Genomic DNA, 56049 nt, shown 5'->3' on the forward strand with positions numbered 1-56049 from the left:
CGTACGTGCCGGTGACCGATCAAAACATGCGGGTCACTTCCCCTCGAAGCGGGCCCGTCCGTCAGTGCTTCGCGGCAGGGGTGTTGGCCGCGGTGACGTTCACCGCGGCCCATGCCTTGCCCACGGCCTTGTACTCGGCGCCGGCCGACCCGTACAGGTCCGCGGCGGCCTTGAGTGTGGCCTTGCGCGCGTCATGGAAGTCGGTCGTGGAGACCATGTAGCGGGTCAGCGCCCGGTAGAAGACGGCGGTCGCCTTGGTCCGGCCGATACCGGTCACGCGGGAACCGTCGTACGTCGGCGAGTCGTACGTCACGCCGCCGATCGTCTTGCGTCCGCTGCCCTCGGCGAGCAGGTAGTACGCGTGCGAGGACACCCCGGAACCGGCGTGCACCTCGGTGTCGTAGGCGGCGGGCGACCAGTAGTCGACGGCCTCCTCCAACAGGTCGAGGGACGGGTGGTCCAGGCGGCGCAGGAACTTCTGCGCGAGGCCCAGCTTCTCGCCCACCAGATAGTTCGGCGGGTTCTTCGGGTTGTTCGCCGCGAACTCGACGTTCGAGCCGAAGATGTCGGCGAGCGACTCGTTGAGGGAGCCCGGCTCGCCGTACTGGTTGCCCTCGTCGTCCACGCGGGTGGGTTCGAGCGCGGCGGTCGCGTCGACGACTCCGTGGGTCAGCTCGTGTCCGGTGACGTCGAGGACGACCAGCGGCTTCTTGAAGTACTGGCCGTCGCCGTCGCCGTAGAGCATGCAGCCGCACGTCGAGTCCCAGAACGCGTTGCCGACCTTGTTGCCGAAGTGGACCATCCCGCGGGCACCGGCGCCGTTGTTCTTGATGCCCTTGCGGCCGAAGGTCTTCTTGTAGAAGTCCAGGGTCCTGGTGATGCCGTACTGCGCGTCGACCGCGGCGCTGGACCGGGAGGCGGTGGTGCCGGTGCCCCACTTGTTGTCGCCGTCGGTGAACTTCTTGCCCCGCGCGAAGGACTCCAGCTCCTGCCCCTTGGCGTCCCGGGTCTCGGTGTTCCACCGGGTCGGGTCCTTGAGGACGTAGCTGGTCCGGGCGGTCCGGGTCGTGGTCAGCGCCACCTTGCCGGCGAAGAGCGAGGCGCCGCTCCCGGTCGCCGTGGCCGGGTAGTGACCCGCTCGCGCGGCGTTCGTCAGCCCCGGGAGTCCGGCGGCGAGACCGGTCTGCGGGGTGGCGCTGCCGCCCCGTTCGCGCAGGGTGTCCGCCAGGGACGGCGAGATGAACTCGTCGTTGTCCGGGATGCTGCTGCGGATCCTGCCGCTGTGGGCGTCCACCACGACCGTGCGGGAGCCGCCGGCCTCCGTGCTGCCGCTGTCCGTCACGGTCACCTGATAGGCGAGGGCGGAGGCACCCTCGCGGGCGTCCACGACGAGCCGGGCGTCGCCCGCGTCGCCCCGGGCCGCGTCGGCCGCCTTCCGCTCCGCCTGCCGGGGCGTCAGCTTCGCCTCCACGGTGGCGGGCTCGACCGGGTGACCGGCGGCCCGGGTCACGCCCAGGTACTGAGCCCGCTCGCCCAGGTGCACGACCAGGTCGCCACCGAGGACCGGCAGGCCCTGGTGGGCACGGACGAAGCGCACGTGCTGCTTGCCGTCGGGGTCCGTCATCACGTCCTTGGCCCGCAGGGTGTCGCCTCGGGCCACCCCGGTTTCCCCGGCGTGGGCGAAGGCGGCCGCCCTGGCCGCCGCCACCGGCGAGGAGGACGTGGCCGCCGCGCGGGCGGGAGCGTCGGGCACGGCCGCGAGGGCGGGGCCCGGAAGCGTGGCGGCCGTCGTCACGGCGACGGCTATCGCCACGCGGCGTATGTGGGGTCTACGCACTGAGTTCCTTCGGTACGGGGCGGCCGGCAACGCCAACCGCCCGGCGACACGGCGCTGTTCGGCGCCGCGGGGGCTGGTCGGGCCCCGAGTCACCATCGGCCCGCGAGTGACCGGTGGTGACTCGACCGGACAGATGTGAGCGGCCCTGAGCCGGTTGCCTGCCGGGACCGGCGAGGAGGCGGATGTGACCCATGTCGCACGGGACGCACGACACGGCAGAGGGCCGGACCGGACGCGGAGGGACCGGACCCCGCGTGCTCGGCTGCCGCGCCACCGGACTCCTGTCGCCTCGCACCGGGTTCCGAGGCGCGGAACGGGCCGAGGGCGCGCCGGACCCGATCCGGCTACGGGAGCGTCGGCTTGAGAGACCGTGCGGTCGGCGTCTCGGGGAGCGGGAAGACGCAATGGACCAGCCCTGCCGGCCACCCGGTCCCGTGCCGTTCGGGAGGTGCCGAGCTGCCGGGCCGCGCCGTCGGAATCCTTTGGCTCCCCAGGTGCGGAGGCGGCCGGGTTCCGGGCTCGGCGCTGCCTGGCGGCGGGTCGTGCGGTCGGCGCGGGCCGGGCTCCCGAAGGGCTCCGGAACGAGGCGAGTGCGGTCGGCCCGCCCTGACACCTCCGGGAGACTTCCATCGTGAGGCCGAGGGCGCCCGCGCCGATCCGCGGCACCGGCGCACCCCGGGGTCCGGGCGCGCCCGGGTCGTCAGACCGTCCGGTCGGCCAACGCCGAGAGCAGAGTGCGCAGTTCGGCGAGGGGGCCGGGGGCGAGCCGCAGGGTCGTCAGTCGGGTCCGCGCTTCGGCGAGCCTGCGTCGGGCCTCGCGTTCGGCCCGGCTGCGTCCACCGGCCCGTTCGACGAGGGTCGCCGCGCGGCGGGCGCCGTCACCGTCCAGGCCGCCCGGGGCGGTGAGGAGTTCGGCGAGTTCGCCGCCCCCGGGTGTCGCGTCGAGGGCGGACAGAACCGGCAGGGTCTTCTTCCCCTGACGCAGATCGCCGTGGACCGGTTTGCCGGTGCGTTCGGGGTCGCCCCAGATGCCCAGCACGTCGTCGGCGATCTGGAAGGCGACGCCCAAATGCCGCCCCGTCCGGTCGAGTTCGGCGACGGTGGAGTCCGGAGCGCCCGCCATCCGCGCACCGAGGGCGAGCGCGCAGCCGAGCAGCGCGCCCGTCTTGCGCTCGGCCATCGTCGCGTACTCCCCCGCGCGGACCGCGTCCGGGCCGGTCCAGGGTCGCTCCGCGAACAGCAGGTCGTCGGCCTGGCCGCTGACCAGGTCGCCGAGGGCGGTGGTCAACTGCCGTACGGCGGGGCCCGCGTGGGGGGTGACGGCGAGGGTCTCCACGCCCAGGGCGAACAGCGCGTCGCCCGCGAGCACGGCGGGCCCGGTGCCGTACGCCTTCCACAGGGCGGGGCGGCCGCGGCGCAGCGCGTCGTCGTCCATGATGTCGTCGTGGAGCAGTGAGAAGGTGTGGACGAGTTCCACCGCCACGGCTCCCGGCACACCTGCCTCCCCGGGCCCCGAGACCGCTTCCGCGCCGAGGACCGCCAGCGCCTGCCGAACGCCCTTGCCCCGGCTGGGGCCGGCACCGGAGCCGTCGGCCTCGCGGTGGCCCAGCGCGTAGCGGGCCATCTCCGCGACCCAGGGATGCAGTCCGTCGACCGCCTCGGTCAGGGCGGGGGCGGTGAGGCCGCGGCAGCGACGCAGGATGTGCGCGGCGTCGGGCGGCGGCGTACCGGTGCGGGTCGCGGTTTCGGTTGCGGTCGCGGCCGGTGTCGCGGCCTTCGTCGACCGACGCAGGGCGGTCGGGGTCATCGTGCCGCCTCCGCTCCGGCGCGCTCCGGCGTCAACCCGAGTTCCGTGCGGGCCCGTTCGACCATCTGCCGGGCGTGCCGCAGGCCGATGCCGTCCAGGACGTCGGCCAACTCGGACAGTTCGGCCGCGGTTTCGTCGGGGTCCCGGCCCAGTCGCGCCAGGGACTTGGCCAGCCCGAGCCGGGACAGCGCGCGTCCGCGCGGCTCGCTCATCTCCTCGAACTCCGCGAGCGCCTGGGCGTAGACGTCGCGGGCCTCGGCGTAACGCCCCGCGCGGTAGAGGACGTTGCCGCGCATCTTGTGGTTGTAGGCGAGCGCGCCGGAGAGCTTCATGGCACGGCAGGACGCTTCCGCCTCGGTCAGCAGCTCCAGGGCCCGCCCCGTGTCGCCGTCGCGCACGGAGACGATGTCCGCGAGGCCGCGCAGCGCCCAGGCGTGCCCTCGCCGGTCCTCGGCGCCGGCGGCTATGCCGGCCGCCTCCTCGAAGAGGGCGTACGCGGTGTCGTACGCGCCGGTGTTGCGGTGGATCTGGGCGATGCCCTCCAGGGCCCACACGGTGTGGCGGGCCTCGCCGCGCTTGCGGGCCTCGGCCAGGAGCTGTTCGTGGAGGGTGGTCACCGCCTCGTAGTCGCCCTGGATGCGGCCGGTCTCGGCCATGCCCGCCAGGGAGTAGCCGCGCACCACGATGTCGCCCGACCGGCACCCGAGTTCGGCGGCGAGCCGCAGCAGCCGCCACGCCAGCGGGAACGCGCCGCGCTGTCGGGCCAGCGTTCCGCCGCTCCACAGTGCCCACGCCATCGCGGCACCGTCGCCCACGTCACGCGCCGTGCGGTAACTCGCCTTCCACGCTCGGTCCGCGTCCGCCACCTGCCCGAGCCTGCGGTGCGCCTCGGCGACCGCGAGCCCCGACCGCGCGGCCTCGGTCCGCTCCCCCGCGCGCTCGGCGGCGCGCAGTTGCTCGGTCCCCGCCGCGAGGACGTCGGTCAGCGAGGAGTTCACGGACAGGGTGGTCAGAGCGCCCTGGTACTCCGGGGCGAAGGCCTTGCCGTACATGAATGCCTTTCCGTCTGCCACCGTCCGACCGCAGGCGGTGCGACCCGGTGGTGGTGCTGTAGCGGACTGTCGTGCGGCGCTGACGTAGGAAGATCCCGGCCCCTCGACGTATGCACGGCATGTATACGCAAGGTGTATAGTTCGTCCGGTTTCCATCCGTGAATTCCCGCTCGATGATGGTCGCGGTGTCGGCCGCTCGTTGCCGATCAAGACGGCGAACGGCTTCGCGAGGTTGCCTCCCGACCCGAATCACGTTGCGAGGAGCCATAACGGGCCGCAGGATGACGGCGGTCCACCTCCTCGCGACGGAAAGCAGGCACGGATGTCCGCAGGCCCGATGCACGCCGACGAGGCGCCGATCGACGGGCCGCTCGTCCGGCGACTGCTGGCCGGGCAGTTCCCCCAGTGGGCCCGACTGCCCCTCAAGCGCGTCGAGTCGGCCGGAACCGTCAACGCCCTCTACCGGCTCGGCGACGGCCTGGCCGTGCGGCTCCCCCGGGTGCCGGGCGGTGCCGAGGACGTGGCCAAGGAGGCCACCTGGCTGCCGCGGCTCGCTCCGCTCCTCCCCGTCCCCGTACCGGAGATCCTCGGTCTCGGTACTCCGGCCGAGGGATTCCCGTGGCCGTGGAGCGTGCTGCGGTGGATCGACGGCGAACTGCCCTTTCCCGACGCCCTGTTCGACGCGCGGAGCCTTGCGTGCGACCTCGGCGCCTTCGTCGCCGCTTTCCGCCGGGCCGGTCTTCCGGACGGTCCGCCCGCCTACCGCGGCGGCCCCCTGAAGACCGTGGACGCCGAGACGCGCTCGGCGATCGAGGAGCTGCGGGGCGCGATCGACACCGGGGAGGCGACGGCGGCCTGGGAGGACGCGCTCGCGGCACCGGCGTGGACGGGGCCACCCGTCTGGCTGCACTCGGACCTGATGCCGATGAACCTCCTGACCCGCGCGGGCCGCCTCGCCGCCGTCATCGACTTCGGCACGCTCGGCACCGGCGATCCCGCCTGCGACCTCATCCCGGCCTGGAACCTCCTTCCCCCGGAAGCGCGGACCGTCTTCCGGGACACGGCGGGCGCCGACGACGCCATGTGGGCGCGGGGCCGCGGCTGGGCCCTGTCCATGGCCCTGATCCAACTGCCGTACTACCGCACGACGAACCCGGTGATGGCGGACAACGCCGAGCACGTGATCCGCGCGGTACTGACGGAGCGCCGGTCCGGGTAGCGGACACCGTCCGGCTCCCCCTCAGTCCACGAGCGCCTGGGTTCCGAGGACACCGAGAAGCGCGACGCGCTCGGCGTCCTCCGTGCCGGGCTCGGCCGTGTACACCATGATCCGCAGGTCGTTGCCCGCGACGGCGAGCACGTCGCAGTCCAGCGTCACGGCGCCCACCTGAGGATGGTCGACGGTCTTGCGGGCGGCCTCGTGGTGGGCGACGGCGCCGGAGTCCCACAGCTGCGCGAACCGGTCGCTCGCCGCCCGCAGGTCGGCGATCAGCCGGCGCAGCCGCTGGTCGGCCGGATAACGGCTCGCCGTCACGCGCAGGTCGGCCGCGAGCGTCGCCTCGAAGGTCCGCAGCTCCTCCGGCGTGTGGCGGACGCGGCTGCCGGGGCCGACGAAGTTGCGCCAGACGCCGTTGCGTTCGTTCCCGCGCCACCCCGAGGGGTCACCCAGCAGGGCGGCATACAGCGGGTTGGCCAGCAGCAGGTTCCACGCCGCGTCGTACACCGCGACGGGCGTGCCCGTCAGCCGGTCCAGCAGCCGGTGGACGCCCGGTGTGATGTGGGTGGGCACCATGCCCCGGCCCGGCGGCACGAGCCCCGCCACCTGGAAGAGGTGCTCGCGCTCGGCCGCGGACACCCGCAGCGCCCGCCCGAGGGCTTCGACGACCTGTTCCGAGGGGTTGGCGGCCCGGCCCTGTTCCAGCCGGGTGATGTAGTCGACCGAGATCCCCGCGAGGAGGGCGAGCTCCTCGCGACGCAGGCCCGCCGCGCGCCGGTGGCCGCCGCCCGGCAGCCCCGCCGCCTCCGGGGAGACCCGGTCGCGCCAGAGCCGTACCGTCCGCCCGAACTCCGTGCTCGCCATGCCGTCAACTGTGCACCCCGGCGCGCGCGGGTGCCTGGTACTGGCAGTCCCAGGAAGACGGGACGCCTGGCTGTCCGCACCGCGCCGACCGATTCTGGATCCATGACCACAACACTGATCACCGGAGCGAACAAGGGTCTCGGCTTCGAGACCGCCCGCCGGCTCGTCGCGGCGGGACACACCGTCTACGTGGGCAGCCGCGACCCCGAGCGGGGGCGCCGTGCCGCCGAGGAACTGGGGGCGCGCCCGCTCGTCATCGACATCACCGACGACGCGTCCGTCGCGGCCGCGGCGAAGACCGTCGAGGCCGAGGGCGGCCTGGACGTCCTGATCAACAACGCCGGTATCGAGGGTCGCGGCGAGGGCAACAGCGTGATCGGCGCCGCGGACACGACCGCGGACACCCTGCGCGAGCTGTTCGAGACGAACGTCTTCGGTCTCGTCCGCGTCACGCACGCCCTCCTGCCCCTTCTCCAGCGGTCCGCCGCCCCGGTCGTGGTGAACGTCAGCAGCGGCCTGGCCTCGCTGACCGCGATGAGCGACGCCGCCTCACCGGGCCACTTCTACCCGGGCATCGCGTACCCGGCGTCCAAGACGACCGTCAACATGATCACCGTGCAGTACGCGAAGGCGTTCCCGGGCATCCGGATCAACGCGGTGGAACCCGGCTTCACGGCCACCGACCTGAACGGCAACACCGGGGTCCAGACCGTGGAGCAGGGCGCCGAGATCATCGTCCGCATGGCGCGGGTGGGCCGGGACGGACCGACCGGCGGCTACTTCGACGCGCAGGGCCCGATCCCCTGGTGACCCCGCACGTCCGGCGGACCGCCGCGGACACCCGGACCACCGGGGTCCGCGGTGGCCGAGGCGGCCGCGGATCGCGCGTGATCCACGCGCCGTCGCGGCCGGCACAGCAGGGCCATCACCTCAATGGAACACGCATTCGAATACGGGGGTACGCTGGCCGTATGGCCACGCACCTCCAGGGCTCGCTCTTCGACCAGACGGACGAGCTCCACCTGGGTCCGCTGAACGGAACGCGCCGCACCACGCTGGGTGCCGGCGCCTGGATCGACCTGCTGCCCGGCTGGCTCGGCGGCGCGGACGAACTGTTCGCCCGGCTCTCCGCCGAGGTGCCGTGGCGCGCCGAACGCCGCCAGATGTACGAGCAGGTGGTCGACGTACCCCGGCTGCTCTCGTACTACCGGGCGGGCGACGCGCTGCCGCATCCGGTCCTCGACGAGGCCAGGGACGCGCTGTCGGCCCACTACGCCGGGGAACTCGGCGAGTCCTTCACCACGGCCGGGCTCTGCTACTACCGGGACGGCCGCGACAGCGTGGCCTGGCACGGGGACCGGATCGGCCGGGGCGCCCGCGAGGACACGATGGTCGCCATCCTCTCGGTGGGCGCGCCGCGCGACCTGCTGCTGAGGCCCCGGGGCGGCGGCGAGACCGTGCGGCGACCGCTGGGCCACGGCGACCTGATCGTGATGGGCGGCTCCTGCCAGCGCACCTGGGAACACGCGATCCCCAAGTCGGCGCGTGCGGCGGGCCCCCGGATCAGCATCCAGTTCCGGCCCACCGGGGTGAACTGACCGGCCCCGCCCCGCACGCGGGCCGCCTGCTCAGGGCGCGAGCTGGGCCTGCACCGCCGGCGCGTACCGGTCGACGATGTCGTCGACGGCGGTGGCGCGCAGATGGGTGCCGCGCGCGATGCCGTACATCACGCCGAGGCCGAGCAGGGTGCTCACGGCCAGTTCGGCGCGCAGGCCCGCGTCCGGTCCGCTCAGCCGCTCGGCGAGACGCTCGCTGACCTGGGTACGGAAGTTGGCGCGCAGTATGTCCCCCTGCTCCCCTTGGAGCGGGGCGAAGACGATCCGCAGGACGGGGTCGGCGCCCCGCTGCGTCTGGCCTTCGAGGAGGTGCCGGACCATGTGCCGGCCCAGTTCCTCCAGGGGGGCGTCGAGCAGGGCGTCGGCGTCGGACTCGAAGGACATGACCCGGGCGAACAGCGCGTCCTTGTTGCCGAAGTACTTCAGGATCAGCGGCGCGCTCACGCCGGCCCGGTCGGCGACCGCCTTGAGCGTGATGTCCGCGTGGGCGTGCCGGGCGAGGAGATGGCGGGCCGCCCGCAGGATGGCCGCCCTGCTGGCCTCGGCGTCGCGGCGGGGCGCCGCGGGGACGGTGTCCGCGCCCCCGGCCGGCGCCACGGCGGCCGGCTGGTCGCCGGACCCCGGGACGGTCGCGGGCGCGGTGAGACCGGTGGGGGGCGTGGTCACGGTGCTCAGGCTCCTTCGAGGGCCTCGTCGCGGGACGCGCCGGTACGGCTGCCGGTGCGCGGGGTCGCGCGCGAGGCGGGGTCGGTGGGTATCGACAGGGCGGCCGCGCAGGCCACCAGTGCGACCGTACCCGCCATGGCGAAGGCCAGCAGATAGCCGTGCAGCGTCGGTATCGGGGCGCCGGCGACGAGGCTCGTGTGGTGCACCAGCACGGCGGCCACCGCGGCGCTGCACACCGCCTGCCCGATCGTGCGCATCAGGACGTTGACGCCGTTGGCGGACGCGGTCTGGCCCGCGGGAACCGCGCGCAGGATGAGGGTCGGCAGGGCGGAGTACGCGAACGTGGTGCCGATCGCGCAGACCGTGGCACCGATGATGATCATCCACAGGTCGCGGCTGTCCAGGATCCGTATCGCGTAGCCCGAGGCGATGATCGCCGTGCCGAGGGCCAGGGTGACGCGCGGGCCGCGCGCCGCCGAGATGCGTGCCGAGACGGGCGAGAGGAAGAGCATGGTCACTCCGCCGGGCAGCAGGCACAGGCCGGTCGCCACGATGGACAGTCCGAGTCCGTAGCCGGTGGCCTCGGGTGCCTGCACGAGCTGGGCCGTGACCAGGGAGTTGCCGTAGAAGGCGAAGCCGGTCAGCAGGGCGGCGATGTGCGGCAGGGCGACGCGCGGACGGGCGGCCAGCCTCAGGTCGACGAGGGGGCTGACGGCCCGCAGCTGCTGCCGCACCCACACGGTGAGGATCACGGCGCACGCGGCGAACAGGGCGAGGATGCTCGGACTGGTCCAGCCCCAGGTGCCGCCCTGCGACACGGCGAGGAGCAGACTCACCAGCCCGGCGGCCAGGCCCAGCGCGCCCAGGGTGTCGAAGCGGCCGGGCTCGCGCACCGGGGACTCGCGCACCGCCCACCAGGCGAGCGTGAGCCCGACGACGCCGAGGGCGGTCGTGGCCCAGAACATCACGTGCCAGTTCGCGTACTGGACGATGAGGGCGGCGAGCGGGAGGCCGAGTGCGGCGCCGATGCCCACCGTGGAGCTCATCAGGGCGACGGCGGAGCCGGTGCGCTCGGGCGGCAACTCGTCCCGCAGGATGCTGATCGACAGCGGCACCACGGCCGCCGCCGCGCCCTGGAGCGCCCGCGCCACGATCAGGATGCCGATGTCCGAGGTGAGCGCGCACATCAGCGAGCCGACGGTCATCAGCCCGAGGGCCATCAGCAGGACGCGCCGCTTGCCGTACATGTCACCGGCCCGGCCGAGCACCGGGGTCAGTACCGCTCCGGAGAGGAGGGTCGCGGTGACCATCCAGGAGACCGCGCCCGCCGAGGCGCCGGTGAGCCGGGGAAGGTCGGGCAGCAACGGGACGACCACCGTCTGCATGACGGCCATGAGGATCCCGCCGAACGCGAGGACGGGAATCGCGAGCCGCTCGCGCAGAGCCGCCATGAACACTCCAGGAGTAGGCACGAAGAATGGGGTGAATGACAATTCACCTTACCGGTGAATTGTCATTCACCCCAAGCCGTGCCTGCCCCTCCCCGAGCGGCAGGAGGCCGTTCCCCGGGGGGTGCCCCTCCCGCCCGGTCCGCCGCTAGCGGTGCGAACGGGCCTGCACGCTCCGGGCCACCTTGGGTCCGAGCCAGCGCTTGAAGCGGCGCAGCGCCTCCAGCCGTCCGGCCGCGCGGTCGATCCGGTAGTACAGCTGCGGCGGTACGTACGGCAGCAGCGGTGAGTGCCGCTGGCCGAGCAGCGCGAACATCTGGGCCGGCGGCAGACGGATGTAGCGCGGCAGGTTCTCGTACCACTGGGCGCTGTGCCGGGCGGCGCTCTGCACCGGCAGCAGTTCCGCCCTGCGCTCACGCCCGTAGGCGTCGAGGGCGGTCTCCAGGTCGGCGTGCTCCCGCAGCGCGCGGGCCAGCGAGATGGCGTCCTCCAGGGCGAGGGTGGTGCCCGCGCCGATGGAGTAGTGGGTGGTGTGGGCGGCGTCGCCGAGCAGGACGAGGTTGCCGCGGTGCCAGGTGCGGTTCGTCAGGGTCCGGAAGGTGAGCCACTGGGCGGCGCCGTCCGGCTGCGCCCTGCCGATCAGCCCGTGCCCGTCGAGCAGGTCGGCGAAGAGCTTCTCCAGCAGGGCGAGGCCGTCGGCCTCGCTCGCCGCGTCGAGTCCGAGGCCGGTCCAGGTCTCCGGGGAGCATTCGACGACGAGCGTGCTGCGGTCGTCGCCGAACCGGTAGGCGTAGCACCACACCCAGCCGTGGTCCGTCTCCACGAAGGAGAAGGTGAAGGAGTCGAAGACCCGGGTGGTCCCGAGCCAGACGTAGTAGTTGCGCCCGACGGAGGCCTCCGTACCGAAGTGGTCGGCGTGGCGCTCGCGCAGGGCGCTGTTGACGCCGTCCCCGGCGACGACCAGGTCGGCGTCCGGCAGCTCGTCGGGCGCGATCTCCCGTTCGTATTCGACACGCACGCCGAGCGACCGGGCCCGCTCGGCCAGCAGGTCGAGCATCCGGCGACGGCCGATGCCGAAGCCCTCGTCGCCGGGGTGCACGGTCGTCCGGTCGCCGACGTGGGCGACTCCGTCGTTCCAGCACACCGAGTTCTCGTGGACGGCGTGGGCGGACTCCGGGTCGCCCTCGCGCAGTTTGTCGAGCAGGCCCGCCCAGTAGGTCACGCCCCAGCCGTACGTGGATCCGGCCGGGTTCCGCTCATGGACGGTGATGTCATGGGACGGATCCTGGAGCTTCATCAGAATCGAGAAGTACAGGCTTGCGGGTCCGCCACCGACGCACGCGATCTTCACGCGCACTCCCCTATGTTGCACAAAGCGGTCAATTGATCACGAAGAGTAGCAGGGCTCGGCACCCCGGGGGTTCGCGCCAGTTCACGGGCGTGATCGCCGCCACGCGGCGCGGACCGCCACAGCAAGATCACCGACAACGGGCCTCCCCGCCGCAGGATTTGCTTCGGCGGTGGGTCGCGGCCGCCTCGGACAGCAAGATCATCTTTGTTCAATCTTGCACGACATGTACATGAATGTCCGGATCGCGACCAACCGACATTCGGCGATTTCTCCCGCTGTTTGACGATCCGATAGGCATACCGGGTCAGCAACTCAGCCGATTCCAGGAGGAGTCCGCATGCCGGAACTCACCCGCCGCCGTGCCCTCGGGGCAGCCGCCGCACTCGCCACGGCCGCCGGGGCCCAGGCACTCACCACCTCGTCGGCGTCGGCGGCACCCGCGGGGCCGACAGCCGACGAGCACCACCACGGCGGCCCGGAGGCCTTCGACGAGGTCTTCCGGGGGCGCCGTATAGAGGGCCGCCCGGTCACCGGGGGCGGCCACCACCACGGCGGCGGATACGCCGTGTTCGTCGACGGCGTGGAACTGCACGTGATGAGCAACGCCGACGGCAGCTGGATCAGCGTCGTCAGCCACTACGACCCCGTGCCGACCCCGCGTGCCGCCGCCCGCGCCGCCGTCGTCGAGCTGCAGGGGGCACCGCTCGTGCCCTTCGCCGCCAACTGAACCACCCAGCAAGCAGATCGTGGAGTTCCGCACATGACCGTACGCAAGAACCAGGCAAGCCTCACCACGGACGAGAAGCGGCGTTTCGTCGACGCGCTGGTCCAGCTCAAGCGCAGTGGCCGGTACGACTCCTTCGTCACGACGCACAACGCCTTCATCCTCGGCGACACCGACAACGGCGAGCGCACGGGCCACCGTTCACCGTCGTTCCTGCCCTGGCACCGCAGATTCCTCCTGGAGTTCGAGCGGGCCCTGCAGTCCGTGGACGCCTCGGTGGCGCTGCCGTACTGGGACTGGACCGCCGACCGCACCACGCGTTCCTCGCTGTGGGCGCCCGACTTCCTCGGCGGCACCGGGCGCAGCCTCGACGGCCGGGTGATGGACGGCCCGTTCGCCGCCGCGGCGGGCAACTGGCCGGTCACCGTGCGCGTGGACACCCGGACCTATCTGCGCAGGTCGCTGGGTACCGGGGTGCGTGAGTTGCCCACCCGGGCCGAGGTCGAGTCGGTGCTGTCGATGGCGACGTACGACATGGCGCCCTGGAACAGCGCCTCGGACGGCTTCCGCAATCACCTGGAGGGGTGGCGGGGCGTCAACCTGCACAACCGGGTGCACGTCTGGGTGGGCGGGCAGATGGGCACCGGCGTCTCCCCGAACGACCCGGTGTTCTGGCTCCACCACGCCTACATAGACAAGCTGTGGGCGCAGTGGCAGCGCCTGCACCCGGGCTCCGGGTACGTGCCGGTCGCGGGTACGGCGAACGTCGTCGACCTGAACGAGACGATGAAGCCGTGGAACGACGTGCGGCCCTCGGACCTGCTGGACCACACGGCGTTCTACACGTTCGACACGGACTGACCCCGGTCCGAGCGGCGCGGTCCCGGTCGGCCCCGGCGCGGGCCGCCGGTGCGTGCGGCCCTCGGGCGGCACGGACATCACCGGGCCGTCAGGCGGTGCTGGACGCCTCGGCGCGGCACTCGGGGTGGCCCCAGCCCTGGCCGTTCTTCGCGATGGTCTCGCCCGCCGCGTACGAACGCCCGCAGACGCAGCGGCCGGGGAACTTCGCCTTGAGGGTGCGGGCCGACGTGCCCTGCCGGGGTGTCTTGGCGGCGGTGCGGCGGCGGGCCGGCGCGGAGGACGCGGGGGTGTCGGGCGACGCCGGCGGCTGCGGGGACCCGAGGTCGCTTCCCGCGGGCTGCTGCACGACGGCGGCCTGGCTGGCGGCACGGTCGGCGAAGTCGTTCAGCCGGTCGCCGTCGACCTGGTGGGCGGGGACGTAGCGGAACTCCACGCTGCGGCCGGTGAGCAGTTCGTCGATGCGGGCGACGAGTTCCTGGTTGGCGACGGGCTTGCCCGCCGCCGTCTTCCAGCCCTTGCGCTTCCAGCCGGGCAGCCAGGTCGTGACGGCCTTCATCGCGTACTGGGAGTCCATCCGGATCTCCAGCGGGACGTCGGGCGCGACCGCGGTCAACAGGCGTTCCAGCGCTGTCAGTTCGGCGACGTTGTTGGTGGCCGTGCCGAGCGGGCCCGCCTCCCAGCGGGTCGGGGTCTCGTCCCCGTCGGCGACGACCCAGGCCCATGCGGCGGGTCCCGGGTTTCCCTTCGAGGCCCCGTCACAGGCGGCCACAACACGTTCAGGCATGACCCCGATCATGCCACGCCCGAACGGTGCTCCCGCGCACGGGGAGCGGGCTCACGGCCGCACCGGGTGGCCCGCTCCGGCCAGCAGGCGCAGGCCGAGCGGGGTGGCCGTGTGCAGCACGTACTTCCCGTCGCGGTGGCTGGCCACGAGCCCCCCGTCGCGCAGGACACCGATCTGGTAGCTGACGCTGGGCATCGCGATCCCCACGGCCTGGGCGACGTCGGAGGTGGTGCGGGAGCCGCCGAAGGCGACCTCGGTCAGGACGGCGGTCCGGGTGCGGCCCAGCAGGCGTTCCATGCCGCCCTCCGTGTTCCGCGCGACAGTCAGCGGGACCTTCTCCACCGGGTAGACCAGCACGGGATCGAGGCCGGGGTCCGCCAGCGCGGTCGGGCGGCGCCAGCAGAAGAACGAGGGGACGAGCAGCAGTCCGCGTCCCTCCAGGAACAGGTCGCGCTCGGTGGGATAGTCCACTTCGAGGACCGGGGACCGCCAGTGGGCCATCGGGCGCAGCCCCTCCAGCAGCGCCTGCGTACCGCCGTCCAGGACGGTCCGGGAGCGCCGGTCGACATCGTTGCCGACGGCTGTGCGGACGTGCGGCCAGTACGGCTCGACGAGGGTCCGGAAGTAGGCGGAGAGCGCCCCGGTGAGGGACGTGAGCGTGTCGCCGCCGGGGCGGCCGAGCGAGGTCGTCCAGGACGGCAGCGGACGGGAGCCGGCCAGCCGGGTCAGGTCGCGGGTCAGCCGGTGGCGCGGGGTCCTGCGCAGCGCGTCGAGGCCGGCCGACAGTCCCCCGCCGGTGACCGGCGGGGTGAGGAAGTCCGGGATGTATCCGGCCGCCGGGATCAGCGACCGTAAGGGACGTAGCGCGCGGCCCGCGAGCGCGTCCGTGGCGAGGCGGTCGCGGGCCGCGCGCCGCCAGTGCCCGAAGTCCAGCGGTCCCTCCCCGGTCTCCAGCCGGCAGACGCTGCAGACCAGTTCCCACAGGGGATCAGGGTGCCGGGCGACGCGTACGTTCTGCAGGTCCTGCGAGGTGAAGTGGATGCGCAGCATGCGGTCTCTTTTCGCTCGCCGTCCTGGTGGGGGGTCCGGCCACCCGCGGGTGGCACGGTCACAAGGAGGGACGATGACCGCATGCGTGTGGTTGCCCGCGCGCGCGAAGGCGTCAGGACACGTCCGTCATCCCGGGCATCTCACCCTGGGTCGTGGACATGTCGATCACGGAGAACGACGCGCCCTGCGGGTCGCTGATCGCCGCGAACCGGCCGAACGGGCTGTCCATGGGACCGAACCGCAGGACACCGCCGCGCGCGGTCGCCCGGGCCACCGCCTCGTCGCAGTCGTCGACGCCGAAGTACACGTTGACGTACGGCGGTACCTCGGGCGGGAAGTCGTCCGTCATGGTCATCCGGCCGAGGACGGGGTTGCCTTCGAGGCTGAAGACGCGGAAGTCGACGTTGTCGTCCTCCACCTGCTGGGCGGCGAAGGGGAAGACGGCGGGGAAGAACGGGTCGGACTTGCCGGGGTCGCGGGTGAAGACCTCGGCCCAGGCGTACGCGCCCGGCTCGCCGATCTTCTCGAAGCCCTCGTGGACGCCCGCCTGCCAGACGCCGAAGACCGCGCCGCTGGGGTCGCGGGCCAGTGTCATGGTGCCGAAGTCGCCGACCTGCATCGGCTCCATGAGCACCTCGCCGCCGTTGGCCTTGATCTTCTCGGCGGTCGCGGCCGCGTCCGGGGAGGCGAGGTACAGGCACCAGGCGGACTGGCCCTCCTGCCCGGGCATCGGCGGCACGACGGCGGCCACCGCCTTGCCGTCGGAGAAGGCCTGCGTGTAGTTGCCGTACTCCGAGGACGACTCGCCGAACGTCCAGCCGAGCACGTCACCGTAGAAACTCTTGGCCCCCTCGACATCGCTGAACATCGCGTCCGCCCAGCAGGGCGTTCCTTCAGGCTGTACGGCCATGACCAGTACCTTCTCCGGTTCGATGAACGCTTCCGCAGTTCACGCTAGCCAGGCTTCGCCCGGGTCGCGCGCCGAGCGGCGGGCGCTGCACGAGACTGGACGGGAGGGGTGGTCGAGGTCGTCGACGGGACGGGGTGCACGATGATGCGGGCGTGGGAAGTGACCCGGCCGGGGCCGGTCGAGGGCGAGCCGCTGCGGCTGGTCGAGAAGCCGGTGCCGGTGCCCGGGCCGGGCGAACTCCTGGTGCGGGTCAGCGCCTGCGGGGTGTGCCGCACCGATCTGCACGTCACCGAGGGCGACCTGCCCGTGCACCGTTCCGGGGTGACACCTGGCCACGAGGTCGTCGGTGTGGTGGCGGGGACGGGCCCCGGGGCCCGCGGCTTCGCGCCCGGCGACCGGGTGGGCGTCGCCTGGCTGCGGCGCACGGACGGCACGTGCGCCTACTGCGTCCGCGGCGCCGAGAACCTCTGCCCGGCGTCCGAGTACACCGGCTGGGACGCCGACGGCGGATACGCGGAGTACACGACGGTGCCGGCCGACTTCGCCCACCGGCTGCCCGAGGGCGTCGACGACGTGGCCCCGGCCCCGCTGCTGTGCGCGGGCATCATCGGGTACCGGGCGCTGCGCAGGGCCGCACTGCCGCCGGGTGGCCGGCTCGGGCTGTACGGCTTCGGTGGCAGCGCCCACCTCTGCGCGCAGCTCGCGCTCGCCGAGGGCGCCACCGTGCACGTCCTGACGCGGGATCCCGCGGCGCGACGGCTGGCGCTCGCGCTGGGGGCGGCGTCGGCGCGCGGCGCGTACGACGAACCGCCCGAGCGCCTCGACAGCGCGATCCTCTTCGCACCGGTCGGTGACCTGGTGCCGGTCGCGCTGCGCGCGCTGGACCGGGGCGGTGTCCTGTCGGTGGCGGGCATCCACCTGAGCGACGTGCCGCCGTTGCGCTACGAGAGCGACCTCTTCTACGAGAAGGAGCTGCGCAGCGTCACCTCCAACACGCGTGAGGACGGCCGCGCGTTCCTTTCGCTCGCCGCCCGGCACGGCGTGCGGGCCACGACGCACGTCTATCCGCTGTCGCGTGCCCCGGAGGCGCTGCGGGACCTCAAGGCGGGCCGTTTCGACGGCGCGGCGGTGCTGGTGAACGATGCTCCGCCGCGGCCCTGAGCCTGCGGGGCGTCACCGCCGGCGGCGCGCGAACCCGGGTGCCGGCGGATCGTGTCCGCCCCTCGGCGCTCCCCCGCACGGGGGGCGCTCGGGAATCCGGCTCGCCCCGCGCGTCCTCAGTCGGCGAGGTCGACGCGCACCGTGGTGAGACCGGTGCCGAACAACCGGACGGCGGCGCTGTTGAACCGGGGCAGGCTCCTCAGCCGGGCTCGGGCGTCGTCGTCGTGCAGCACGTGGGCGGTGCCGGCGTACCAGCGTCCCCCGACGCGGATCCGGACGCGCGGATCGGCCTGGAGGTTGCGGACGTACTGCGACCGGTCGCCGTACTCGGAGACGAACCAGAACTGCCGGTCGACGAGTCGGCCCCCGACCGGTGTCCGGCGGGGCAGGCCAGAGGTCCGGCCGGTGGTCTCGACGAGCGTCTGCAGCGGCAGCCGCCTGAGTCCGGGATTGGCGATCCGTCGCTGGAACGCCGTGACCGTCCGGTACTTCAGCTCGTGGAAACGCGACATGTGTGGTCCTCCCCTGGGCCGTCGCTCACCATTCTGCGGGCCACCGGCACCACGGCACCCGTCCCGGTGACATGGTGCCGGATGTTCTCCGCCCGGCGTCCCGCACCGGCCCCGGTGTCGCACGTGTACTCCGGGACCCGTCTGGGGAGAGAGCGCTTGCTCCCTACTCGGCCACTGGAGGGGACACCGCCGATGGCGTCGTCCGAGAGACCGCTCGATCACCGCTACCGGGGCGAGCACCCGGTCCGCACCCTCGCCTACCTGTTCCGCGCCGACCGCGCCCGACTCGCGGTGGCGTTCCTCGTCTTCACCGTCAAGCACAGCCCGCTGTGGCTGCTGCCGCTGATCACCGCGACCGTCATCGACACGGTCGTCCAGCATGGGCCGGTCACCCGGATCTGGGTGAGCGCCGGGGGCATCCTCCTCATCCTGCTGGTCAACATCCCGATGCACCTGCTGTACGTCCGGCTGCTCTACGGCAGCGTGCGCCGCATGGGCACGGACCTGCGCTCGGCGCTGTGCACCCGGATGCAGCAGCTGTCCATCGGCTACCACTCGCGGGTCAGCGCGGGAGTCCTCCAGGCCAAGGTGATCCGCGACGTGGAGACCGTGGAACAGATGGTGCAGCAGACCGCCGAGACCGGACTCGGCGCGCTCACCGTGCTCACGGGCGGTCTCGTCGTCATCGCCGTGCGCACACCCGAGTTCGTGCCCGTCTTCCTGTGCGTGGTGCCGGTCGCCGCCCTGCTGGTGGCCCGGCTGCGGACAAGGCTGCGCAGCCAGAACGAGCACTTCCGGCACGAGGTCGAGCATCTGTCCTCGCGAGTGACGGAGATGACCCGGCTGATACCCGTCACCCGGGCCCACGGTCTGGAGGGGAAGGCGCTGCGCCGGGTCGACGGCACACTGCGCCAGGTACTCAGTTCCGGGCTGCGCCTCGACCTGCTCAACGGCCGGTTCGCATCGCTGGCCTGGGTGTTCCTGAACGCCGTCGGCGTCCTCTTCCTGACGGGCGCGGCGCTGGTGTCGTACTACGGGTACTGGAGTGTGACGCCCGGCGACGTGGTGATGCTCAGTGCCTTCCTGACCACGCTCACCACCTCCACGACGACCCTCGCGGGGCTCGCGCCGGTCATCACCAAGGGCCTGGAGTCGGTGCGTTCGGTCGGCGAGGTGCTCCAGGCCCCCGAACTGGAGGACAACGAGGGCAAGTCGGAGGTCGTCTCGGTGCGGGGCGCGGTGGTTTTCGAGGGCGTGGGCCACACCTATTCGGAGGGTCCGGGGCGCGGTCACGAGGAAGGGCGGCCCGCCGTACGGGACTTCACTCTCACGGTCGCTCCCGGGGAGACCGTCGCACTGGTGGGTGCCTCGGGCGCGGGCAAGTCCACCGTGCTCAATCTGGTCATCGGGTTCATCCGCCCCACCTCGGGCCGGCTGTTGCTCGACGGCACCGACATGGCCGGCCTGGACCTGCGGACCTACCGGCGTTTCGTGTCGGTCGTGCCGCAGGAGTCGATCCTCTTCGACGGCACGGTCCGCGAGAACGTCGCCTACGGCATGGACGACGCCGGCGACGACGCCGTGCGCGCGGCTCTGCGCGACGCCAACGCGCTGGAGTTCGTGGACCGGCTGCCGCAGGGCCTCGACACCCTGGTGGGCGAACACGGGGCCCGGCTGTCCGGGGGCCAGCGGCAGCGGCTCGCCATCGCGCGGGCACTGATCCGTGATCCCCGGGTCCTCCTCCTCGACGAGGCGACCTCCGCCCTCGACACCCACTCCGAGGCGCTCGTCCAGCAGGCGCTGGCACGGCTGGTGCGGGGCCGCACCACGTTCGTCGTGGCGCACCGCCTGTCCACCGTCCAGGGCGCCGACCGCATCGTGGTCATGGACGACGGGGCGATCCGGGAGGTCGGTTCCCACGAGGATCTGATCCGCCGGGGTGGCGCGTACACGGCGCTGCACTCGGGACAGCTCGCGTGACCCGCGCGGGGGCGCCGTCCGCCGGCGCCCCCGGTCGGGGCCGCTGCGGCCGCCGTCGCCGCCAAGGCATCTCGACGGGCCGCGGCTACTCCCCCGCGTACACCCTCTCCAGGGCCGCGATGTCCAGCTTGGACATCTGGAGCATCGCCCGGGTCGTGCGGGCCGCCTTCTGCGGGTCCGGGTCGGCGATGAGGTCGATGAGCCGGGCGGGGACGACCTGCCAGGACAGGCCGTACTTGTCCTTGACCCAGCCGCAGGGGCCGGCCTCGCCGCCGTCCCCGATGAACCGGTTCCAGTAGTGGTCGACCTCCTCCTGGTCGGCGCAGTGGATCTGGAAGGAGATCGCCTCGTCGAACGTGAACTGGGGCCCGCCGTTGATCGCGACGAACTTCTGGCCGTTGGCCACGAACTCGGCGGCCAGCACGGAACCCGCGGGACCGGGCCCCGCCTCCGTGTAGCGGCCGATCCTGCCGAGTTCGGAGTTCTTGAAGACCGAGACGTAGTAGTGGGCTGCCTCCTCGGCCTGGCCGTCGAACCACAGACTCGTGGTGAAACCGTCGGCGGGCATGCGTACCTCCTCGGGCGGAAAACGTCGTCACTACTGTCGACCGATCCTCGTCCGAAAACTCATCTGCCGCGCGGGCGCGTATTCACCCGGGGCACGGACGGCCGCCTCGCCCGCCGCCCTCCACCGCCCGCGTACGGTGCCGTCATCGGGGGCCCGACGAGGCAAAACCTCTTGCCCGACGAGCCTCGGCGGGAGTTAGCATCCGCGGACATGAACCTCACCGACGCCCCCGACGTCCCCCACGTCCCCGGTCTCCGCCCCTTCCGCCTCGACGTCCCGCAGAGCGAACTGGACGACCTGCACCAGCGCCTCGACCGCACCCGCTGGCCCGACGAACTCCCCGGGGTCGGCTGGGCCTACGGGGTTCCGCGGGACTATCTTCAAGAACTCGTCCGGTACTGGCGGCACGACTACGACTGGCGGGCGGCCGAGGCGCGCCTCAACGCGTGGCCGCAGTTCACCACCGAGATCGACGGTGCCCGCGTGCACTTCGCGCACATCCGGTCGCCGGAGCCCGACGCGACCCCGCTGATCATCACCCACGGCTGGCCGGGGTCGATCGTCGAATTCACCGACATCGTCGGACCGTTGACCGATCCGCGTGCCCACGGCGGCGATCCGGCCGACGCCTTCCACCTGGTCCTGCCGAGCATTCCCGGATTCGGGCTCTCCGGGCCGACCCGCGACACCGGCTGGGAGTTCACCCGGGTCGCCGCCGCGTTCGCCACCCTCATGGAGCGCCTGGGCTACCGGCGCTACGGCGCGCAGGGCGGCGACTGGGGCGGGGCCGTCTCGCGCGAGTTGGGGCGCGTCCACCCCGAGCGGCTGATCGGCGTCCACCTCAACCTGCTGCCCGGCTCGTCCGCCACGGTGGAACCGACCGCCGGGGAACTCGCCGCGCTCAGCCCCGAGGAGTGCGAGCGCACGCTCGTCTCCTGGCGTCGGGGCCGGGACTGGAACCGTGAGGAGGCCGGCTACGCGGCGATCCAGGCGACCCGGCCCCAGACGCTCGCCTACGCCCTCACCGACTCGCCGGTCGGCCAACTGGCTTGGATCGCGGAGAAGTTCCGGCAGTGGACGGACTCGGGCGACCGCCCCGAGGACGCCGTGGACCGGGACCTGCTGCTCACCGACGTGATGCTGTACTGGCTGACCGGCACGGCCGGTTCGTCCGCGCGGATCTACTACGAGCGGGCCCACGCGGACTACTGGGGCAAGCCGCCCGAGCCGTCGGCCGCGCCGACCGCCCTCGCCGTCTTCCCCGAGGAGAACTTCGTCCCGCTGCGCCATGTCGCGGAGCGGACCGACCGGATCGTCCGCTGGACCGAGTTCGACCGGGGCGGTCACTTCGCCGCGATGGAGGAGCCGGACCTGCTCGTCGCGGACGTCCGGGCCTTCTTCGGCGAGCTGCGCGCGACCTCCTGAGTGGCCGGGCCGGCCGCCCGACCGGGGCCCTGACCTGCTGATACCCGTGTCGCGCCGGGCGGCTCTGCCGTCGGCGAATCTGCCGTGGGCCGAGAAAGGGGCTCCGGCGACGCGGGCGGGTCAAGAGTGGAGTGAGCGGCGAAGCCCGTCGCGTCACGACCAGGAGGAACCATGACGCCACTCGTCACCGGCCGGTCCCCGGCCCTCGCTCCACGGGCCGAGGAGGGCGACACCCCCGCCACCCGTTTCGACGACCATCTCGCCGCGCAGTTGCTGGCGCAGCGGATCGTCCTCCTCGGCACCCAGGTCGACGAGGTCTCCGCGAACCGGGTCTGCGCCCAGCTCCTCCTGCTGTCCGCGGAGGACGCGCGCACCGACATCGCCCTGTACATCAACAGCCCCGGTGGTTCGGTGACCGCGGGGCTCGCCATCTACGACACCATGCGGCTCGTCCCGAACGACGTCTCCACCCTCGTCATGGGATTCGCCGCGAGCATGGGGCAGTTCCTGCTCAGTGTGGGGACGCACGGCAAGCGCTTCGCGCTGCCGAACGCCCGGATCATGATGCACCAGCCCTCCGCGGGCATCGGCGGCACCACCGCCGACATCGAGATCCAGGCGCAGAACCTGGAGTTCACCAAGCGGGCCATCGAACGCATCACCGCGGAACACACCGGCCAGAGCGAGGAGACGATCTCGCGGGACGGCGACCGCGACCGCTGGTTCACGGCCGAACAGGCCAGGGAGTACGGCATGGTGGACCGGGTGGTGGAGTCGCTCGAGGACGTCCGCCCTGCCGCGTCACGACGACGGATGGGGCTCTGACATGGGGACGTACACGATTCCGAACGTCGTCGAGCGGACCCCGCAGGGCGAGCGGTCGTACGACGTGTTCAGCCGGCTGCTGTCCGAGCGGATCATCTTTCTCGGCACGGAGATCGACGACGGCGTCGCCAACGTCGTCATCGCGCAACTCCTCCATCTGGAGTCGGCGAGCCCGGAGAGCGAGATCGCCATCTACATCAACTCACCGGGTGGCTCGTTCACTTCGCTCATGGCGATCTACGACACGATGACGTTCGTGCAGGCGCCGATCTCCACGTTCTGTGTCGGGCAGGCCGCCTCGACGGCCGCGGTGCTGCTGGCCGGGGGCGATCCCGGACGACGGTTCGTGCTGGAGCACGCGCGCGTCCTGCTCGGTCAGCCGGCGAGCGGCGGCCGTCAGGGCACCGTGTCCGACCTCAGCCTCCAGGCCAAGGAGATGCTCCGGATCCGCTCGCAGGTCGAGGAGGTCCTGGCGCGCCACACGCACCACGACGCCGCCACCCTGCGCGCGGACATGGACCGCGACAAGTTCTTCACCGCGTACGAGGCGGTGGAGTACGGGCTCGCGGACGAGGTGCTGAGCCGCAGGCTCGCCCTGATCTGACCCCGGGTCGTCCGGGGTCGTGGACGTCAGGCGGCGATGCACATGCCGTCGTGGCGGGAGGTCGGGGCGGAGCGCCCCCGGCCGGACACGGTCCCGGGCGCCGGACGGCGGGTCAGCTCCCGCTGGGCCAGTGACAGCAGGTCGTCGAGGCCGAGGCCGAGGGCGCGCGCGGCGGCCGCGAGCACTTCGGAGGAGGCCTCCTTGCGGCCGCGCTCCAGTTCCGAGAGATAGGGCATGGAAATGCGGGCCGCGTCTGCCACGTCCTTGAGCGTGCGCTCCTGCGCCAGCCGCTCGCGGCGCAGGACGTCCCCGACGAGGTCGCGCCACAGCGGTTCCTTGGCCGGCGGGCCCGCCGGGACGGGCCGCGGCGCGTGGAGCGGCCAGGGCTCCCGGGGTGTCCGGACCGGGACGTCGGCCGTGGCCGGGTTCCGGGCGGACGCCGCGGCCCCGGCCGTGTTCGGGGTCCTGGCCGCAGCCGGACGCAGCGGGATGACGCGGGCTTCGTTCGGCACGTGGTCGCTCACCCCTCCAGCCTAGGAGCGCAGGGCCGTACGGGAAGGGATCGGCGTTGCGCTCTCGGTGAATCCGGCGCTCCGTCGGTCCTTTCGGCGACGGGCGAGCCGCTCCGGGTGCCGGGGCGGGCCACCGCTCAGAGCTCCGGGGAGAGGCCCGACGCCCTGGGCGCACCGCCGGTCGTGGTGGAGGACGAGAGGTCCGAGGAGGCCGACGAGGAGTGGGTGGTCAGGTCGTCGGAGGCCGAGCCGGACGCCGGGGCGGACTCCGTCGCCGTGGACGGAGGCTCGCTCGACGGGGTCTTCGGCGCCTCCGAGGACGGGGACGACGAAGGCGTCGAGGGCGACGAGCTGCCCGGCGACGCGGACGACGGCGGGCACGAGTCCCCCGCGCCGCACGGGGACGCGGACGTCGACTCGCTCACCGACGGCGAGGGGCTCTCCGGCGGACGGGTCTTCTCGTCGCGGTGCGTGTCGGCGCCCTTGTGCCGGGCGATCCACTCGTTGCTGTCGGGGTCGAAGATGACGAACACGTCGATGACCGTCTTCGAGGGCGCGACGACCACGACGTTCTGCGGCCGGTAGCCCGGCCAGGTGTCACCGGTCGGCTTCGGCGTGCCCTTCTGCGGAACCGGCGCGAGGAGCGGGTTGCCGCACGCGCAGCGCACCCGGGGCACCCCGTGCGCGTCCACCAGGACGGCCGTCCCGGCCTGGAGGACGGCCTGGTAGCTGGTGGGGGCGCCGGCACGGTAGCCGTGGTTGGTCACGCGGGTGTCCATGCGCAGCTGTACGGGGGTCAGGGAGCGCAGGTAGGCGGGGACCGCGGACGGCTGGATGCCCTCCACGGAGGCGAACGCCTTGTTCTTCGCCGGGTCCGCGTCGAGTGCGCTGATCTGCTTCTCCACGTCGCAGCTCGCGACGTTGCGGGTGCCGCCGTAGAGGCCGGGCGCGGAGCCGCTCACGGCGCGGGTCACGTTCGCGGGTTCCGAGGAGCCCGAGGCGGTCGGGGTCTGCGGTTCGGTGGAACTGTCCTTCGCGGTCGACTCGGTGAACGGGTCGGGCCCCGTCTTGTCCGCGGCCTGCAGGAAGACCTCGCTGCCGGCGTTCTGCGTCTTCCCCGTTCCCCCGCCGCCGCTTCCGCCGTCGCTGCCGGTGAAGACGATGCCGAGGATCACCGCGGCCGCGACGACGCCGGTGATGAGCGCGACGCGCGGCGCCGACTTCCACCAGGGTCGGCCGGGTCCGCCGCCCTTGCCGTCCGGCCCGGGAGCTCCGTCGCCCGGTCCGGAGGGACCGCTCGTGCCGCCGGCTCCCGAATCGCCCGACCCGGGCCCACCGGATCCGGGACCGCCCGCTCCGCCGCCCGCGCCGGAGGCGCCGCTGGGCGGTCCGGACGGCGGGGTGCCGCTGGGCCGAGTGGGGGTCGGCTCGGAGGGACCTGGCTGCGAGGGGCCCGACAGCGGCCCCGAGGGCGGGCCGGTGGGGCGGCCGGACGACGGCGGTTCGACGCTCACGAGCTCCTCTTCCCGGTGGAGGGGGCGCCACGGCGCTGACGCGATATGTACCGTTGTACGCCGACTTGTTCCACGACGACCCCATTGTGTGCTCCGGTGCGGCGGCGCCCGCAAGCTGACGCGGTCGGCCCTCCCGAGGGGCGGAGCGTGCCACGGCTGCTTAGCGTGGCACCGTGAGCCACCAGACGCCGTCCGACCAGCCAGTCGACCGCCGAGCCGCGCGTCCGGCCGCCCGACACGGATGGCTCCAGGCCCTCGTGGCCGTGCTGGCGGGTCTGATCGCCATGGGGGTGGTCGCCGCCCTCGGGCTGTGGGCGTCCGGCGCCACCGACCTTCCCGACAACGCCTACCCGCGGGTGATCGCGGCCACGGTCGTGACCGCGGTCGGCGGCACCATCGCGTTCACCGGGGACGCCGGGGCGATCGCCGACACCAAGGCCGGTCTGACGGTGATTCCGCTGTCGGTGACCCTGGTCGGCGCCCTCGTGCTCGCGGCGGGGTTCCTGCGGCCCTTGCGGCACCGTGCCGTCGCCGGGACGACGGAACTCGCCGGATGGGCCGGGCGGATCGCCCTCCTGTGGGTGCTCGCCCTGGTCGGCCTCGCCCTCGCGGCCCGCCAGGACTTCACCGTGTCCCTCGGCGACGGCACCATCGGGGCGATCGGCGACCTGTTCGGCGCGACACCGAAGGTCGGCTTCAAGGCGGAGACGGGCCCGACCATCGGGTTCGGGCTGCTGTGGCTGGTGGGCGTGTTCGTGATCGCCCTGCTCGTCTCGCGCGGCGCTCCGCTGCCCGCGCGCCTGCTGCGCTTCCAGGAGTCGGTGCGCCCGGCCGCGTACGCCATGGTGATGCTGCTGCTCACCTGCGTCGGTATCGGCGTGGTCGTCGGGCTGGTGGTCGCGGCGACCCGCGGTCATGTGTCCGAGACGTTCGCCGTGCTGCTCCTCGGTCTGCCGAACCTCGTCTGGCTCGCGTTCACGATCGGGCTGGGGGCCACCTGGAACGGGCGCGTGGACGGGCCGTTCGGCCTGCCGATGCCGCGACTGCTCGACGAGGTGCTGCGCACCCCGGACGTCTCCACGCTCAACCTGCACAGCCTGGCCGAGCACGACGGCCGGGTCTGGTGGCTGGTGGTGGTCGACGCGGTACTGCTGCTCGGCGCGGCCTTCCTGATGGCGGCCCGCTCTCCGGCCCGGACGCGGGCCTGGCAGCACGCGGTGCACCTGGCGGTCGCGCTGGTGCTCACCGTCCTCATGATCTGTCTCGTCGGCCGACTCTCGGCGCACTACGGCCTGTCGATCCTCGGCCTCGGTGACATCGGCGGCGGCCTGAACGGGGAGATCTTCCTGAAACCCCAGGTGTGGGGTGCCCTCGGGTTCGCCGTGCTGTGGGGGCTCGTCGCCGGTCTCCTCGGCGCGCTCCTGGCCAAGGGAGTTCGCCGCAGGGGTGAGGTCGCGCCCCGCTGACACCGACGCGGCCCCGCCGGCTCCACGCCGCCGGACGGGCGGCGGAGGGCGCGCGGCGGACGGGTCGGACGGGTCGGACGGGTCAGGAGTGGAACACCGGCCTGGCCCACTCCGGCGGTTCCGGAGGCGGCCCGGGTGGCCCGCCTGTGGAAGGGGGCCCTGTGCGGGTACGCGGCCATGCGCCGTCGCCGGTCGCCTCGCCGTGGGCGGCGATCCGCAGCGCGCTCACGAAGCCGAGACAGGAGTCGTAACGGTCGTCGGGGCTCTTGGCCAGCGCCTTCGCGAGGACGGCGTCGACCGTGTCCGGGATGTCGCGGCGCTTCGTGGTCAGGGCCGGCGGTTCGTCGTACTGGTGGGCCCACAGCAGCGCCATGTCGTCGTCGCGCTGGAACGGCGGCCGGCCGGCCATCGTCTCGTAGACGACGCAGCCGAGGCTGTACACGTCGCAGCGTCCGTCGACGGGCTTGCCGGAGATCTGTTCCGGCGCCACGTAGTCGAGGGTGCCGACGAACTGGCCCACGCTGGTGAACCCGGTCAGCGACAGCGACTTCTTCGTCAGCCCGAAGTCCGTGAGGTAGACGTGCTCGGGGTGGTCGCTGTCGGTGCCCTGGGCGACCAGGATGTTGCCCGGTTTCACGTCCCGGTGGACGAGTCCGTGGTCGTGGGCCGCGTCGAGCGCCGAGGCGACCTGGAGGGCGATCCGGGCGGCCACCGTCACGGACAACGGCCCCTCGCGGTCGAGGAGATGACGCAGGTCGCGGCCCGCGACGTAGCGCATGGCGATGTAGAGGACGCCATCCGTCTCGCCCGCCTCGAAGACCGGCACGATGTGCGGATGGTCGATCGCCGCCGCCACGCGCGACTCATGGGTGAACCGGCCGCGGAAGGTGTCGTTGCGGGCGAGTTCGGGGGCGAGGAGCTTGAGGGCGACCGTTCGGTCCAGGCGCAGGTCCTTGGCCTGGTAGACGACGGCCATCCCGCCGCGGCCGATCTCCCGCTCGATGCGGTAGTCCGCGATGCGGCGGCCGATCAGGTCGGACGGCCGTCCCGCGAACGGGCTGGTCTCGCGCCGGGACCCCTCGTCGTCCATCAGCCGTCACCGCCCGCGCGCCCGGCGCCGGCCATCAGGGCCGGCCCCCGTCGTCGTCGAAGGTGACCACACGGGTGGGTTCGTGCCCGCCCGGTGCGGCTTCCGGCACCGCCCGGGTCTCCTCCTCCTCACGCTCACGGGCCCGCCGCCGCTCCCGCTCGTCGTCCCGGTCCGCGACCTGTCCGCGCTCGGATTCGCGGTCCGCGACCTGCGTGGGCTCGGGCGCCCCGCCCCGGCCCACGAGCCGCGTGGGCTCAGGCTCCTGGCCCTGGCCCCGGTCCCGCTCACGTTCCCCGTACCCGCCCGCCGTGGGCGCCGGCTCCCCGCCCCGGCCGACGAGCCGCGTGGGCTCGGGCTCCTGGCCCTGGCCCTGGTCCTGGTCACCTTCCCCGTACCCGCCCTCGGTGGGCTCCGGTTCCTGACCCACGAGCCGCGTGGGCTCGGGCGCCCCGCCCCGGCCCACGAGCCGCGTGGGCTCCTGGCCCTGGCCCTGGTCCTGGTCACCTTCCCCGTACCCGCCCTCGGTGGGCTCCGGTTCCTGACCCACGAGCCGCGTGGGCTCAGGCTCCTGGCCTTGGCCCCGGTCCCGTTCACGCCCCCGGTCCGCGGCCTGCTCGGGGCCGGGTTCCGGGCCCGTGACCCGCGGGGCCTCAGGTTCGCGTCCCTGTTCCCGGGGCTCGCCGGGTGGTTGATGTCCCTCTCGCGGTCCGGCGCTTGCCGGACCGCCCTGTTCCTGCTCCGGTGCCCGGGGCTCGGGGGCCTGCTCGGGCGGGACGGGCGGTGACGTGGTCGGGGTGCGCTCGGCCGCGAACGTGCTCAGCCGTGCCCCGTCGCAGTACACCCACCGCTCGTGCTCGGCGTCGTACAGCCACATCGACTCGCCGTCGACGACGACACCGATCCGCCGCCCCTGCGTCCGGGTGCGGAAGGTCTCTCCGTCGAGCTGTCCGGCGGCCAGTTCCTCGGCGGCCCCGCGGTACTCCGTGAGCGCTTCCTCCACCCGCGCCAACAGCGGGCGCGGGTCGGCCGTCCGCGCGGGCGGTCCGGTCGCGTCGGGCGGCACCTGCGGTACGCCGATGAGCAGTCGTCCGTCGACCCAGGCGGACCACCCGTTCGCGCAGACCACCCGCCCCCAGTCGCCGAGGCGGTCGACGAGTTGGACGGGGAGCAGCGCGTCCAGCGGGACCGTGGGCCGGGAGGGGTCCGGTGTCTCCCAGGCGGGCAGCCCGTCCTGCGGCACGACGTGCGTGGGGCGGAAGGCGGGGCTCGTCATCGGCGCCTACTTCCGCATGACGGCGGGCTCGTGCCGTCGCAGCAGTCGGGCGACCAGGTAGCCGAAGACGACGGAGAGCACGACCAGCATGCCCATGTTGAGCAGCCAGACGCCCGTCGAGTGCTTGAACAGCGGGTCACCGGTCAGCTCGCCGGGGACGATACGGGAGAGGCCGATGGTCCCCGCCATGGCGCCCAGGGCCCATCGCGAGGGCACCAGCCAGGCCAACTGCTCGATTCCGGGCACGCCGTGCAGTTTCAGCAGAGCTCCGCAGAACACCACCTGGACGATGGCGAGCAGCACCAGCAGCGGCATCGTCACCTCCTCCTTGCGCACCAGGGCGGAGACGAGGAGGCCCAGCATCATCGCGGTGAAGGCGAGCAGGGCCACGGCCAGGGTGATCTCGACGAGCGGGGGCATCAGGACCCCCTCACCGCCGGGCGCGTTGAGATCGACGCCGAACAGGGCGACGAGGGTGAGCACGACGGCCTGGAGCACGGTGATGGTGCCGAGAACGACGACCTTGGACATCAGGTACGCCGATCTGGACAGGCCGACGGCCCGTTCTCGCTGGTAGATGACGCGTTCCTTGACCAGTTCGCGTACGGCGTTGGCCGCGCCGGTGAGGACTCCGCCGACGCACAGGATGAGCAGCGCGTTCATCGCCGTCTCCTGGGTCAGCTTGCCGCCGGCCAGGGCACGCGCCATCGCGCCCATCACGAAGGGCAGCGCGATCATGATGGCGAGGAACGTCCGGTCGGCACCGAGCGCGGCGGCGTAGCGGCGGACCAGGGTGCGCAGCTGGGAGCCCCAGCTCTGGGCCTTGGGCGGCGGCCCGACCACGGCGCCGCCGGTGTCCTCCGCGCGGCGCGGCTGCGAGCTGGAGTTGTCGATGTACTGGCGGTGGAACGGCGAGTCCCGGTACTCCGTCGCCCAATCCCGGTCCGTGTCGCGCTCGAAGGCCTCGAATGCCTCGGGCCACTGCCGGTAGCCGAAGAAGGCGAGGGTGTCGTCCGGCGGACCGTAGTAGGCGACCTTGCCGCCGGGCGCGAGCACCAGGAGACGGTCGCAGACGTCGAGGCTGAGCACGCTGTGGGTGACGACGATGACCGTGCGGCCGTCGTCGGCGAGCCCGCGCAGCATGTGCATCACCGAGCGGTCCATGCCGGGGTCGAGGCCGGAGGTCGGCTCGTCGAGGAAGAGCAGGGACGGCTTGGTCAGAAGTTCCAGGGCGACGCTGACGCGCTTGCGCTGACCGCCCGAGAGACTGTGGATGGGCTGGTCCACCCGCTGTTCCAGGCCCAGTTCGCCGATCACCTCGTCGACCCTCGCCCGGCGTTCGGCCTTGGCCGTGTCCTGCGGGAAGCGCAGTTCGGCGGCGTAGCCGAGAGCCCGTCGGACGGTCAGCTGGGCGTGCAGGATGTCGTCCTGCGGGACGAGGCCGATGCGCTGGCGCAGCTCGGCGTAGTCGCGGTAGAGGTCGCGGCCGTCGTAGAGGACGGTGCCGTGGTCGGCGGGCCGCTGGCCGGTGAGCGCGTTCAGGAGGGTCGACTTGCCCGCACCGCTCGGGCCGACGACCGCAAGGAGGCATTTCTCGCCGACGGGAAACGACACCTGGTCCAGGAGCGTCTTGCGGCCCCGGTCCACCTCGACGGTGAGGTCCTGCACGTCGAGGGAGACTTCGCCGCTGTCGACGTACTCCTGGAGCTCGTCGCCGACGAGACAGAACGCGGAGTGTCCTATGCCCACGATGTCACCCGGAGTGACCGGGGCGCGGGCGACGGGCTGGCCGTTGAGGAACGTGCCGTTGTGGCTGCCGAGGTCGACGATCTCGTACGTCCCGTCGGGGCTCGCCAGCAACTCGGCGTGGTTCCGGGAGACGATCAGGTCGTCGACGACGAGATCGTTGTCGCCTCCGCGGCCGATCCGGACGGTGCGGGACGGCAGGGGCCGTACGGTCGTGGGCTGCCGGAAGGTGCCGGTGGCGGCGGGTGCGGAGACGGCTGAGGGGCGTTCGGCGACAGGGGGCGGCCGGCCCACGAGGACGGCGCGGGGGCCGTCGGCGGGACTGCCGAAGCGGATGACGCTGCCTGGTCCGACGCCCCATTCGTGGATGCGCCGGCCGTCGGCGTAGGTGCCGTTCGTACTGTTCTCGTCCTCCAGCGTCCAGTGGCCGGAGTCGGGGCGCAGCACGGCGTGGTGCCACGAGACCCGGACGTCGTCGATCACGACGTCGCAGAGGGGATCACGGCCGACGTGGTAGTCGTGACCCGGACTCATGACCGTCGAGCCCGTCTCGGTTTCGAGGACGAGCTCGGGTGCGGACGCCGCGACGGACCTCTCTGCCATGCCTGAATTCTAGCTATTCGCCCACATGTGCGCCTGATCTGCGCGGGCCGGTGGAACCACGCCGAGGGTCAGGCCGCGGAAACGCCGAGCGCCGCGGCGGTGCGGTGCATGCGCAGGGCGTCCACCGACTCGGCGAGCAGTTCGTACTCCGTGGTGTCGTCGCTGGTGGAGACGCGGACGAGCTTCCCCGCCGCCAACTCCTCTGCCACCAGCTCCTGTTGGGACGTGTCGCCGCACCAGGCACGCAGCATGGTGGGAACGTCCGGAACGCTTTCGCCCACGGGCGCGATCGAGTTGGGCGGGAACGTGGGGTCCTCGGGCTGCGGGTCGAGCCGTTCGGCCATCCAGGCCGCCCGGTCCCGCATCCACCACAGGGCGAGGGCCAGCGTGGGGGCGCGATAGGTACCGAGGGGTACACCGACGCGCTGACCTCCGCATACTCCGTACGCGGTGACGTGGCACAGGAATTCGTCGTGCACGATCGTTCCCCCATAGGCGTCGCTCGTCGCCGGTCCGGCCTCGCTTTCAGTGCGGCTCATGTGCAGTGCACCGTGAGGGTGCGAGGGCGTGGCTGAATCGCCCTGTTAATTGAGTATCGCCACTACTGACACTCTGTCACCATGTGATTCCAGCCAGTCTCTTGGCATATTCAGCATGGCTCATGGCCGAAAGGGCACCGGCACACTTCCGGTCCGCACGGCGGCCGGCGGACGGGCCATTACCCGCGGGGTAATCGACGCTCCGGGCGGCGCCCGGCAGGGTGGTCGCATCGCGTCCCGGAGCGGCACGAAGGCCCGGAACGCGGATCCCGACCATGGATACGTCCCTCGATGGAGGCTGGTTCACCATGTCCGCGAACTCCGACCGCTACGAGACCGCCGTCACCCGCTACCTGGAGGCCTGGAACACCGGTGAACCCGACGCGCTGGCCAAGGCGGTCGCCGCCGCCTGGACCGCTGACGGCCGCTACACCGACCCGCTCGCCGACGTCAGCGGGCACGAGCAGATCGCGGCCGTGATCGCCGCCGCGCACGAGCAGTTCCCCGGATTCGCCTTCCGGCTGCTCGGCACGGTGGACGGGCACCACGACACGGCGCGGTTCGGCTGGGAGCTGGTCGCCGAGGCCGACGGCTCGGCACCCGTCGCCGGCTTCGACGTCGTCGTCCTGGACGACGAGGACCGGATCCGCAGTGTGCACGGTTTCCTGGACCGCGTACCGGCCTGAGTCGCCGTACCACTGCGCGGGCACGGGTGTCGGCAGGGGCGCCGCGGCCTCCCGCGATGAGTTTTCGCCGGTCCGGTGGTCTCTTGAGGAGAGGACCACCGGACCGGGAGGACCACATGAACACGGTGAGCAAGGTCGACGCGGAGTTCACGGCGGTGCTGCGGAAGAGCCCCGAGAAGGGCGGCTGGACCTACGTCGTCTGGCCCGAGTCCGTGGCGTTCTTCGGGACCCGCGGACTGGTCAAGGTCGGCGGCACGATCGACGGGACGCCGTTTCGCAGTTCGTTCATGGCACTCGGCGACGGCACCCACAAGCTGCCGGTCAAGGCCGACGTGCGCCGGGCGATCGGGAAGGAGGAGGGCGACACCGTGACCGTGCGCCTGGAGGAGCGGCTCACCGCGTAGCGACCGTGTCCGCGCCGCCGGCGACCGCCGCGCGGGCGGCGTCCCGGTACCGGCGCGGGGCGACGCCGGTGGTGCGCTTGAAGGCGTTGCTGAACGCGCTCTCGGAGGTGTACCCGACCTGCTGGGCGAGCGCCGCGACGGGCGTGCCGCCCTCTCGCAGGGCGCGCGCGGCCAGACTCATCCGCCAGTTCAGCAGGTAGGTCAGGGGCGGCACCCCGACGGCCGCCTTGAAGCGCAGGGCGAACGTGGTCCGGGACATCGCCGCCGCCCGGGCGAGTTCCTCCAGCTGCCAGGGCCGTCCCGGATCGGCGTGCAGGAGGCGCAGGGCCGGGGCGAGGCCGTCGTCGGCCAGCCCGCGCAGCCAGCCCGCCGGCAGGCCCGGCGTGTCGTCGAGGCAGACCCGCAGCACCTGGACGAGGACGAGCTGGGCCAGCTGGTCCGCGGCGAAGTCGGCGCCCGCCCGGCCCGCGGTCATCTCCGCGAGGAGCTGCCCGACCAGCCAGCTCAGGACCGGCGCCTCGGCCTCGGAGGCACGCAGCCGGATCAGCGGCGGCAGGGCCGCGCGCAGCAGGTCGCCGCTGTCCCGGCTGAGGTCGATGTGGCCGGAGACGGCGACGAAGTCGTCCCCGTCGCCCAGGTGTGCCATGCGACTACCGGGGTCCACGACCACGTCGGCCGACCGCACCGGTTCCAGTCCGGGATCGCTGCACAGGACGTACGAACGCCGTCCGTCGGTGACGACGACGTCGCCCGCCTCGATCCGCAGGACCTCGCCGCCGTCCTCGGCGACCAGCAGGCAGCTGCCGCGGACGACCGCGTTGATCTTGAGCTTGTCCCGCCCTCTCAGCCGGATGGACCAGTCGCCTCCGGCCGTGAACCCGCCCGAGAAGACACAGCGGGCGTCGGCCACCGCCAGGGCGTCGGAAAGGGGATCGGCAGACATACCTGAACTATCGCGCAAGTATCGCGGACTCTCAAGCATTCATCGTCCCGATCGACGGATCTACGGTGGACGGGACAGCTCGGAGAACGCCCACGCGAGGAGACATCCCATGACCACCGCACAACAGCCCCTGCACTCCGGTTTCGGCCCCGCGTCCACCGCCGAGGAGGTCGTGGCCGGCATCGACCTGACCGGCCGGGTCGCGATCGTCACCGGCGGCTACTCGGGCATCGGCCTGGAAACGGTCCGCGTGCTGCGCGCCGCCGGGGCCGAGGTCGTCGTACCGGCCCGGGACCCCGCACGGGCCGCCGCCGCGCTGGAGGGGACCGACGGGGTCGAGGTCGTGGAGATGGACCTGAATGCCCCGGCGTCGGTGGACGCCTTCGCGGAAGGGTTCCTGGCCTCCGGACGCCCCCTGCATCTGCTCGTGGCGAGCGCCGGGATCATGGCGACACCGCTGACCCGGGACGCGCGGGGGTACGAGGCACAGTTCGCGACCAACCACCTGGGCCACTTCCAGCTGGTGTCCCGGCTGTGGCCCGCCCTGCGCGCGGCCGAGGGCGCCCGCGTGGTCGTGGTCTCCTCGCGCGGCCACCGCTTCTCCCCCGTCGACCTCGACGACCCGAACTTCGAGCACACCCCGTACGAGCCGTTCGTCGCGTACGGAAGGTCGAAGTCCGCCAACGCCCTGTTCGCCGTCGAGCTGGACCGGCGCGGCCGGGCGGAGGGCGTACGGGCCTTCGCCGTGCACCCGGGCACCATCGTCGACACCGGACTGGCGAAGCACCTCTCCGAGGACGCGCTCCGGGCGGCCGGTGCCGTCGAGGAGGACGGGACGCCCGTTCGGGACAGCGCCCGGCAGCTGAAGACCGTCCCGCAGGGCGCGGCGACCAGCGTGTGGTGCGCGACCAGTCCCCTGCTGGACGGGCTGGGCGGGGTCTACTGCGAGAACTGCGACATCAGCCCGCTCGTGCCCGAGGAGGACCGGGACGGCTGGCTGCGCGACGAGAAGGCACCGGCAGGCGTCCTCGCGTACGCGGTCGACCCCGAGCAGGCCGCCCGGCTCTGGGAGCTCAGTGAGCGACTGACGGCCCGCTGACCTCCGAGGGCCCGACGGCCCGGCACCCGGCCGGACCGCGGGCCGGCCGTGCGGCCACCCTCACCCGGCCCCGCGTCGTCTACTGCTTGACCAGCTCGTCGATCCGGGCCAGCTCGTCCGCGCCGAACTCCAGGTTGCCGATGGCCGCGACGCTGTCCTCCAGCTGCCGCGGGCTGCTCGCGCCGATCAGGGCCGAGGTCACCCGGCCGCCGCGCAGCACCCAGGCGAGGGCCAGCTGGGCCAGCGACTGGCCGCGCGAGGCGGCGATCTCGTTCAGGGTGCGCAGCCGGCCCACGAGCTCCTCGGTGACCGTGTCCGCGCTCAGGAACGGGCTGTCGCTCGCGGCCCGCGAGTCCTCCGGGATGCCGTCGAGGTAACGGCCGGTGAGCAGCCCCTGCTCCAGCGGCGAGTAGGCGATGGAGCCCACCTGCAGCTCGTCGAGCGTGTCCAGCAGGCCCTCGTCCTCGGGACGCCGGTCGAGCATCGAGTAGCGCGGCTGGTGGATGAGCAGCGGGGTGCCCAGCTCGGCCAGGATGCGGGCGGCCTCGCGGGTCTGCTCGGCCGAGTAGTTGGAGACGCCGACGTACAGCGCCTTGCCCTGCTGGACCGCCGTGTGCAGCGCGCCCATCGTCTCCTCCAGGGGAGTCTCCGGGTCGGGGCGGTGCGAGTAGAAGATGTCGACGTAGTCGAGGCCGAGGCGGCCGAGGCTCTGGTCGAGCGAGGACAGCAGGTACTTGCGCGAGCCCCATTCGCCGTACGGGCCCGGCCACATCAGGTAGCCGGCCTTCGTGGAGACGACCAGCTCGTCGCGGTGGTGCGCGAAGTCGGCCTTCAGGGCGTCACCGAGGGCGGACTCGGCGACTCCGGGCGGCGGCCCGTAGTTGTTCGCCAGGTCGAAGTGGGTGACGCCCAGGTCGAAGGCGCGGCGCAGGATCGCGCGCTGGGTCTCCGCCGGCCGGTCCGGGCCGAAGTTGTGCCACAGGCCGAGCGACAGCGCGGGGAGCTTCAGACCGCTGCGTCCGGTGCGCCGGTAGGGCATGTCCGCGTAACGGTCGGGGTCGGGGGTGTACAACGCGTACTCCTGGGGGCCGGGGAAACAGGCCTCCACTCTCGCGCGCGCCCCGGGCATCGGTCCAACGGGAGGATCGGATGGGATTGAGCGCTCCCGTCGCTCAATCGGTGCCGGCCCCGGGCCCAGGGGGCCGGTCCGGATCGGTCCGGGACACCGGCGCACGGCCGTCTACCCTTGTGCCCCATGGAACTGCGCCACCTACAGCACTTCGTCGCCGTCGCCGAGGACCAGCACTTCACCCGGGCGGCCGAGCGGCTGATGGTGTCGCAGTCGGGTCTGTCGTCGTCGATCCGCGCGCTGGAGCGCGAGCTCCAGGCGCCCCTGTTCGTCCGCACCACCCGCCGGGTCACCCTCACGGAGGCCGGGCGCGCCCTGCTCGTCGAGGCGGAGCGGATCCTCGCCCAGGTCCGCTCGGCGCACGACGCCGTGGCCGCCGTGCAGGGCGTGCTGCGCGGCACGCTCTCCCTGGGCACCGAACAGTGCATCGCGGGCGTTCACTGCGCGACCCTGCTCGCCGCGTTCCGGCGGCGGCACCCGGACGTCGAGATCCGGCTCCGCCAGGCGGGTTCCGAGGCGCTGGCCGAGGAGGTCGCGGCGGGCCGCCTGGACCTGGCGTTCGCGGTGCGGACCCGGGCCGACTCCGACCAGCTGCGGTCCGTGCCGCTGACGACCGAACCGATGACCGTGCTGTGCCATCCGGAACACGGCCTCGCGACCGCCGCCGTGGTGACGCCCGAGGAACTGGGCGGGGAGGACTTCGTCGACTTCCACCCGGACTGGGGCCCGCGGCGCACCACGGACGCGGCGTTCGCGGCGGCGGGGGTGCAGCGGACGGTGGCCCTGGAGGTCAACGACGTGCACAGCCTCCTGGAGCTCGTCCACGAGGGCCTCGGCATCGCCGTCGTACCCCGCCACTTCGGCCTCAAGCGCGAGGCCGACGGCCTCACCGCCCTGCCGTTCAAGGGCACGACGGAGACCTCGTACGAGACCGTCGCCATGTTGCCGCCGCCGGAGGCCACCAGCCCCGCCGCCCGCGCCCTCATGGCACTTCTCGACACCCCTGGACAGGAAGGCTGACCCCACCTCGGTCCGGGACCCGGCACTCCTGACCCGCCGCTGCCGCCGTGGCGGCAGCCTCGTGGACGACCTTAACGAACTGCCGGGCGGGAGTGCGGAGTTGAGAACGGCCGCTTCCTGCGCGGCGGCCCCGACGTCCTCGGCCCTGAGGACCCACGCGCCCACCACGGGATGCTCGGCGCGGGTATGGCGCACGGGGGTGGGGCTGCGCACGGGGTACGGCTTCCACGGGAGCTGGATCCCGGCCGCGTGAACGGCGGGAGGGCCGGGTGCCCCGCGACTCCCGGCCTTCCGGACGCAGAGAGGGGCCCGATGCGCGATGGTGGACCCATGCATGCAAAGGACATCCTCATCGACGCGTTCGGCCGCATCCAGGAAGAAGTCCACGCCACCGTCGAGGGCCTCCAGCCGGAGGACCTCAACGCCCGCCCCGGCGAGACGGCCAACTCGATCTCCTGGCTGATCTGGCATCTCACCCGCGTCCAGGACGACCATGTCGCCGACGCCGCCGGAACGGAGCAGGTCTGGCTGACCGGGGACTGGTCGAAGCGGTTCGGGCTCGACCTGCCCCGCGGGGACACCGGATACGGTCACACCGCCGCGAAGGTCGCCCGGGTCCGGGTGGAGTCGGGCGAGCTGCTGACCGGCTACCACGACGCCGTCCACGAGCGGACGCTCGAGTTCGTCGGCGGCCTGGCCGCCAAGGACCTGGAGCGCGTCGTGGACGAGCGCTGGGACCCGGTGGTCACCCTGGGCGTGCGCCTGGTCAGCGTCCTGTCCGACGATCTCCAGCACGTCGGACAGGCCGCCTACGTCCGCGGTCTGGTTCAGCGGGCGTAGCCCGGGAGCACGACGTCCTCGATGAGCGCCTTGCGCTCGTCGTGGGGGATGAACGCGCTCTTGACCGCGTTCACCGTGACCGTGCGCAGGTCGTCGATGCCCCAGCCCGCCTCCTCGACGAGGAGCGCCATCTCGCGCGTCATCGTCGTGCCCGACACCAGACGGTTGTCGGTGTTGAGGGTCACGCGGAAGCCCAGGTCGCGCAGCGCGGTGATGGGGTGCTCGGCGATCGAACGGGCGGCGCCCGTCTGGAGGTTGGAGGTGGGGCACATCTCCAGTGCGATACGGCGGTCGCGGACCCAGCCGGCGAGACGGCCGAGCTTGCCGTCCACGATGTCCTCGGTGATCCGGACGCCATGGCCAATGCGCTGGGCGCCGCACACCTGGAGCGCCTGGTGGATGCTGGGCAGACCGTGCGCCTCACCGGCGTGGATGGTGAAGGGGACGCTCTCGCGTCGCAGGTGCTCGAAGGCGGCCAGGTGGTCGGCGGGCGGGAAGCCGTCCTCGGCGCCCGCGATGTCGAAGCCGACGACTCCGGCGTCCCGGAACGCCACGGCGAGGTCGGCGATCTCCCGCGTGCGGTCGAACATCCGCATCCCGCACAGCAGCGTGCCGACGCGCACCGGGGTGCCGGCCGCGGCGGCCTTGGCCATACCGGCCGCGAGCCCCTCCTGGACGGTCTCGACGACCTCGGGCAGGGTCAGCCCGCCGTTCACCATCAGCTCGGGCGCGTAGCGCACCTCGCCGTAGACGACACCGTCCTCGGCGAGGTCGAGGACGTACTCCTCGGCCGTGCGCAGCAGCCCCTCGCGGGACTGCATCACCGCGAGGGTGTGCTCGAAGGTGGCTATGTAGCGCACCAGGTCACCGGAGTTGGCGGCCTCGTAGTACCAGTCGGCCAGCTCCTGCGGGTCCGTGGTCGGCAGGGTGTGGCCGACGGTCTCCGCGAGCTCGACCAGGGTGGCCGGGCGCAGGCCGCCGTCGAGGTGGTCGTGCAGCACCGCCTTGGGCAGGCGGCGGATGGTGTCGATGTCGATGCGGGGCGCGGTCATGTGCGGTGTTCCTCGGAAGGTCGTTCGGAGCGGAAGGGTGCGGGAGGTGCGGGGAGGCGCCGGGGACGGGTCACTCGGCGGGCTGGAGCAGGTCCCAGCGGTTGCCGTACAGGTCCTGGAAGACGGCCACCGAGCCGTACGGCTCGTGGCGGGGCTCCTCCAGGAAGGTCACGCCGGCGGCGAGCATCCGGGCGTGGTCCCGGGCGAAGTCGTCGGTGTGCAGGAAGAAGCCGACGCGCCCGCCCGTCTGGTCGCCGACCCGGCCGCGCTGCGCGTCGTTCTTGGCGCGGGCCAGCAGCAGCCCGGTCCCGCCGTCGACGGTGCCGGGCTCGACGACGACCCAGCGGGAGCCGTCCGGCCGCGGGGTGTCCTCGACCAGGCGGAATCCGAGGGCTTCGGTGTAGTGGCGGATCGCCTCGTCGTAGTCGTCGACGACGAGGGTGACCAGGGCGATGCGTCGCATGGGACCTCTCCAGGGTTATACGTAACACGTAGCGTACGGCATCCCGTCAAGTGCTCCGGCGAGGCTCGGGAGGGGGCGGAGGGCGGTCTCCCCCGGCGCCGTCGCCCGGCGGCGGTCGAGGGCACCCGGTCCGCGTCGCCGACGGTGCCGCCCACCCCACCCCGCAGCGACGACCGAGTCTCGGTCCTCGCGGCGGCGACGGACCCCTCCCCCGTTGCCGGTGCAGCGCGTCGCCCCGGGCTCCGCCCCGGCCGTGCGGGCCGGGGGTCGGTGGCGCGGGCGCGCATGACAGGGTGGTGATCGACTCGGGGCCGGCCCGCCGCGCCCCGCCCGACGCCGTCCCCCACGGGAGTTGAGTGACATGTCCGAGCTGCCGCAGCCGACCGGATCCCCGGCCCACCAGAACGTGACGTTCCCCAGCGCGGGAGGCACCGCGCACGGCTATCTGGCGCTGCCGCCGTCGGGGCGCGGCCCCGGCGTGATCGTCATCCAGGAATGGTGGGGTCTGACCGACCACATCGCCGACGTCACCGACCGGCTGGCGGCCGAGGGCTTCGTGGCGCTCGCGCCGGACCTGTACGGCGGGAACGTCGCCCACGACAGCGAGGAGGCGTTCCGGATGATGCAGGAGCTGCCCGTCGCACGCGGTGTTGAGCTGCTCTCCGGGGCGGTCGACCACCTGCTGGGGTTGCGCGAGGTCACCTCGGACACGGTGGCGTCGGTGGGCTTCTGCATGGGCGGCGGCTTCGTCCTCCAGCAGGCCGCGGCCGACCCCCGGGTGAGCGCGGCCGTGCCGTTCTACGGGGTGATCCAGGGCGAGCTGCCCGACTTCTCGGGCCTCACCGCGCGGATCCTCGGCCACTACGGCGAAGAGGACAACTCCATCCCCCTGGAGAACCTGGACCGGCTCCGCGAGGCGATCGAGGCACAGTCGGGCATCGTTCCCGACCTGCGCGTCTACCCGGCCGGGCACGCCTTCTTCAACGACCGCCGGCCGACCCACGACGCGAAGTCCGCGGAGCAGGCGTGGAAGAGCACCCTGGCCTTCCTGCACGAGCAGTTGGGCTGACACCCGAGGCGACGCCCCCGGCCCCGGCCCCGCGCGGATGCCCCCACGCGCGGCCGGGGGCATCCGGACGTACTTCTCGACGACATCCTTTCCGTGCACGGGAGTTACCTGACAGTAATCGCCGGTGATTTGATGTGCGGCGCCACTCAAGCCCCCCTCACCCTCAGGGAGACCCAGTGCCGCACTCCTCACTGCGCCGTGCGCAGTGCGCAGCCACCCTCGTTCTGTCGCTGACCGCCGCCGGGCTCGCCGGGGCCTCGCCCGCGGCGGCGGCCGGGGCCACGACGCCCTCGATGAAGGTGCTCACGTACAACGTCTTCCTCATGAGCAAGAACCTGTATCCCAACTGGGGCCAGGACCACCGGGCCGCCGAGATCCCGAAGACCTCGTTCTTCCGCGGGAACGACGTCGTGGTGCTGGAGGAGGCCTTCGACAACGCGGCGTCGGACGCGCTGAAGAGCGCGGCGGCGGCCGAATACCCGTACCAGACCCCCGTGGTGGGCCGCGGCAGGAGCGGCTGGGACGCGACCGGTGGGGCCTACTCCGCGACGACGCCCGAGGACGGCGGGGTCACCGTGCTGAGCAAGTGGCCGGTCCTGCGCAAGGAGCAGTACGTCTACAAGGACGCGTGCGGCTCCGACTGGTGGTCCAACAAGGGCTTCGCCTATGCGGTGTTGAACGTGAACGGGACCAAGGTGCACGTGATCGGCACGCATGCGCAGTCGACGGACTCCGGGTGCGGCACGGGTGAGGCGGCGTCGATGCGCGGCCGCCAGTTCAAGGCGATCGACGCCTTCCTGGACGCCAAGAACATCCCGGCGGACGAGCAGGTGCTGGTGGCGGGCGACATGAACGTCGACTCACGGAGCACGGAGTACGCCTCGATGCTCGCGGACGCGGACCTGGTGGGCGCGGACGCGCGGACCGGGCACCCGTACTCCTTCGACACCCGGCAGAACTCGATCGCCCTCGACCGCTATCCGGACGACCCCCGCGAGGACTTGGACCACGTCCTCCACCGGGCGGGGCACGCGCGCCCCGCCGGCTGGACGAACGAGGTCGTCAAGGAGCAGTGCGCGCCCTGGACGGTGTCCAGTTGGGGCACCGACTCCACGTACACGAACCTCTCCGACCACTACCCTCTGCGGGCCTCCGCCGGCTGAGTCGGCCGACTCCGCCCACGGGCCCCTGTCCCCGCTTCCGCTGATCGGAGCGGGGCAGGGGCCCGGTCTCAGACCTCCGCGGGCGACGCGTCGAGCCGGGCGAGTTCCGTGTCCGTCAGGCGCAGCGCGCCCGCGGCGATGTTCTCGGCCAGGTGGTCCGGGTTGCCCGTGCCGGGGATGGCGAGCACGTTCGGGCCCTGCCGCAGGGTCCAGGCGATGCGGATCTGCGCGGGGGTCGCGTCGTGCGCCGCGGCGACGGCGCGTACCTCGGCGTCCGTCGCGTCGCCCTGCGGGCCCAGCTCGCCGCCCTTGCCCGCGATGGCGTAGAACGGGACGAAGGCGATGCCGAGTTCGCCGCAGGCCCGCAGGAGGGCGTCGTTCTCCGGGGAGGTGCCGCCGAGCGCGTACCGGTTCTGCACGGAGACCACGGGGGCGATGGCACGGGCCTCGTCGAGGTGGGCGATGCCGACGTCGGAGATGCCGAGGTGCCGGATCATTCCGGCGTCGCGCAGTTCGGCGAGTGCTCCGAAGTGCTCGGCGATGGAGTCCTGGCGCATGCGGCGGAGGTACACCAGGTCCAGGTGGTCGCGGCCGAGCTGCCGCAGGTTCTCCTCGACGTGGGCGCGCAGTTGGTCGGGGCGGGCCGAGGTGCCCCACTCCCCCGCGTAGTCCCGGAAGGGCCCGACCTTGGTGGCGATGACAAGGTCGTCGGCGTACGGCGCCAGCGCGCTGTTGATCAGTTCGTTGGCGGAACGCAGCGAGGAGAAGTAGAAGGCGGCGGTGTCGATGTGGTCGACGCCCAGTTCGACCGCCCGGCGCAGCACGGCGATCGAGCGCTCGCGGTCGCTCGGCGTCCCGTGGTGGAAGGCCGCGCTGCCCGTCAGCCGCATCGCGCCGAAGCCGACGCGGTTGACGGTGAGGTCGCCCAGTGTCCAGGTGCCCGCGGCGGACGCGGTGATCGTTTCAGCGGTCATCGCGGCAGTCTCGCACACGCCCCGGAGGTGGCCGTTCGGGCAGGCGCGGCCGGTCAGGGCACTCACGTCGGGGGTGAGCCGGTGCGGTTCCGGTCGACGCGACGCCGTCTGCCGGCGCCCTTACTCACACGTGCAGTTGGGGGCGGCCTCCCCGAAGTGGCCCCCGGTGGGCCGGGGTTCAGGTGGGCTGGGTTCAGGTGGTGGCGGGACGGGTGATCCGTGCGGTGAAGGCGGCGACGTCGGCGACCACGCGTTCCGGCTGTTCCCAGTGGACGGCGTGCCCCGTGTTCTCGTACGGGAGGAGGTCCGCTCCGTGGACCGCGTCCAGGATCGTCTGCTGGTCCTCGCGGGTCAGGAAGCGGTCCTGCTCGCCCCAGATGACGAGGGTGGGCACCAGGATGCCCGCGAGGGTCGCGCCGAGGTCGGCGTCGAGGAGTCCGCGCCCGGTCTCCTGCCAGACGTGGGTCGGGAGCTTGAGGCCCTCCTCGACCATCGTCTCGACAAATCCGCGGGCGAGCGGGGCGGCGCTCGTGCCGGTGACGAACTCCTCGACGAACGCGCGGGGCACGGGGTCGGCGAGCCCGTCCAGGCTCTTCCGCCACGCGTCGGCCGCGGGCTTGTCCGCGAGGGTCCCGGGGACGCCGAGCAGGACGAGCCCGGCGACGCGGTCGGGGTGGCTGCCGGCGACGATCCGCGCGGGTATGCCGCCGGTGGACGCCGCGACGACTACGGCGCGCGGGATGTCGGCGGCGTCGAGGAAGGCGACCAGGTCGGCCGCGAAGTCGTCGGGGGTGTAACCGTCCGGCGGGCGGCCCGCGTCGCCGTGGCCGCGCTGCGTGGGCGCGTACCCGTGCAGGGACGGCGGAAGACGCCGCAGGAGGGGCTCGAAGGACCACCAGGAGTCGGCGAGACCGTGCACGAAGACGACCGGCGTACCACTGGGGTAGCCGGCTTCGGCGTACGGAAGGGTCAGCCCCTCGTTCACCTGCGCGGACTTCAGGGAGATCACGGTCACGGCGCGCTGCCTCCTTCCGCCCGGCCACCCGGGTCCTGGAACCCGGGAACGGAGAGCGGGCGGCGATCACCTCCGACACTACCGACGGGAGGCGCCCGGCGCGCTGCGGGTGGCCCGGCCGGGGGCCGGAGGAGCGGTGGGACCGGGCCCGGGCTGCCGCGCGCGACCGGGGGCCTGCCGGACCGGGCGGTCCTGGCGGAGCGATGGGGATGAGCGCAGGTCCGCCATACACAGGAGTGCGGGGATGGGGTTAGTGTGTCCGTCGTACCGGACACGGGGTGCCCCGTCCGAGGGCTGAGATCACACCCGTCGAACCTGAACCAGTTCGTACTGGCGGAGGGATGTCTTCATGCCTTTGGCGCATGTTTCCGGCGGGCTGCCCGCCGACAGCCGGCCGACCGTCTTCGACGGGTCGATGCCCGCGGCTCCCGGCGACCTGCGGGTGGAGGGGCACGGCATCGAACCGGTCCCCGAGGGCAACCGGTACGGCGGGCCCTGGCGCCTGTTCACCGTGTGGTTCGCCCCCAACCTGACGATGACGGGCGTGTTCACCGGCACCATCGGCATCGCGCTCGGTCTGGACTTCGGCACCGCCCTCGCGGCGGTCGTCCTCGGGACCGTGGTCGGTGCGCTGCCCACCGCCTACCTCAGTACCTGGGGCGGCCTCACCGGCACCGGCCAACTCCCCCTCGCTCGGCTCGCGTTCGGCCGGGCGGTGGCACTGCCCGGGCTCCTCCAGTGGCTGTCCTCGGTGGCCTGGGACGCGCTGATCGGGCTGTTCGGCGGGGACGCGCTGGCGCGGCTGTGCGGCTGGCCGTTCTGGGTCGGCGTCCTCGTGATGATGGCGGCGCAGGGGGCGCTCGGCGTCCTCGGTTACGAGGCGATCCATCGTCTGCAGATCGTCATGACGTTCGTGCTCGCGGTCGCGTTCGCGGTGATCGCGTGGCGGATGCTGGACGGGGTCCACCCCGCCGCGACCGGCTCCGCGACCGGCGCGGACCACATGGGGGCGTTCGTGCTCACCAGCACCATCGCGCTGAGCCTCTCGCTGTCCTGGGCTCCGTACGCCAGTGACTTCAGCCGCTATCTGCCGCGCACCACCTCCCGTCCGCGGATGTTCTGGTGCACCCTGCTCGGGCTCGTCGTGTCGTTCGTCGCCGTGCAGGCCCTCGGTCTGTGGGGCGCGTCCGTGCTGACCGACCAGACGGCGGCGGGTGTCGAGGCGTTGCTGGGCGGCGGGGTGGCGGGCGCGTTCGGGCTGCTCGCCGTGGCGCTGGCGGCGGTGTGCAGCAACGCGATGAACGACTACAGCGGTTCGCTCGCGTTGCAGACCCTCGGCGTGCGGATCCCGCGCCCGGTGGCGGCCGCGCTGGCGGCGGCGCTCGGGTTCCCGCTCGTGCTGTGGATGCACGCGGCGGACACCACGGCCCGCTTCCAGAACGTGCTGCTGTTCGTGGGCTACTGGATCCCCGGGTTCGTCGCGATCGTCGTCGTCGACTGGATCGCCCGCGCACGCGAGCGCGCCGGTGCACCCGTCGACCTCGCCGTCGAAAGCGCCCGCAGGTTCCCCGCATGGCCGTCCCTGCTGGCCTTCGTCGCCGCGTTCGGCGCGGCCGTTCCGTTCATGGACACCAGCCTGTACGTGGGTCCGGTGGCCGACGCGTTGCACGGCGCCGACCTCTCCTACTACGTGGCGTTCCTCGTCGCCCTCGCCCTCTACACACCCCTGCGACTGCGCCGCCGCGCCTAGGACGTGCCCAGAGGACCTCGGGCCGTCGAGCCGGGCGTCCCGCAGGTCGTGGAACTCCTTGCCGTACCCCGAGAGGAACCTCGTATGACCACGCCGCCCCGCGTCCTGACGATCGCCGGATCCGACTCCGGCGGAGGCGCCGGAATCCAGGCCGACCTGAAGACGATGCTGGCGCTCGGCGCCCACGGGATGAGTGTGCTCACGGCGGTGACCGCGCAGAACTCCGTCGGTGTGCAGGGGGCTTGGGAGTTGTCCGAGGACGCGGTGCGCGCCCAGTACCGCAGCGTCGTCGACGACATCGGCGTCCAGGCCGTCAAGACGGGCATGCTGTCGTCGCCCGCGCTCGTCACGACGGTCGCCGAACTCCTGGCGGACGTGGGAGCACCGGTCGTCGTCGATCCGGTCAGCGTCTCCAAGCACGGGCACCGGCTGCTGGCCGACGACGCGCTCGACGCCGTACGGCACCGGCTGTTGCCGCGGGCGACGGTGGCCACCCCGAACCTCGACGAGGTGGCCCAGCTCACCGGGGTGAAGGTGACGGACGAGGAGGGGATGCGGCGGGCCGCCGACCGACTCCTCGCGTACGGCCCGCGCTGGGTGCTGGTGAAGGGCGGTCATCTGCCGGGCGAGGCGGTCGACCTGCTCACCGACGGCACGGCGGAGCACTGGCTGCGCGCGCCCCGCCACGACAACCGGCATACGCACGGCACCGGTTGCACCCTCGCGTCGGCCGTCGCGGTGGGCCTGGCCGAGGGTCTGGCGGTGCCGGACGCCGTGCGGCGGGCCAAGGAGTACGTGACGGCGGCGATCGAGGCCGGTTTCCCGCTCGGTTCCGGCATCGGACCGGTGGACCACGGATGGGCGCTGCGCCCGGGCGCGTAAGCCGGGCTCCCGCTCCGGGAGTCGGCCTTCGGAGCACCCTCCGGAAGGACCGGACACACGCTCTCGTGCACCAGCCGGTGCCGGCGGTGAACATCACGGCCCCCGCCGTGCGTACTGATCGGCACAGCGACAGTCGTCTGCTCGCCCGTCAGGTACGCGGGGACGCAGATCCGGATCCAAGGAGCACACCATGAAGGCGACCGCGCAGATCGGCGTCACAGGGCTCGCCGTGATGGGCCGCAACCTGGCCCGCAACTTCGCCCGGAACGGCTACACCGTCGCCGTCCACAACCGCACCCCTGCCCGGACCAAGGCGTTGATCGAGGAGTTCGGGCACGAGGGGGCCTTCGTGCCCGCCGAGTCGGCGGAGGAGTTCGTCGCGGCGCTGGAACGCCCCCGCCGCCTGATGATCATGGTGCAGGCGGGTGCGGCCACCGACGCCGTCATCGACGAGTTCGCCCCGCTCCTCGAGGACGGCGACATGATCATCGACGGCGGCAACGCGCACTTCACCGACACCCGCCGCCGCGAGCAGTCGCTGCGCGAGCGCGGCATCCACTTCGTCGGCGCCGGGGTGTCCGGCGGCGAGGAGGGCGCCCTGCACGGGCCGAGCATCATGCCCGGCGGCTCACCGGAGTCGTACGCCTCGCTCGGCCCGATGTTCGAGTCGATCAGCGCCAAGGTGGACGGCGAGCCCTGTGCCACCCATATCGGCACGGACGGCGCCGGCCACTTCGTGAAGATGGTGCACAACGGCATCGAGTACGCCGACATGCAACTGATCGGCGAGGCCTACGACCTGCTCCGCCGGGTGGGCGGCTACACGCCCGCGCAGATCGCGGAGATCTTCCGGCGCTGGAACCGGGGCCGCCTCGACTCGTACCTGATCGAGATCACCGCCGAGGTCCTCGCGCACAAGGACGCCGCCACCGGGGAACCGTTCGTGGACGTCGTGGTCGACGCCGCGGGGCAGAAGGGCACCGGCCGCTGGACGGTGCAGACCGCCCTCGACCTCGGCTCGCCGGTCACCGCCATCGCGCAGGCGACCTTCGCACGTGCCGCCTCCAGCCAGGCCGGGCTGCGCGCCGCCTACCGTGACCTGCCCGGCGGCACCCACTGGGACCTGTCGGCGACGGAGGCCGAGCGTTTCACCAGTCAGGTCGAACACGCCCTGTACGCGTCGAAGTTGATCGCTTACGACCAGGGCTGGAAGATGATCCTGGACGCCGCCGCCGAGTACGGCTGGGACATCGACCTCGGCGAGGTGGCGAAGATCTGGCGCGGCGGCTGCATCGTCCGGGCCGCGTTCCTCGACCGGATCCGGGCCGCCTACGCGGTCGATCCGGGCCTGGTCAGTCTGCTCTCGGACGCGGGCTTCGCGACGGAGATCAAGGACGCGCAGGTGCCGTGGCGCGAGGTCGTCGCCACGGCCACCCGCAGAGGCGTTCCGGTGCCCGCCTTCTCCGCCGCCCTGTCGTACTACGACACCCTGCGCGCCGACCGGCTGCCGGCCGCGCTCACCCAGGGCCAGCGCGACTTCTTCGGCGCCCACACCTACCGGCGCACCGACCGCGAGGGCAGCTTCCACACCCTCTGGGGGGAGAGCTCGCGGGCGGAGACCGAGGTGCTGTGACGTCCGGCCGCCTACGAGCCGGTACGGAGCCGGCCGGACACCCGTCCCGGGGTCGTCCGGCCGCCTCGCCCCTGCACGCCACGCCACGCCGCGTCGCATGCCGTCGCGGACGCCGTCACGCGCAACTCGTCGCTGATGCCGACCGATGAGGAGGATCTCGGCACTCTGGACGCGGCCTGTCAGGAAGCGTCCGGGAGCCCCTCTACGCGGTCCCGGTCCGCGTTCGGCCGCCTCCACGGCAAAGGAGTTGGCGAAGACCTTCAGGCACGGGAATTCTGAGCGGGCGCCCCTCCCGTCGGTCAGGGGCGTTCCGCGACGCCGTGGCGACGGCTCCGTGAGAATCTGTCCACCAGACGCGGCGACCTCGGAGCGTGCCCGACGCGGTGGGACCGTCGCTGCCGGGCGAAGGGGCGAGACCGTGCGCGACAGAGTGGAAGCGACACCGCAGGACCGGCCCGGTCGCAGCCTGTCATGGCCGTGGTTCCTGGTCGTGGTGATCGTCTACGCGGGCGTCATCCAGGGCCTGGGGCGGATCGTCGGTGTGGACACCAGCTACTCCGAGAGCCAGTTCCCCAGCACCGCGTCCCTCGTGCGCAACGCGCTCGTCCCGATCGGGGCGTCGATCCTCTTCGGAGCCGGTGTCGTCACGTGGCTGGGCTGGTGGCGCGTGGTCCCCCACTACCGAGCGCCCGTCAGACGCTGGGTGCGCTGGGTACCGATCTCCATGATCGCCGCCGCCGTGATCGGCATGAACTACCCCCACCTCGCCGACCAGAGCGTCTCCCTCGTGGTCTGCCTGCTGCTCCTCGGCCTGTTCGTCGGCGTCGGCGAGGAGCTCATGTTCCGGGGCATCGGCGTCCACGTCTTCAGCCGGGCCGGATTCTCCGAGGGGAAGGTGGCGCTCTACTCCTCGGTCGTCTTCGGCCTCGTGCACATCAGCAATGCCCTCGGCGAGGGAGCGCAGGCCCTCGTGCAGGCCGTCGTCGTCTCCACCTCGGGCTACTTCTTCTACCTGTGCCTGCGCGTCGGCGGCACCCTCCTGCTGCCGATGCTCGTCCACGGCCTCTGGGACACCAGCCTGATCTCCAACCTCGTGGGCGACAGTCCGCAGGCCTCCCTGGGCATGGTCCTCGTCATCGTCCTCCAGGTCGTCCTGATCATCGTGCTGATCGTCAGGCGCCGGAGCGTCGAGCCCGCGTCCGAGGGTCTCTCCTCGCCCGCCGGGACCTCCCATCCGGGGCCTGACCGGGCCTGATGCCCGGGCCCGGCGTCGCCCGGTCCGCGTCCGCGGGCCGGGCGACGACCGCCCCCGCTCGCGCCCGCCCCGATCCGCTTGCACTGTTGGGGGTGTAGCTAGGAGGTGCGGTGCCATGCGCGGAGCACAGGGAGCACAGGGTGCGAGGCAGTGGTGCTGGCGCTGGCGGAGGAATCCGCTGCGGCGCCGGGACGACCTCGTCGAGGCGTGGATCGTGCTGGTCGTCTGGACGGTGATCGTGCTGGGCGGCGCCCTCGCCGGCCTGATGACGGCCCGTGCCGCCGGCGAGTCCTTCGACCGCCTGCGCAACGACCGGCATCCCGTCCCGGCCGTGCTGGTGGACAGCACCGGGTCGAACGTGCCGTCCGGTGAGGGCTCGGGCTACGAACAGGTCCGGGCCGGGGTTCGGTGGACCGCTCCGGACGGCTCGCCCCGGACCGGCCGCGCCCTGGTGGACGCCGGGCACAAGGCCGGCTCGAACGTCGTGATCTGGATGAACGGCAAGGGACAGCTCACCGGCGCGCCGCCCACCACCAGCGCTGCGGCCACCGAGGCGGCCCTGCTCGGAGCGGGCGCGGCGGTGGCGCTCGGTGGCGTGGCCCTCGCCGTCGGCGGCTTCGCCCGCTGGCGGCTCGACCAGCGGCGCTACGACCGGTGGGGACGCGAGTGGGAACGGCTCGGCCCGCAGTGGGGGCACAAGACACCGTGACGGCTGTCCGGCCGCACCCCACCGCTGACCCGCTCCCGTAGGTCGGCTCCTGAGCCGAGCGGGTCTGCCGGCCGGTCGTCTCCCGGTGCGTCGGGCCGCCGGCTCTCCCCGTTCCGCTCTCCGCTCAGCCGCTCCACGTCCAGTCCGCGACTTCGGGCAGGTCGGTGCCGTGCTCGCGGATCCAGACGTGGTGGCGGGAGCGGGCGTCCTCCATCCGCTGGCGCACGGTGGCGGCGCGGACGCCGAGACCGGGAACGCGGTCGATGACGTCCATGACGAGCCGGTAGCGGTCCAGGTCGTTGCGGACCACCATGTCGAACGGCGTCGTGGTGGTGCCCATCTCCTTGTAGCCGCGCACATGGAGGTTCGCGTGGCCGGTGCGGCGGTAGGCGAGGCGGTGGATGAGCCAGGGGTAGCCGTGGTACGCGAAGATCACCGGCTTGTCCGCGGTGAACAGCCCGTCGTACTCGAAGTCGCTCATCCCGTGCGGGTGTTCCTCGCGCGGCAGCAGCCGGGTCATGTCGACGACGTTGACGACCCGGAAGGCGACCTCGGGCAGATGGCGCCGGAGCAGGTCGGCGGCCGCCAGTACCTCCTGGGTGGGGACGTCGCCCGCACAGGCGAGGACGACCTCCGGTTCGCGCTCGACGCCCGGCGAGCCCGCCCACTCCCAGATGCCGGCGCCGCGCGCGCAGTGGTCGCGGGCCTGGTCCATGGACAGCCAGTCGAAGCAGGGCTGTTTGCCGGCGACGACGACGTTCACGTAGTCGCGGCTGCGCAGCACGTGGTCCGCCACGGACAGCAGGGTGTTGGCGTCCGGCGGCAGGTAGACGCGGACGACCTCGGGGCTCTTGTTCAGGACGTGGTCGACGAACCCGGGGTCCTGGTGCGAGAAGCCGTTGTGGTCCTGGCGCCAGACGTGCGACGTCAGCAGGTAGTTGAGGGAGGCGATGGGGGCGCGCCAGGCCAACTCGCGAGAGGTCTTGAGCCACTTGATGTGCTGGTTGACCATCGAGTCGACGATGTGCACGAACGCCTCGTAGCAGGAGAACAGCCCGTGCCGGCCGGTGAGGAGGTAGCCCTCCAGCCAGCCCTGGCAGAGGTGTTCGGACAGGACCTCCATGACGCGGCCGTGCCGTTCGAGGTGTTCGTCCACCGGAAGGGTCTCGGCCTGCCATGCCTTGCCGCTGGCGTGGTAGACGGCGTCCAGACGGTTGGAGGCGGTCTCGTCGGGGCCCACGAGCCGGAAGTCGCGGCGGTCCGTGGTCTCCCGCATGACGTGTTCGAGGAGGTCGCCCAGGATCCGGGTCGGCTCGTGCAGGGTGACGCCCGGCTTGTCGACGGGGACGGCGAAGCGCTCAAGGGGCGGCAGGGGCAGGTCCCGGACGAGGAGGCCGCCGTTGGCGTGCGGAGTGGCGCCGAGCCGGCGGTCGCCCTCGGGGACGCAGGCCAGCACGTCGGCGACCGGACGACCCTCGGCGTCGAAGAGCTCCTCGGGTCGGTAGGAACGCAGCCACTCCTCCAACTGCCGCAGGTGCTCCGGGTTTTCACGGACCGCGGACAGGGGGACCTGATGGGCGCGCCAGGTGCCCTCGACGGGCAGGCCGTCGACCACGGCGGGGCCGGTCCAGCCCTTCGGGGTGCGCAGCACGATCATGGGCCAGCGGGCGCGCTCGGTCACGCCCTCCTCGCGGGCCGTGCGCTGGAGGATCCCGATCCGGTCGAGGGCCCGGTCGAACGCCGCGGCCATGGCGCGGTGCACCTCGGCGGGGTCGTCGCCGGTGACGTGGATCGGGTCGTGGCCGTAGCCGCGCAGCAGCTCGTCGAGTTCCTCCTCGGGGAGCCGGGCGAGCACGGTCGGGTTGGCGATCTTGTAGCCGTTGAGGTGCAGGATCGGCAGGACCGCGCCGTCGTTGACCGGGTCGAGGAACTTGTTGGAGTGCCAGGACGCGGCCAGTGGTCCGGTCTCCGCCTCACCGTCACCGATGACGCAGGTGACCAGCAGGTCCGGGTTGTCGAAGGCGGCGCCGTAGGCGTGGGCGAGGGAGTAGCCGAGTTCGCCGCCCTCGTGGATCGATCCCGGTGTCTCGGGCGCGACATGGCTCGGGACGCCGCCGGGGAAGGAGAACTGCCGGAAGAGTTTCCCCATGCCCTCGGCGTCGCGGGACACGGAGGGGTAGGTCTGGCTGTAGGTGCCCTCCAGCCAGGAGTTGGCCAGCACGGCCGGGCCGCCGTGACCCGGGCCCCACACGCACAGCGCGTCGATCCCGCGCGCCTTGACGACCCGGTTGAGGTGGGTGTGGACCAGGTTGAGGCCGGGGGACGTACCCCAGTGGCCGAGGAGGCGGGGCTTGATGTGGTCAGGGGTGAGGGGCTCCGTGAGGAGCGGGTTCGCTAGCAGGTAGATCTGGCCCACGGCAAGGTAGTTGGCGGCCCGCCAGTGGGCGTCGAGGGTCCGGAGTTCGTCGTCGGTGAGTGCGGTGCTGTCCTGGTGTTCGGCCTCGGGCATGGTGACTCCGTACGTCATCGGGCTACGGCGGCGAGCAGGTCGTCGGGGAGCACGTCGGCGGGTCGGGCAGGCAAGGGCGGCACGGTCGGGCGGGGCGCACGGCGCGTCCGACGGGGGCCGGGCGGGAGCGCCGTTCGGAGCGGTCGGGCGGAAAGCGTCATGGCGAGTCGCCACCGGCGCGGTTCGGTGGTCCGGCCGAGCGACGCGGAGAGGCGGGGCGGGGCCACGGCCGTCACCTTCCCTCGCCGAACTCGAAGACGGTCCGGGCCTGGATCAGGCCGACCGACACCTCGTCGATCGGCTCGACGACCGGGTCGAGGGGTCTGGACCCCCGATCACCCGGGTCCGGCCCGCCGCGTGACGTGCCGGGACCCCGGCGAACTCCCGCCGGGTTCCCACAATCGAACGGATCACGCGGACGCCGTTCCAGCAGGCTGCCGAAGAGCGGGATCGGCATCGCGCCGTGCGTCGGCATCGCGTCGAGCACGAGCCTACCGTCCCGCCGCAACCCGCCCTGGACCTGCGAGAAGGGGGACTCCTCCGCCGCGAGCGCCGCCTCGGTGGGCGCCACGCCGTCGCCCTTGAGCACCTCGCGGAGGTTCTCCGGGCGGGCGCCGACGACGGTCTCGACGCCCACGGGCGGGCTCGGCCCGACCGGCCGGTCGCCGCGGACGACGCGGATCGCACTGCGGCACAGCCCGGGGACCTCAACGCGGACACGCACCCGGCCGGGGCCCGGCTCCGGGTCGGGGCGTTCCTCGATGACCGGCGGCTCACCGAACGCCCGGACGACTGCTGCCTTCATCGAAGCCTCTCCTCGCGCACGCCGGTCCCCTCAACACGGTGCCCGCAAGCGCGGCGATCCGCAGCGCGATACCGCCGATCAGGGCCCGCCCGATCCCGGGCGGGCCCTGCGGTGGACGGTGTTCCGGCCGCGCCTCACCTCGCGGATGACGGGGGGTGAGGCGCGTGGAGAGAGACTCGACGGGCCGACGGGTCGCCTGCTGCTCCCGTCGGCCCGTCGAGGGTCTCGGACCGCTCAGACCAGCGGCTTCTCCAGCACGGCCTTGCGGTGGCTGAACGTCTCGATCGAGTAGCGGCCGTGGTAGCTGCCCATGCCGCTCTCGCCGACGCCGCCGAAGGGGAGGTCGGAGACGGTCAGGTGGGCGAGCGGCAGTCCGAAGCCGAGGCCGCCGGAGGAGGTCTCGGCGGCGATCCGCTCCCGGGTGGTGTCCGACTCGGTGAACACGTACAGCGCGAGCGGCTTGTCGCGGTCGTTGATGAAGCCGATGGCCTCGTCGAGGTCCGCCACGGTGACGACGGGCAGGATCGGCCCGAAGATCTCCTCCCCCATGACGGGGGACTTCGGGTCGACGTCGGCGAGGACGGTCGGCGCGATGTACTTGGCGGCGCGGTCGCTGTCACCGCCGGTGACGGTGCGGCCGGAGCCGAGCAGTCCGGTGAGCCGGTCGAAGTGCCGCTCGTTGACGATCCGCCCGAACGCGGCGGACTCCTTCGGCTCCGGGCCGAAGAGCGCCGCGACGGCCTCGGCGAGCTTCGGCTCCAGTGCGCGGGCGGTCTCCGGGTCGGTGAGGACGTAGTCGGGCGCGACGCAGGTCTGCCCGGCGTTGAGGAACTTGCCGCGCACGAGCCGGTCGGCGACGACGGCCAGGTCGGTGCCGCGGTCGACGAACGCCGGTGACTTGCCGCCGAGTTCGAGGGCGACGGGGGTGAGGTGCTCGGCGGCGGCGCGCATGACGATCCGTCCGACGGTGCCGTTGCCGGTGTAGAAGATCTGGTCGAAACGCTCGGCCAGCAGGGCCGTCGTCTCGGGGACGCCGCCCTCGACGACGGCCACCGCGTCGGTGTCGAGGTACCGCGGGAGGAGGCGGGCGAGGGCGGCCGAGGTGGCCGGCGCCAGTTCGCTGGGCTTGGCGACCACGGCGTTGCCCGCGGCCAGCGCGCCGAGCATCGGGGTGAGGAGGAGCTGGACCGGATAGTTCCAGGGGGCGATGACGAGGACGACTCCCAGCGGGTCGTACCGCGTCCAGGCCGTGGCGTCCGCGCCGAGGTGCGCGGGGACGGGCGTCGGCTCGGGGCGCAGCCAGCCGTCGAGGTGCTCCAGGGTGTGGTCGATCTCGCGCACGGTGAAGTCGATCTCGGTACGGAAGGCTTCCGCGGAGCTCTTGCCGAGGTCCTTGTGGAGGGCGTCGGCCAGCTCCTCGCCGTGCGCGGTGAGCAGCTCGCGCAGCCGGCCCAGTTGCTCGGTGCGCCAGGCGAGCGGCTGGGTGCGGCCGGAGCGGAAGGTGGCGCGCAGCCGGGCGACGGTGGTGGCGGGCTCTTCGGTGGTCGAGTGGTTCACGGTGCCTCGCTGGTCGGGGCGCGGGCCGGGGGCCGGACGCGCACGTACTCCGCGGCCGGCGGGGAACACCGGCCACAGCTGGATGTATATGCCAACCTTTCACGGAGCGTGCGCATTCCGGGCCCGTGCCACTACTTTCCGCGACGACCCGCTTCAGAGCGTGCTGCGGGCGCCCGTCGCGTCGAGTGTCTCCGCCAGCCGTTCCAGCAGGGAGCGCAGCAGCGCGTCGTCCCCGTCGTCCAGCACCGGCCACCGCGCCCGGACCTCGCGGTCGACGCGCCGCCAGTACGTCACGCCGCGCGGGGTGAGGTGGGCGAGGACGCGGCGACGGTCGTGCGGATCGATCCGCCGGTAGACGAGGTTCTGGTCGACGAGATGGTCGATCAGCTTGGTGAGGGTGGCCGGGGGCAGGAAGACGGCCTCGGCGACGGCGGTCATGGGGTGGCCCGCGCCGTCGGAGAGCAGGACGAGCACCCGCCAGGCGTCGAGGGAGCAGCCGTCCTCGTCCAGGACGGCCCGCAGCCGCCGCGCGGCGAGGCGCTCGGCCCGGGTCAGCAGGTGCATCAGGTCCTGGGGCTGACGCGGCGATGGGGTCGGCATCCTGCTCCTCGCTCCCGTGGGGTGTACATGCTACGAGACGGATTGGAGTTCACCGGGGGGAGCCGGAATCATGACGCCATGTTCCGGCCCGCTTCGCCCTTGCCCGAGTGGTTCACGGCAGACGACTCCGTGTTCGGGGTGGCTCTCGTCCTCCCGTTGCAGGGACCGGCGGGCATGTTCGGGCCCACCTGCGAGTCGTGCGCGCAACTCGCGGCGGAGGAGGTCAACCGGGCGGGCGGAGTGCTCGGCAGGGAGCTGCGGCTGCTGCCGGTGGACGGCGGTGGGACACCGCGCGAAGTCGCCGACCATGTCGAGGCGTTGGTGGACGTGGGGGCCGTCCAGGGGGTGACGGGCTGGCACATCTCGTCGGTGCGTCAGGCGCTCGCGCCCAGGATCGCCCACCGCGTCCCCTACGTGTACACCGCGCTGTACGAGGGCGGCGAGCGGACGGCCGGCGTCTTCCTCACCAGCGAGACGCCGCGCGACCA

The 56049-nt window shown here is 72.6% G+C and carries 51 protein-coding genes, 1 pseudogene and 1 riboswitch (1 of these 53 only partly in view); of the genes and pseudogenes, 24 read left to right on the forward strand and 28 right to left on the reverse strand.

The window, feature by feature from the left end; translation table 11 throughout:
* Window positions 1-61: 61 nt before the first annotated feature.
* From AB0C62_RS36150 to AB0C62_RS36160, 3 genes are all read right to left on the reverse strand, one after another.
* Complete coding sequence (locus AB0C62_RS36150) at window positions 62-1837, reverse strand: M4 family metallopeptidase (protein ID WP_362980573.1); 1776 nt, start codon at window positions 1835-1837, stop codon at window positions 62-64.
* Between the two features lie 700 nt (window positions 1838-2537).
* Complete coding sequence (locus tag AB0C62_RS36155) at window positions 2538-3644, reverse strand: polyprenyl synthetase family protein (protein WP_362980575.1); 1107 nt, start codon at window positions 3642-3644, stop codon at window positions 2538-2540.
* Window positions 3641-4696 carry a tetratricopeptide repeat protein gene (locus AB0C62_RS36160; protein WP_362980662.1) on the reverse strand — a complete coding sequence of 352 codons (1056 nt, stop codon included), beginning with the start codon at window positions 4694-4696 and terminating at the stop codon, window positions 3641-3643. The genes AB0C62_RS36155 and AB0C62_RS36160 overlap by 4 nt, the downstream gene beginning before the upstream one ends.
* Window positions 4697-5018: 322 nt before the next feature.
* On the opposite strand from AB0C62_RS36160, the gene AB0C62_RS36165 reads away from it, so the two are divergent.
* The gene (locus tag AB0C62_RS36165; RefSeq protein WP_362980577.1) at window positions 5019-5915 is read left to right on the forward strand and encodes an aminoglycoside phosphotransferase family protein; all 897 of its coding nucleotides are present in this window, start codon (window positions 5019-5021) and stop codon (window positions 5913-5915) included.
* 21 nt (window positions 5916-5936) lie between these two features.
* Here the strand turns inward: AB0C62_RS36165 and AB0C62_RS36170 are convergent, their stop codons facing one another.
* Window positions 5937-6776: a helix-turn-helix transcriptional regulator gene (locus tag AB0C62_RS36170; RefSeq protein ID WP_362980579.1), complete on the reverse strand. Its 840-nt coding sequence runs from the start codon at window positions 6774-6776 to the stop codon at window positions 5937-5939.
* A 102-nt stretch (window positions 6777-6878) separates the two neighbouring features.
* Between AB0C62_RS36170 and AB0C62_RS36175 the strand changes: the two genes are divergently transcribed.
* Window positions 6879-7586 (forward strand): SDR family NAD(P)-dependent oxidoreductase, encoded by a 708-nt coding sequence (locus AB0C62_RS36175; protein ID WP_362980581.1) that lies wholly within the window; start codon window positions 6879-6881, stop codon window positions 7584-7586.
* A 161-nt stretch (window positions 7587-7747) separates the two neighbouring features.
* Window positions 7748-8374: an alpha-ketoglutarate-dependent dioxygenase AlkB gene (locus AB0C62_RS36180; RefSeq protein ID WP_362980583.1), complete on the forward strand. Its 627-nt coding sequence runs from the start codon at window positions 7748-7750 to the stop codon at window positions 8372-8374.
* A gap of 30 nt (window positions 8375-8404) precedes the next feature.
* Here AB0C62_RS36180 and AB0C62_RS36185 read toward each other — a convergent pair whose 3' ends face one another.
* The 3 genes from AB0C62_RS36185 to AB0C62_RS36195 form a co-directional block, all read right to left on the reverse strand.
* Complete coding sequence (locus tag AB0C62_RS36185) at window positions 8405-8989, reverse strand: TetR family transcriptional regulator (RefSeq protein WP_362980664.1); 585 nt, start codon at window positions 8987-8989, stop codon at window positions 8405-8407.
* Between the two features lie 74 nt (window positions 8990-9063).
* Window positions 9064-10509 carry an MFS transporter gene (locus AB0C62_RS36190; protein WP_362980585.1) on the reverse strand — a complete coding sequence of 482 codons (1446 nt, stop codon included), beginning with the start codon at window positions 10507-10509 and terminating at the stop codon, window positions 9064-9066.
* A gap of 145 nt (window positions 10510-10654) precedes the next feature.
* Window positions 10655-11857, reverse strand: a complete 1203-nt coding sequence (locus AB0C62_RS36195; protein ID WP_362980587.1) for an FAD-dependent monooxygenase — start codon at window positions 11855-11857, stop codon at window positions 10655-10657.
* Window positions 11858-12194: 337 nt separating this feature from the next.
* Here AB0C62_RS36195 and AB0C62_RS36200 point away from each other — a divergent pair, with 337 nt between their 5' ends.
* Window positions 12195-12584 carry a tyrosinase cofactor gene (locus tag AB0C62_RS36200; protein WP_362980589.1) on the forward strand — a complete coding sequence of 130 codons (390 nt, stop codon included), beginning with the start codon at window positions 12195-12197 and terminating at the stop codon, window positions 12582-12584.
* 33 nt (window positions 12585-12617) lie between these two features.
* Window positions 12618-13442, forward strand: a complete 825-nt coding sequence (locus tag AB0C62_RS36205; RefSeq protein WP_362980591.1) for a tyrosinase family protein — start codon at window positions 12618-12620, stop codon at window positions 13440-13442.
* Window positions 13443-13530: 88 nt separating this feature from the next.
* Here AB0C62_RS36205 and AB0C62_RS36210 read toward each other — a convergent pair whose 3' ends face one another.
* The 3 genes from AB0C62_RS36210 to AB0C62_RS36220 form a co-directional block, all read right to left on the reverse strand.
* Window positions 13531-14238, reverse strand: a complete 708-nt coding sequence (locus AB0C62_RS36210; protein ID WP_362980593.1) for an RNase H family protein — start codon at window positions 14236-14238, stop codon at window positions 13531-13533.
* A 39-nt stretch (window positions 14239-14277) separates the two neighbouring features.
* A complete protein-coding gene (locus AB0C62_RS36215) occupies window positions 14278-15276 on the reverse strand; it encodes a helix-turn-helix domain-containing protein (RefSeq protein ID WP_362980595.1) in 999 nt (332 codons plus the stop codon).
* A 112-nt stretch (window positions 15277-15388) separates the two neighbouring features.
* On the reverse strand, window positions 15389-16186 hold the full coding sequence (locus tag AB0C62_RS36220; RefSeq protein WP_362980597.1) for a VOC family protein: 798 nt from the start codon (window positions 16184-16186) through the stop codon (window positions 15389-15391).
* 144 nt (window positions 16187-16330) lie between these two features.
* On the opposite strand from AB0C62_RS36220, the gene AB0C62_RS36225 reads away from it, so the two are divergent.
* The gene (locus tag AB0C62_RS36225) at window positions 16331-17347 is read left to right on the forward strand and encodes a zinc-binding alcohol dehydrogenase family protein (RefSeq protein WP_362980666.1); all 1017 of its coding nucleotides are present in this window, start codon (window positions 16331-16333) and stop codon (window positions 17345-17347) included.
* 116 nt (window positions 17348-17463) lie between these two features.
* On the opposite strand, the gene AB0C62_RS36230 is transcribed toward AB0C62_RS36225, so the two are convergent.
* Window positions 17464-17859, reverse strand: coding sequence for a nitroreductase/quinone reductase family protein (locus tag AB0C62_RS36230; protein WP_362980599.1), 396 nt, complete (start codon window positions 17857-17859; stop codon window positions 17464-17466).
* Between the two features lie 192 nt (window positions 17860-18051).
* Between AB0C62_RS36230 and AB0C62_RS36235 the strand changes: the two genes are divergently transcribed.
* Window positions 18052-19839, forward strand: coding sequence for an ABC transporter ATP-binding protein (locus AB0C62_RS36235; protein ID WP_362980601.1), 1788 nt, complete (start codon window positions 18052-18054; stop codon window positions 19837-19839).
* 85 nt (window positions 19840-19924) lie between these two features.
* Here the strand turns inward: AB0C62_RS36235 and AB0C62_RS36240 are convergent, their stop codons facing one another.
* Window positions 19925-20407 carry a VOC family protein gene (locus AB0C62_RS36240; protein ID WP_362980603.1) on the reverse strand — a complete coding sequence of 161 codons (483 nt, stop codon included), beginning with the start codon at window positions 20405-20407 and terminating at the stop codon, window positions 19925-19927.
* A 210-nt stretch (window positions 20408-20617) separates the two neighbouring features.
* On the opposite strand from AB0C62_RS36240, the gene AB0C62_RS36245 reads away from it, so the two are divergent.
* The 3 genes from AB0C62_RS36245 (at window position 20618) to AB0C62_RS36255 (ending at window position 23261) form a co-directional block, all read left to right on the forward strand.
* Window positions 20618-21832: an epoxide hydrolase gene (locus AB0C62_RS36245; RefSeq protein WP_362980605.1), complete on the forward strand. Its 1215-nt coding sequence runs from the start codon at window positions 20618-20620 to the stop codon at window positions 21830-21832.
* Between the two features lie 171 nt (window positions 21833-22003).
* Window positions 22004-22657, forward strand: a complete 654-nt coding sequence (locus AB0C62_RS36250; protein WP_362980607.1) for an ATP-dependent Clp protease proteolytic subunit — start codon at window positions 22004-22006, stop codon at window positions 22655-22657.
* 1 nt (window position 22658) lies between these two features.
* Complete coding sequence (locus AB0C62_RS36255) at window positions 22659-23261, forward strand: ATP-dependent Clp protease proteolytic subunit (protein ID WP_362980609.1); 603 nt, start codon at window positions 22659-22661, stop codon at window positions 23259-23261.
* Window positions 23262-23287: 26 nt separating this feature from the next.
* Here AB0C62_RS36255 and AB0C62_RS36260 read toward each other — a convergent pair whose 3' ends face one another.
* Together AB0C62_RS36260 and AB0C62_RS36265 are read right to left on the reverse strand one after the other, a co-directional pair.
* Complete coding sequence (locus AB0C62_RS36260) at window positions 23288-23785, reverse strand: helix-turn-helix transcriptional regulator (RefSeq protein WP_362980611.1); 498 nt, start codon at window positions 23783-23785, stop codon at window positions 23288-23290.
* Window positions 23786-23910: 125 nt separating this feature from the next.
* Window positions 23911-25287: a DUF6777 domain-containing protein gene (locus AB0C62_RS36265; RefSeq protein ID WP_362980613.1), complete on the reverse strand. Its 1377-nt coding sequence runs from the start codon at window positions 25285-25287 to the stop codon at window positions 23911-23913.
* 173 nt (window positions 25288-25460) lie between these two features.
* On the opposite strand from AB0C62_RS36265, the gene AB0C62_RS36270 reads away from it, so the two are divergent.
* On the forward strand, window positions 25461-26753 hold the full coding sequence (locus AB0C62_RS36270; protein WP_362980615.1) for a streptophobe family protein: 1293 nt from the start codon (window positions 25461-25463) through the stop codon (window positions 26751-26753).
* Window positions 26754-26835: 82 nt separating this feature from the next.
* Here AB0C62_RS36270 and AB0C62_RS36275 read toward each other — a convergent pair whose 3' ends face one another.
* From AB0C62_RS36275 to AB0C62_RS36290, 4 genes are all read right to left on the reverse strand, one after another.
* Entirely contained in the window at window positions 26836-27843 is a 1008-nt protein-coding gene (locus AB0C62_RS36275; protein WP_362980617.1) for a serine/threonine-protein kinase, read from the reverse strand.
* 34 nt (window positions 27844-27877) lie between these two features.
* Window positions 27878-29116: a hypothetical protein gene (locus AB0C62_RS36280; protein WP_362980619.1), complete on the reverse strand. Its 1239-nt coding sequence runs from the start codon at window positions 29114-29116 to the stop codon at window positions 27878-27880.
* A gap of 6 nt (window positions 29117-29122) precedes the next feature.
* Window positions 29123-31465: an FHA domain-containing protein gene (locus AB0C62_RS36285; RefSeq protein ID WP_362980621.1), complete on the reverse strand. Its 2343-nt coding sequence runs from the start codon at window positions 31463-31465 to the stop codon at window positions 29123-29125.
* 68 nt (window positions 31466-31533) lie between these two features.
* Window positions 31534-31944 (reverse strand): hypothetical protein, encoded by a 411-nt coding sequence (locus tag AB0C62_RS36290; RefSeq protein ID WP_081222735.1) that lies wholly within the window; start codon window positions 31942-31944, stop codon window positions 31534-31536.
* Window positions 31945-32312: 368 nt separating this feature from the next.
* Here AB0C62_RS36290 and AB0C62_RS36295 point away from each other — a divergent pair, with 368 nt between their 5' ends.
* Together AB0C62_RS36295 and AB0C62_RS36300 are read left to right on the forward strand one after the other, a co-directional pair.
* Entirely contained in the window at window positions 32313-32690 is a 378-nt protein-coding gene (locus AB0C62_RS36295) for a nuclear transport factor 2 family protein (protein WP_362980623.1), read from the forward strand.
* A 116-nt stretch (window positions 32691-32806) separates the two neighbouring features.
* The gene (locus AB0C62_RS36300) at window positions 32807-33094 is read left to right on the forward strand and encodes a DUF1905 domain-containing protein (protein WP_362980625.1); all 288 of its coding nucleotides are present in this window, start codon (window positions 32807-32809) and stop codon (window positions 33092-33094) included.
* On the opposite strand, the gene AB0C62_RS36305 is transcribed toward AB0C62_RS36300, so the two are convergent.
* Entirely contained in the window at window positions 33084-34037 is a 954-nt protein-coding gene (locus tag AB0C62_RS36305; protein WP_362980627.1) for an AraC family transcriptional regulator, read from the reverse strand. The two genes, AB0C62_RS36300 and AB0C62_RS36305, sit on opposite strands and share 11 nt — an antisense overlap.
* Before the next feature lie 109 nt (window positions 34038-34146).
* Between AB0C62_RS36305 and AB0C62_RS36310 the strand changes: the two genes are divergently transcribed.
* On the forward strand, window positions 34147-35136 hold the full coding sequence (locus AB0C62_RS36310; RefSeq protein ID WP_266853310.1) for an oxidoreductase: 990 nt from the start codon (window positions 34147-34149) through the stop codon (window positions 35134-35136).
* A gap of 79 nt (window positions 35137-35215) precedes the next feature.
* Here the strand turns inward: AB0C62_RS36310 and mgrA are convergent, their stop codons facing one another.
* Window positions 35216-36208, reverse strand: a complete 993-nt coding sequence (mgrA, locus tag AB0C62_RS36315; RefSeq protein WP_362980668.1) for an L-glyceraldehyde 3-phosphate reductase — start codon at window positions 36206-36208, stop codon at window positions 35216-35218.
* Window positions 36209-36391: 183 nt separating this feature from the next.
* Here mgrA and AB0C62_RS36320 point away from each other — a divergent pair, with 183 nt between their 5' ends.
* Window positions 36392-37285, forward strand: coding sequence for a LysR family transcriptional regulator (locus AB0C62_RS36320; RefSeq protein WP_362980630.1), 894 nt, complete (start codon window positions 36392-36394; stop codon window positions 37283-37285).
* A gap of 330 nt (window positions 37286-37615) precedes the next feature.
* Window positions 37616-38125, forward strand: coding sequence for a DUF664 domain-containing protein (locus tag AB0C62_RS36325; RefSeq protein ID WP_362980632.1), 510 nt, complete (start codon window positions 37616-37618; stop codon window positions 38123-38125).
* Here the strand turns inward: AB0C62_RS36325 and AB0C62_RS36330 are convergent.
* The gene (locus tag AB0C62_RS36330) at window positions 38113-39177 is read right to left on the reverse strand and encodes an adenosine deaminase (RefSeq protein WP_362980634.1); all 1065 of its coding nucleotides are present in this window, start codon (window positions 39175-39177) and stop codon (window positions 38113-38115) included. The genes AB0C62_RS36325 and AB0C62_RS36330 overlap by 13 nt on opposite strands.
* Window positions 39178-39247: 70 nt before the next feature.
* Window positions 39248-39640 (reverse strand): VOC family protein, encoded by a 393-nt coding sequence (locus AB0C62_RS36335; RefSeq protein WP_362980636.1) that lies wholly within the window; start codon window positions 39638-39640, stop codon window positions 39248-39250.
* A gap of 361 nt (window positions 39641-40001) precedes the next feature.
* Here AB0C62_RS36335 and AB0C62_RS36340 point away from each other — a divergent pair, with 361 nt between their 5' ends.
* Both AB0C62_RS36340 and sph read left to right on the forward strand, forming a co-directional pair.
* Window positions 40002-40709 (forward strand): dienelactone hydrolase family protein, encoded by a 708-nt coding sequence (locus AB0C62_RS36340; RefSeq protein WP_362980638.1) that lies wholly within the window; start codon window positions 40002-40004, stop codon window positions 40707-40709.
* 176 nt (window positions 40710-40885) lie between these two features.
* The gene (gene sph, locus AB0C62_RS36345; RefSeq protein WP_362980640.1) at window positions 40886-41872 is read left to right on the forward strand and encodes a sphingomyelin phosphodiesterase; all 987 of its coding nucleotides are present in this window, start codon (window positions 40886-40888) and stop codon (window positions 41870-41872) included.
* A 68-nt stretch (window positions 41873-41940) separates the two neighbouring features.
* Here sph and AB0C62_RS36350 read toward each other — a convergent pair whose 3' ends face one another.
* A complete protein-coding gene (locus AB0C62_RS36350) occupies window positions 41941-42846 on the reverse strand; it encodes an aldo/keto reductase (protein ID WP_362980641.1) in 906 nt (301 codons plus the stop codon).
* Between the two features lie 193 nt (window positions 42847-43039).
* A complete protein-coding gene (locus AB0C62_RS36355) occupies window positions 43040-43861 on the reverse strand; it encodes an alpha/beta hydrolase (protein ID WP_362980642.1) in 822 nt (273 codons plus the stop codon).
* 264 nt (window positions 43862-44125) lie between these two features.
* A riboswitch (TPP riboswitch) is annotated at window positions 44126-44220 on the forward strand.
* Between AB0C62_RS36355 and AB0C62_RS36360 the strand changes: the two genes are divergently transcribed.
* From AB0C62_RS36360 to AB0C62_RS36380, 5 genes are all read left to right on the forward strand, one after another.
* The gene (locus AB0C62_RS36360) at window positions 44211-45611 is read left to right on the forward strand and encodes a cytosine permease (RefSeq protein WP_362980644.1); all 1401 of its coding nucleotides are present in this window, start codon (window positions 44211-44213) and stop codon (window positions 45609-45611) included. Its footprint overlaps the riboswitch before it by 10 nt.
* Before the next feature lie 84 nt (window positions 45612-45695).
* Window positions 45696-46493, forward strand: a complete 798-nt coding sequence (gene thiD, locus AB0C62_RS36365) for a bifunctional hydroxymethylpyrimidine kinase/phosphomethylpyrimidine kinase (RefSeq protein ID WP_362980646.1) — start codon at window positions 45696-45698, stop codon at window positions 46491-46493.
* A gap of 190 nt (window positions 46494-46683) precedes the next feature.
* Window positions 46684-48126 carry an NADP-dependent phosphogluconate dehydrogenase gene (gndA, locus tag AB0C62_RS36370; protein WP_362980648.1) on the forward strand — a complete coding sequence of 481 codons (1443 nt, stop codon included), beginning with the start codon at window positions 46684-46686 and terminating at the stop codon, window positions 48124-48126.
* A gap of 418 nt (window positions 48127-48544) precedes the next feature.
* Complete coding sequence (locus AB0C62_RS36375) at window positions 48545-49381, forward strand: type II CAAX endopeptidase family protein (protein ID WP_362980650.1); 837 nt, start codon at window positions 48545-48547, stop codon at window positions 49379-49381.
* Between the two features lie 115 nt (window positions 49382-49496).
* Window positions 49497-50090 (forward strand): hypothetical protein, encoded by a 594-nt coding sequence (locus AB0C62_RS36380; RefSeq protein WP_362980652.1) that lies wholly within the window; start codon window positions 49497-49499, stop codon window positions 50088-50090.
* Between the two features lie 124 nt (window positions 50091-50214).
* Here AB0C62_RS36380 and AB0C62_RS36385 read toward each other — a convergent pair whose 3' ends face one another.
* From AB0C62_RS36385 to AB0C62_RS36400, 4 genes and pseudogenes are all read right to left on the reverse strand, one after another.
* Complete coding sequence (locus AB0C62_RS36385) at window positions 50215-52599, reverse strand: phosphoketolase family protein (protein WP_362980654.1); 2385 nt, start codon at window positions 52597-52599, stop codon at window positions 50215-50217.
* A gap of 232 nt (window positions 52600-52831) precedes the next feature.
* Window positions 52832-53404, reverse strand: a pseudogene (locus AB0C62_RS36390) (hypothetical protein).
* Window positions 53405-53638: 234 nt separating this feature from the next.
* On the reverse strand, window positions 53639-54961 hold the full coding sequence (locus tag AB0C62_RS36395; RefSeq protein WP_362980656.1) for an aldehyde dehydrogenase family protein: 1323 nt from the start codon (window positions 54959-54961) through the stop codon (window positions 53639-53641).
* Between the two features lie 153 nt (window positions 54962-55114).
* Window positions 55115-55561 carry a MarR family transcriptional regulator gene (locus AB0C62_RS36400; protein ID WP_362980657.1) on the reverse strand — a complete coding sequence of 149 codons (447 nt, stop codon included), beginning with the start codon at window positions 55559-55561 and terminating at the stop codon, window positions 55115-55117.
* 78 nt (window positions 55562-55639) lie between these two features.
* Here AB0C62_RS36400 and AB0C62_RS36405 point away from each other — a divergent pair, with 78 nt between their 5' ends.
* Window positions 55640-56049, forward strand: the start of a protein-coding gene (locus AB0C62_RS36405; RefSeq protein WP_362980658.1) for a substrate-binding domain-containing protein. It continues 703 nt past the right edge of the window; 410 of the gene's 1113 nt are visible here — the first part of the coding sequence; it begins with the start codon at window positions 55640-55642; its stop codon lies off the right edge, out of view.

It is taken from the genome of Streptomyces sp. NPDC048643 (assembly GCF_040650615.1).
In the GTDB taxonomy this organism is placed as follows: Bacteria; Actinomycetota; Actinomycetes; order Streptomycetales; family Streptomycetaceae; genus Streptomyces.

Bases quoted from the DNA above. Each gene is read 5' to 3' on its own strand.
- AB0C62_RS36300 (WP_362980625.1), top strand. From the start codon at position 32,807: ATGAACACGGTGAGCAAGGTCGACGCGGAGTTCACGGCGGTGCTGCGG.
- AB0C62_RS36215 (WP_362980595.1), bottom strand. From the start codon at position 15,276: ATGCTGCGCATCCACTTCACCTCGCAGGACCTGCAGAACGTACGCGTC.
- AB0C62_RS36285 (WP_362980621.1), bottom strand. From the start codon at position 31,465: ATGGCAGAGAGGTCCGTCGCGGCGTCCGCACCCGAGCTCGTCCTCGAA.
- AB0C62_RS36360 (WP_362980644.1), top strand. From the start codon at position 44,211: ATGCCTTTGGCGCATGTTTCCGGCGGGCTGCCCGCCGACAGCCGGCCG.
- AB0C62_RS36235 (WP_362980601.1), top strand. From the start codon at position 18,052: ATGGCGTCGTCCGAGAGACCGCTCGATCACCGCTACCGGGGCGAGCAC.
- AB0C62_RS36335 (WP_362980636.1), bottom strand. From the start codon at position 39,640: ATGCGACGCATCGCCCTGGTCACCCTCGTCGTCGACGACTACGACGAG.
- AB0C62_RS36240 (WP_362980603.1), bottom strand. From the start codon at position 20,407: ATGCCCGCCGACGGTTTCACCACGAGTCTGTGGTTCGACGGCCAGGCC.
- AB0C62_RS36385 (WP_362980654.1), bottom strand. From the start codon at position 52,599: ATGCCCGAGGCCGAACACCAGGACAGCACCGCACTCACCGACGACGAA.
- AB0C62_RS36325 (WP_362980632.1), top strand. From the start codon at position 37,616: ATGCATGCAAAGGACATCCTCATCGACGCGTTCGGCCGCATCCAGGAA.
- AB0C62_RS36330 (WP_362980634.1), bottom strand. From the start codon at position 39,177: ATGACCGCGCCCCGCATCGACATCGACACCATCCGCCGCCTGCCCAAG.
- AB0C62_RS36225 (WP_362980666.1), top strand. From the start codon at position 16,331: ATGCGGGCGTGGGAAGTGACCCGGCCGGGGCCGGTCGAGGGCGAGCCG.
- AB0C62_RS36230 (WP_362980599.1), bottom strand. From the start codon at position 17,859: ATGTCGCGTTTCCACGAGCTGAAGTACCGGACGGTCACGGCGTTCCAG.
- AB0C62_RS36180 (WP_362980583.1), top strand. From the start codon at position 7,748: ATGGCCACGCACCTCCAGGGCTCGCTCTTCGACCAGACGGACGAGCTC.
- AB0C62_RS36210 (WP_362980593.1), bottom strand. From the start codon at position 14,238: ATGATCGGGGTCATGCCTGAACGTGTTGTGGCCGCCTGTGACGGGGCC.
- AB0C62_RS36400 (WP_362980657.1), bottom strand. From the start codon at position 55,561: ATGCCGACCCCATCGCCGCGTCAGCCCCAGGACCTGATGCACCTGCTG.
- AB0C62_RS36340 (WP_362980638.1), top strand. From the start codon at position 40,002: ATGTCCGAGCTGCCGCAGCCGACCGGATCCCCGGCCCACCAGAACGTG.
- AB0C62_RS36200 (WP_362980589.1), top strand. From the start codon at position 12,195: ATGCCGGAACTCACCCGCCGCCGTGCCCTCGGGGCAGCCGCCGCACTC.
- AB0C62_RS36350 (WP_362980641.1), bottom strand. From the start codon at position 42,846: ATGACCGCTGAAACGATCACCGCGTCCGCCGCGGGCACCTGGACACTG.
- AB0C62_RS36380 (WP_362980652.1), top strand. From the start codon at position 49,497: ATGCGCGGAGCACAGGGAGCACAGGGTGCGAGGCAGTGGTGCTGGCGC.
- AB0C62_RS36320 (WP_362980630.1), top strand. From the start codon at position 36,392: ATGGAACTGCGCCACCTACAGCACTTCGTCGCCGTCGCCGAGGACCAG.
- AB0C62_RS36205 (WP_362980591.1), top strand. From the start codon at position 12,618: ATGACCGTACGCAAGAACCAGGCAAGCCTCACCACGGACGAGAAGCGG.
- AB0C62_RS36310 (WP_266853310.1), top strand. From the start codon at position 34,147: ATGACCACCGCACAACAGCCCCTGCACTCCGGTTTCGGCCCCGCGTCC.
- AB0C62_RS36165 (WP_362980577.1), top strand. From the start codon at position 5,019: ATGTCCGCAGGCCCGATGCACGCCGACGAGGCGCCGATCGACGGGCCG.
- AB0C62_RS36305 (WP_362980627.1), bottom strand. From the start codon at position 34,037: ATGTCTGCCGATCCCCTTTCCGACGCCCTGGCGGTGGCCGACGCCCGC.
- AB0C62_RS36275 (WP_362980617.1), bottom strand. From the start codon at position 27,843: ATGGACGACGAGGGGTCCCGGCGCGAGACCAGCCCGTTCGCGGGACGG.
- thiD (WP_362980646.1), top strand. From the start codon at position 45,696: ATGACCACGCCGCCCCGCGTCCTGACGATCGCCGGATCCGACTCCGGC.
- AB0C62_RS36160 (WP_362980662.1), bottom strand. From the start codon at position 4,696: ATGTACGGCAAGGCCTTCGCCCCGGAGTACCAGGGCGCTCTGACCACC.
- gndA (WP_362980648.1), top strand. From the start codon at position 46,684: ATGAAGGCGACCGCGCAGATCGGCGTCACAGGGCTCGCCGTGATGGGC.
- AB0C62_RS36280 (WP_362980619.1), bottom strand. From the start codon at position 29,116: ATGACGAGCCCCGCCTTCCGCCCCACGCACGTCGTGCCGCAGGACGGG.
- AB0C62_RS36250 (WP_362980607.1), top strand. From the start codon at position 22,004: ATGACGCCACTCGTCACCGGCCGGTCCCCGGCCCTCGCTCCACGGGCC.
- AB0C62_RS36190 (WP_362980585.1), bottom strand. From the start codon at position 10,509: ATGGCGGCTCTGCGCGAGCGGCTCGCGATTCCCGTCCTCGCGTTCGGC.
- AB0C62_RS36175 (WP_362980581.1), top strand. From the start codon at position 6,879: ATGACCACAACACTGATCACCGGAGCGAACAAGGGTCTCGGCTTCGAG.
- AB0C62_RS36295 (WP_362980623.1), top strand. From the start codon at position 32,313: ATGTCCGCGAACTCCGACCGCTACGAGACCGCCGTCACCCGCTACCTG.
- AB0C62_RS36255 (WP_362980609.1), top strand. From the start codon at position 22,659: ATGGGGACGTACACGATTCCGAACGTCGTCGAGCGGACCCCGCAGGGC.
- AB0C62_RS36155 (WP_362980575.1), bottom strand. From the start codon at position 3,644: ATGACCCCGACCGCCCTGCGTCGGTCGACGAAGGCCGCGACACCGGCC.
- AB0C62_RS36170 (WP_362980579.1), bottom strand. From the start codon at position 6,776: ATGGCGAGCACGGAGTTCGGGCGGACGGTACGGCTCTGGCGCGACCGG.
- AB0C62_RS36245 (WP_362980605.1), top strand. From the start codon at position 20,618: ATGAACCTCACCGACGCCCCCGACGTCCCCCACGTCCCCGGTCTCCGC.
- AB0C62_RS36220 (WP_362980597.1), bottom strand. From the start codon at position 16,186: ATGGCCGTACAGCCTGAAGGAACGCCCTGCTGGGCGGACGCGATGTTC.